The sequence below is a fragment of the Amycolatopsis sp. NPDC051102 genome (assembly GCF_040682815.1).
Lineage (GTDB): Bacteria > Actinomycetota > Actinomycetes > Mycobacteriales > Pseudonocardiaceae > Amycolatopsis.
On sequence record NZ_JBFBBT010000029.1, the window covers coordinates 44288 to 100696 of the forward strand.

At 70.2% G+C, this 56409-nt stretch carries 55 protein-coding genes, 1 tRNA gene and 1 pseudogene (1 of these 57 running past the window's edge); 35 read left to right on the forward strand and 22 right to left on the reverse strand.

All coding sequences use genetic code 11. From position 1 onward, the window contains the following. The 12 genes and pseudogenes from AB0M93_RS43625 to AB0M93_RS43680 all read left to right on the forward strand — a co-directional run. The coding region (locus AB0M93_RS43625) for a hypothetical protein (RefSeq protein ID WP_364285831.1) at positions 1 to 401 on the forward strand (401 nt) is incomplete at its 5' end. Between the two features lie 262 nt (positions 402 to 663). Further along, complete coding sequence (locus AB0M93_RS43630) at positions 664 to 786, forward strand: hypothetical protein (protein WP_364285833.1); 123 nt, start codon at positions 664 to 666, stop codon at positions 784 to 786. A gap of 158 nt (positions 787 to 944) precedes the next feature. Then, positions 945 to 1322: a hypothetical protein gene (locus AB0M93_RS43635; RefSeq protein ID WP_364285835.1), complete on the forward strand. Its 378-nt coding sequence runs from the start codon at positions 945 to 947 to the stop codon at positions 1320 to 1322. A 7-nt stretch (positions 1323 to 1329) separates the two neighbouring features. Next, complete coding sequence (locus AB0M93_RS43640; RefSeq protein WP_364285837.1) at positions 1330 to 1575, forward strand: hypothetical protein; 246 nt, start codon at positions 1330 to 1332, stop codon at positions 1573 to 1575. Positions 1576 to 1639: 64 nt separating this feature from the next. Next, a complete protein-coding gene (locus AB0M93_RS43645; RefSeq protein ID WP_364285839.1) occupies positions 1640 to 1771 on the forward strand; it encodes a hypothetical protein in 132 nt (43 codons plus the stop codon). A gap of 103 nt (positions 1772 to 1874) precedes the next feature. Next, a complete protein-coding gene (locus AB0M93_RS43650) occupies positions 1875 to 2399 on the forward strand; it encodes an MT-A70 family methyltransferase (RefSeq protein ID WP_364285841.1) in 525 nt (174 codons plus the stop codon). Positions 2400 to 3216: 817 nt separating this feature from the next. After that, a complete protein-coding gene (locus tag AB0M93_RS43655) occupies positions 3217 to 5388 on the forward strand; it encodes a type IV secretory system conjugative DNA transfer family protein (protein WP_364285843.1) in 2172 nt (723 codons plus the stop codon). 124 nt (positions 5389 to 5512) lie between these two features. Further along, the gene (locus AB0M93_RS43660) at positions 5513 to 6322 is read left to right on the forward strand and encodes a replication-relaxation family protein (RefSeq protein WP_364285845.1); all 810 of its coding nucleotides are present in this window, start codon (positions 5513 to 5515) and stop codon (positions 6320 to 6322) included. Next, positions 6319 to 7368, forward strand: coding sequence for a site-specific DNA-methyltransferase (locus tag AB0M93_RS43665; RefSeq protein ID WP_364285847.1), 1050 nt, complete (start codon positions 6319 to 6321; stop codon positions 7366 to 7368). The genes AB0M93_RS43660 and AB0M93_RS43665 overlap by 4 nt, the downstream gene beginning before the upstream one ends. Before the next feature lie 71 nt (positions 7369 to 7439). Next, positions 7440 to 7799, forward strand: coding sequence for a toxin-antitoxin system HicB family antitoxin (locus AB0M93_RS43670; protein ID WP_364285849.1), 360 nt, complete (start codon positions 7440 to 7442; stop codon positions 7797 to 7799). A gap of 194 nt (positions 7800 to 7993) precedes the next feature. Continuing rightward, on the forward strand, positions 7994 to 8452 hold the full coding sequence (locus tag AB0M93_RS43675) for a recombinase family protein (RefSeq protein ID WP_364285851.1): 459 nt from the start codon (positions 7994 to 7996) through the stop codon (positions 8450 to 8452). 207 nt (positions 8453 to 8659) lie between these two features. Then, positions 8660 to 9739: pseudogene (locus AB0M93_RS43680) on the forward strand (recombinase family protein); the annotation flags it as partial. 36 nt (positions 9740 to 9775) lie between these two features. Here the strand turns inward: AB0M93_RS43680 and AB0M93_RS43685 are convergent. From AB0M93_RS43685 to AB0M93_RS43700, 4 genes are all read right to left on the reverse strand, one after another. Continuing rightward, complete coding sequence (locus tag AB0M93_RS43685) at positions 9776 to 9970, reverse strand: hypothetical protein (RefSeq protein ID WP_364285853.1); 195 nt, start codon at positions 9968 to 9970, stop codon at positions 9776 to 9778. 526 nt (positions 9971 to 10496) lie between these two features. Then, positions 10497 to 10571: transfer RNA gene (locus tag AB0M93_RS43690), tRNA-Val, on the reverse strand. A gap of 42 nt (positions 10572 to 10613) precedes the next feature. Further along, a complete protein-coding gene (locus AB0M93_RS43695; RefSeq protein WP_364285855.1) occupies positions 10614 to 11075 on the reverse strand; it encodes a peroxiredoxin in 462 nt (153 codons plus the stop codon). A 72-nt stretch (positions 11076 to 11147) separates the two neighbouring features. Beyond that, positions 11148 to 11579, reverse strand: a complete 432-nt coding sequence (locus AB0M93_RS43700; protein ID WP_003084504.1) for a DUF3052 domain-containing protein — start codon at positions 11577 to 11579, stop codon at positions 11148 to 11150. 418 nt (positions 11580 to 11997) lie between these two features. On the opposite strand from AB0M93_RS43700, the gene aceE reads away from it, so the two are divergent. After that, positions 11998 to 14793 (forward strand): pyruvate dehydrogenase (acetyl-transferring), homodimeric type, encoded by a 2796-nt coding sequence (gene aceE, locus AB0M93_RS43705; protein ID WP_364285857.1) that lies wholly within the window; start codon positions 11998 to 12000, stop codon positions 14791 to 14793. Positions 14794 to 14864: 71 nt separating this feature from the next. Next, on the forward strand, positions 14865 to 16076 hold the full coding sequence (locus tag AB0M93_RS43710; protein ID WP_364285957.1) for an alpha-hydroxy acid oxidase: 1212 nt from the start codon (positions 14865 to 14867) through the stop codon (positions 16074 to 16076). Here the strand turns inward: AB0M93_RS43710 and AB0M93_RS43715 are convergent. Further along, a complete protein-coding gene (locus AB0M93_RS43715; protein WP_364285859.1) occupies positions 16073 to 16816 on the reverse strand; it encodes an SDR family oxidoreductase in 744 nt (247 codons plus the stop codon). The two genes, AB0M93_RS43710 and AB0M93_RS43715, sit on opposite strands and share 4 nt — an antisense overlap. Before the next feature lie 83 nt (positions 16817 to 16899). Between AB0M93_RS43715 and AB0M93_RS43720 the strand changes: the two genes are divergently transcribed. Both AB0M93_RS43720 and AB0M93_RS43725 read left to right on the forward strand, forming a co-directional pair. After that, entirely contained in the window at positions 16900 to 17490 is a 591-nt protein-coding gene (locus AB0M93_RS43720; protein WP_364285861.1) for a TetR/AcrR family transcriptional regulator, read from the forward strand. 118 nt (positions 17491 to 17608) lie between these two features. After that, positions 17609 to 19219, forward strand: a complete 1611-nt coding sequence (locus AB0M93_RS43725; protein WP_364285863.1) for an L-lactate permease — start codon at positions 17609 to 17611, stop codon at positions 19217 to 19219. Here AB0M93_RS43725 and AB0M93_RS43730 read toward each other — a convergent pair. The 4 genes from AB0M93_RS43730 to AB0M93_RS43745 all read right to left on the reverse strand — a co-directional run bounded on the left by AB0M93_RS43730 (position 19200) and on the right by AB0M93_RS43745 (position 23121). Next, on the reverse strand, positions 19200 to 19838 hold the full coding sequence (locus tag AB0M93_RS43730; protein ID WP_364285865.1) for a nicotinamide mononucleotide transporter family protein: 639 nt from the start codon (positions 19836 to 19838) through the stop codon (positions 19200 to 19202). The genes AB0M93_RS43725 and AB0M93_RS43730 overlap by 20 nt on opposite strands. 147 nt (positions 19839 to 19985) lie before the next feature. Beyond that, positions 19986 to 20765 (reverse strand): hypothetical protein, encoded by a 780-nt coding sequence (locus AB0M93_RS43735; RefSeq protein ID WP_364285867.1) that lies wholly within the window; start codon positions 20763 to 20765, stop codon positions 19986 to 19988. Positions 20766 to 20995: 230 nt separating this feature from the next. Further along, positions 20996 to 22216: an ABC transporter permease gene (locus AB0M93_RS43740; RefSeq protein WP_364285869.1), complete on the reverse strand. Its 1221-nt coding sequence runs from the start codon at positions 22214 to 22216 to the stop codon at positions 20996 to 20998. Continuing rightward, positions 22213 to 23121 (reverse strand): ATP-binding cassette domain-containing protein, encoded by a 909-nt coding sequence (locus tag AB0M93_RS43745; RefSeq protein WP_364285871.1) that lies wholly within the window; start codon positions 23119 to 23121, stop codon positions 22213 to 22215. Before AB0M93_RS43745 ends, AB0M93_RS43740 begins: the two co-directional genes overlap by 4 nt. A gap of 115 nt (positions 23122 to 23236) precedes the next feature. Here AB0M93_RS43745 and AB0M93_RS43750 point away from each other — a divergent pair, with 115 nt between their 5' ends. From AB0M93_RS43750 to AB0M93_RS43770, 5 genes are all read left to right on the forward strand, one after another. Further along, a complete protein-coding gene (locus AB0M93_RS43750; RefSeq protein ID WP_364285873.1) occupies positions 23237 to 24451 on the forward strand; it encodes a helix-turn-helix domain-containing protein in 1215 nt (404 codons plus the stop codon). A 183-nt stretch (positions 24452 to 24634) separates the two neighbouring features. After that, positions 24635 to 25558 (forward strand): ACP S-malonyltransferase, encoded by a 924-nt coding sequence (locus AB0M93_RS43755; RefSeq protein WP_364285875.1) that lies wholly within the window; start codon positions 24635 to 24637, stop codon positions 25556 to 25558. Beyond that, on the forward strand, positions 25555 to 26538 hold the full coding sequence (locus tag AB0M93_RS43760; RefSeq protein WP_364285877.1) for a beta-ketoacyl-ACP synthase III: 984 nt from the start codon (positions 25555 to 25557) through the stop codon (positions 26536 to 26538). Before AB0M93_RS43755 ends, AB0M93_RS43760 begins: the two co-directional genes overlap by 4 nt. 74 nt (positions 26539 to 26612) lie before the next feature. Continuing rightward, positions 26613 to 26858 carry an acyl carrier protein gene (locus AB0M93_RS43765; RefSeq protein WP_004559006.1) on the forward strand — a complete coding sequence of 82 codons (246 nt, stop codon included), beginning with the start codon at positions 26613 to 26615 and terminating at the stop codon, positions 26856 to 26858. 28 nt (positions 26859 to 26886) lie between these two features. Beyond that, the gene (locus tag AB0M93_RS43770; protein ID WP_364285879.1) at positions 26887 to 28131 is read left to right on the forward strand and encodes a beta-ketoacyl-[acyl-carrier-protein] synthase family protein; all 1245 of its coding nucleotides are present in this window, start codon (positions 26887 to 26889) and stop codon (positions 28129 to 28131) included. A gap of 54 nt (positions 28132 to 28185) precedes the next feature. Here the strand turns inward: AB0M93_RS43770 and AB0M93_RS43775 are convergent, their stop codons facing one another. Both AB0M93_RS43775 and AB0M93_RS43780 read right to left on the reverse strand, forming a co-directional pair. Then, a complete protein-coding gene (locus AB0M93_RS43775; protein ID WP_364285881.1) occupies positions 28186 to 28779 on the reverse strand; it encodes a hypothetical protein in 594 nt (197 codons plus the stop codon). Positions 28780 to 28811: 32 nt separating this feature from the next. Further along, positions 28812 to 29315 (reverse strand): DUF3145 domain-containing protein, encoded by a 504-nt coding sequence (locus tag AB0M93_RS43780; RefSeq protein ID WP_013223984.1) that lies wholly within the window; start codon positions 29313 to 29315, stop codon positions 28812 to 28814. A 270-nt stretch (positions 29316 to 29585) separates the two neighbouring features. On the opposite strand from AB0M93_RS43780, the gene AB0M93_RS43785 reads away from it, so the two are divergent. Beyond that, positions 29586 to 31565, forward strand: a complete 1980-nt coding sequence (locus AB0M93_RS43785) for a hypothetical protein (protein WP_364285883.1) — start codon at positions 29586 to 29588, stop codon at positions 31563 to 31565. Positions 31566 to 31568: 3 nt separating this feature from the next. On the opposite strand, the gene AB0M93_RS43790 is transcribed toward AB0M93_RS43785, so the two are convergent. Beyond that, a complete protein-coding gene (locus tag AB0M93_RS43790) occupies positions 31569 to 32957 on the reverse strand; it encodes an NAD(P)/FAD-dependent oxidoreductase (protein ID WP_364285885.1) in 1389 nt (462 codons plus the stop codon). A gap of 140 nt (positions 32958 to 33097) precedes the next feature. Between AB0M93_RS43790 and AB0M93_RS43795 the strand changes: the two genes are divergently transcribed. Next, positions 33098 to 33505 carry a histone-like nucleoid-structuring protein Lsr2 gene (locus AB0M93_RS43795; protein WP_364285887.1) on the forward strand — a complete coding sequence of 136 codons (408 nt, stop codon included), beginning with the start codon at positions 33098 to 33100 and terminating at the stop codon, positions 33503 to 33505. A 104-nt stretch (positions 33506 to 33609) separates the two neighbouring features. Here AB0M93_RS43795 and AB0M93_RS43800 read toward each other — a convergent pair whose 3' ends face one another. The 5 genes from AB0M93_RS43800 to AB0M93_RS43820 form a co-directional block, all read right to left on the reverse strand. Then, positions 33610 to 34341 carry a lipoate--protein ligase family protein gene (locus AB0M93_RS43800; protein ID WP_364285889.1) on the reverse strand — a complete coding sequence of 244 codons (732 nt, stop codon included), beginning with the start codon at positions 34339 to 34341 and terminating at the stop codon, positions 33610 to 33612. Next, complete coding sequence (locus AB0M93_RS43805; protein ID WP_364285891.1) at positions 34338 to 35726, reverse strand: NAD(P)(+) transhydrogenase (Re/Si-specific) subunit beta; 1389 nt, start codon at positions 35724 to 35726, stop codon at positions 34338 to 34340. Before AB0M93_RS43805 ends, AB0M93_RS43800 begins: the two co-directional genes overlap by 4 nt. Then, a complete protein-coding gene (locus AB0M93_RS43810; protein WP_285989380.1) occupies positions 35723 to 36034 on the reverse strand; it encodes an NAD(P) transhydrogenase subunit alpha in 312 nt (103 codons plus the stop codon). The genes AB0M93_RS43805 and AB0M93_RS43810 overlap by 4 nt, the downstream gene beginning before the upstream one ends. Beyond that, positions 36031 to 37143, reverse strand: a complete 1113-nt coding sequence (locus AB0M93_RS43815) for a Re/Si-specific NAD(P)(+) transhydrogenase subunit alpha (RefSeq protein ID WP_364285893.1) — start codon at positions 37141 to 37143, stop codon at positions 36031 to 36033. The genes AB0M93_RS43810 and AB0M93_RS43815 overlap by 4 nt, the downstream gene beginning before the upstream one ends. A gap of 123 nt (positions 37144 to 37266) precedes the next feature. Next, on the reverse strand, positions 37267 to 37890 hold the full coding sequence (locus AB0M93_RS43820) for a TetR family transcriptional regulator (RefSeq protein WP_364285895.1): 624 nt from the start codon (positions 37888 to 37890) through the stop codon (positions 37267 to 37269). Positions 37891 to 38085: 195 nt separating this feature from the next. Between AB0M93_RS43820 and AB0M93_RS43825 the strand changes: the two genes are divergently transcribed. The 6 genes from AB0M93_RS43825 (at position 38086) to AB0M93_RS43850 (ending at position 42995) form a co-directional block, all read left to right on the forward strand. Beyond that, entirely contained in the window at positions 38086 to 39153 is a 1068-nt protein-coding gene (locus AB0M93_RS43825) for an FAD-binding oxidoreductase (protein WP_364285897.1), read from the forward strand. A gap of 10 nt (positions 39154 to 39163) precedes the next feature. Then, positions 39164 to 40270: an acyl-CoA desaturase gene (locus AB0M93_RS43830; protein ID WP_364285899.1), complete on the forward strand. Its 1107-nt coding sequence runs from the start codon at positions 39164 to 39166 to the stop codon at positions 40268 to 40270. A gap of 7 nt (positions 40271 to 40277) precedes the next feature. Continuing rightward, positions 40278 to 40478, forward strand: a complete 201-nt coding sequence (locus AB0M93_RS43835; RefSeq protein WP_004560346.1) for a hypothetical protein — start codon at positions 40278 to 40280, stop codon at positions 40476 to 40478. A gap of 146 nt (positions 40479 to 40624) precedes the next feature. Further along, positions 40625 to 41914: a sensor domain-containing protein gene (locus AB0M93_RS43840; protein ID WP_364285901.1), complete on the forward strand. Its 1290-nt coding sequence runs from the start codon at positions 40625 to 40627 to the stop codon at positions 41912 to 41914. 9 nt (positions 41915 to 41923) lie between these two features. Next, positions 41924 to 42568, forward strand: coding sequence for a response regulator transcription factor (locus AB0M93_RS43845; RefSeq protein WP_364285903.1), 645 nt, complete (start codon positions 41924 to 41926; stop codon positions 42566 to 42568). A gap of 16 nt (positions 42569 to 42584) precedes the next feature. Continuing rightward, a complete protein-coding gene (locus AB0M93_RS43850; protein ID WP_364285905.1) occupies positions 42585 to 42995 on the forward strand; it encodes a secondary thiamine-phosphate synthase enzyme YjbQ in 411 nt (136 codons plus the stop codon). Here AB0M93_RS43850 and AB0M93_RS43855 read toward each other — a convergent pair. Further along, a complete protein-coding gene (locus tag AB0M93_RS43855; RefSeq protein ID WP_364285907.1) occupies positions 42933 to 43925 on the reverse strand; it encodes an ABC transporter permease in 993 nt (330 codons plus the stop codon). The genes AB0M93_RS43850 and AB0M93_RS43855 overlap by 63 nt on opposite strands. Before the next feature lie 105 nt (positions 43926 to 44030). Here AB0M93_RS43855 and AB0M93_RS43860 point away from each other — a divergent pair, with 105 nt between their 5' ends. Both AB0M93_RS43860 and AB0M93_RS43865 read left to right on the forward strand, forming a co-directional pair. Continuing rightward, positions 44031 to 44726, forward strand: coding sequence for a haloacid dehalogenase-like hydrolase (locus AB0M93_RS43860; RefSeq protein ID WP_364285909.1), 696 nt, complete (start codon positions 44031 to 44033; stop codon positions 44724 to 44726). A 110-nt stretch (positions 44727 to 44836) separates the two neighbouring features. After that, on the forward strand, positions 44837 to 46960 hold the full coding sequence (locus tag AB0M93_RS43865; protein ID WP_364285911.1) for a DUF2156 domain-containing protein: 2124 nt from the start codon (positions 44837 to 44839) through the stop codon (positions 46958 to 46960). Here the strand turns inward: AB0M93_RS43865 and AB0M93_RS43870 are convergent. Continuing rightward, on the reverse strand, positions 46938 to 47612 hold the full coding sequence (locus AB0M93_RS43870; RefSeq protein ID WP_364285913.1) for a hypothetical protein: 675 nt from the start codon (positions 47610 to 47612) through the stop codon (positions 46938 to 46940). The genes AB0M93_RS43865 and AB0M93_RS43870 overlap by 23 nt on opposite strands. Before the next feature lie 75 nt (positions 47613 to 47687). On the opposite strand from AB0M93_RS43870, the gene AB0M93_RS43875 reads away from it, so the two are divergent. Then, entirely contained in the window at positions 47688 to 48158 is a 471-nt protein-coding gene (locus AB0M93_RS43875; RefSeq protein ID WP_364285915.1) for a DUF4231 domain-containing protein, read from the forward strand. Continuing rightward, entirely contained in the window at positions 48155 to 52126 is a 3972-nt protein-coding gene (locus tag AB0M93_RS43880) for an NACHT domain-containing protein (protein ID WP_364285917.1), read from the forward strand. The genes AB0M93_RS43875 and AB0M93_RS43880 overlap by 4 nt, the downstream gene beginning before the upstream one ends. Here the strand turns inward: AB0M93_RS43880 and AB0M93_RS43885 are convergent. Continuing rightward, positions 52123 to 52944 (reverse strand): hypothetical protein, encoded by an 822-nt coding sequence (locus AB0M93_RS43885; protein WP_364285919.1) that lies wholly within the window; start codon positions 52942 to 52944, stop codon positions 52123 to 52125. The genes AB0M93_RS43880 and AB0M93_RS43885 overlap by 4 nt on opposite strands. 1 nt (position 52945) lies before the next feature. Next, complete coding sequence (locus tag AB0M93_RS43890; RefSeq protein ID WP_364285921.1) at positions 52946 to 54694, reverse strand: proline--tRNA ligase; 1749 nt, start codon at positions 54692 to 54694, stop codon at positions 52946 to 52948. Positions 54695 to 54816: 122 nt separating this feature from the next. Between AB0M93_RS43890 and AB0M93_RS43895 the strand changes: the two genes are divergently transcribed. Both AB0M93_RS43895 and AB0M93_RS43900 read left to right on the forward strand, forming a co-directional pair. Next, positions 54817 to 55170: a VOC family protein gene (locus AB0M93_RS43895; RefSeq protein ID WP_364285923.1), complete on the forward strand. Its 354-nt coding sequence runs from the start codon at positions 54817 to 54819 to the stop codon at positions 55168 to 55170. Between the two features lie 118 nt (positions 55171 to 55288). Next, the gene (locus tag AB0M93_RS43900) at positions 55289 to 56191 is read left to right on the forward strand and encodes a 2-hydroxyacid dehydrogenase (RefSeq protein ID WP_364285925.1); all 903 of its coding nucleotides are present in this window, start codon (positions 55289 to 55291) and stop codon (positions 56189 to 56191) included. Positions 56192 to 56206: 15 nt separating this feature from the next. Here the strand turns inward: AB0M93_RS43900 and AB0M93_RS43905 are convergent, their stop codons facing one another. Then, on the reverse strand, positions 56207 to 56409 hold the 3' portion of the coding sequence (locus tag AB0M93_RS43905; RefSeq protein WP_364285927.1) for a GNAT family N-acetyltransferase. It continues 751 nt past the right edge of the window; 203 of the gene's 954 nt are visible here — the last part of the coding sequence; its start codon lies off the right edge, out of view — the gene reads right to left on this strand; it ends in the stop codon at positions 56207 to 56209.

The following is a 56409-nucleotide window of genomic DNA, read 5'->3' on the forward strand; positions in this document are numbered from 1 at the left end:
AGTACCTACAGCGACCCTCGGCCGTAACTCGCGAGCAGCTCGAAGCAGGCATCCGCGCGCAGGTCGTGGAGGAAATGGCCGCCGAGGAAACCCGTCAACGCTACGAATTGGAGTCAGATCCGCTATACCCATTCGAACCTGGCCGCGATACCTCGGCAATTGACGAAGAAGTGGCCAAACGAATGAGCTCTCCTGAATATCAGGAGTACCTACAGCGACCCTCGGCCGTAACTCGCGAGCAGCTCGAAGCAGGCATCCGCGCGCAGGTCGTGGAGGAAATGGCCGCCGAGGAAACCCGTCGACGCTATGGATGGGGACCGGACTCCTTCTCTTCCCCTGAGTCACCGGCAGGCAGCGATCTAGGCGAGCACGTTCCGCCAAGTGAAGATCCACACAGCTGAACACACCCGCCCATGGAGGCGCATGACTAGTCGTTGACTAGTCATGACCACAACCCGTTCAGGCAGCCGACCTGCGTAGACGGTCATTGACCAGTCAAAGCTGACCAAGATTTTTTACCACGGCAAGCCAGCCGGCCGTAGCGTTGCTCTTGCCCGGGCAGCTCAGCCTTCTTCGCCTGGGGCACTCCAAAAGATGATGCGATGGGCCGTTCCAGGCCGCCGCATCCAGTGTGTTAACTCACAGATAAGAAAGGACGGCCCCATGGGTGCGCCCGAAGTTCTCGCACTGCTGGCAGTACTGCTGTTGGTGCTGTTTGCCTTCGGCTTTCAGACCGGCTGGTCGGTGGCGCGACGCTTTGAGCGAGGGCGCAGTAAGGAAGACTAATTTCTTTACTTGCGCCAGCCCGAACTAAGGAGGTGGTTAGCGCCGCTCGGGATGGTGCGTGGCAGGTGTTTGCAGCCCCGCACCATCCCGACTCGTCGGAATATCCACCTACTGACACCTATTTACCTACCGCGCAATTATTCGCGAAGGAGACACACATGGACAGGTTCCAAGCAGCCACCGAGGCCTACGGCCGGGTGGTCAACGGTCACACCGAGCCACAGCCGGGCTACGGTCTCACCCGCCGAGCCCCGAGCTCTCCGGCCCGCCGCATCCCCGACCCGGTTAGCTACTCGAGCGACGTGACCGAGCGCGACCGCTACTACCGGGCCGCCTCGTCGCTCTACACGGGCGGCGAGCTGGTCGAAACCGCCTTCGACCGAGTCGAGGAGTCGGACCGACGGATTCAGCGGGCACGCGACCGCGGGGTGTCACCGCTGACGCTGTCGCTCATGGAGCGGATGCACGTCACGTACGGGGCGAGCGCGAGCTACCTGATCGACGACTACCTCAACCGCCCGTACGAGCGGTGGTGAGTCGGCCATGGTGGCAGTCATCGGGGCCGTGGTGGTAATTGGGCTCATCATCTTCAACATCTGCCTGCTCGGTTCGTACCGCTACGACTTGCGGCGGCTGAACGTGCGTGTGGAAGAAGCGGAGGCCCAGGTGCAGAACCTCAGGGGCGACATGACGAACTTCTCCCGACGCCAGCTTGACGCGCTGTGGATGCGAGCACAGCAGGAAGTGGACCGCGAAATTGTGCGTGCTCGTGAGCGCTACCACGCCTGAGGAGATAGGCATGAGTAAATCGAAATCACCCCTGGCGACGATGTTGGGTAAGCTCCGCTCGGTCATGCTGACGATCTTTGCGCTCACCTTCGGGCTGGGCGTGGCCCACGCCATGCCCGTGCAGCTGATCTACGCGCTCGGCATTCTGTCGGCGTTGTTCTTGGTCCGCCTCTACATGGAGCGCAGGCGCCGCTAGCCGGCGATCGCATCACCATCTTGAGTTCATCGCATTCGAGCCGGGGCAGGGCTATGCCCTCCGGGCGGCCCCGCTCCGGCAGGAAGGAGGCTCGTACAGCGCAATGACCAAAGCTCAGTATCGAACCATCCTGGCCGATCCCCCGTGGGACATCAACCAGCGCGGCAACCTCGGCGCAGAGCGTCACTACCCCCTGATGAGCCTCGATCGCATCTGCGCCCTCGGCGTGGAGCAGCTGGCCGCAGCCGACGCCCACCTGTGGCTGTGGGTGACCAACGGCTCGCTGCCGGTCGGCCGGGAGGTGATGGCAGCCTGGGGCTTCACGTACCGGAGCTGCCTGACCTGGGTCAAGCCGCGCTTGGGGCTCGGGCAGTACCTGCGTAACCAGACGGAACACCTCCTGCTGGGAACGCGGGGGCGAGCCCCGGTCCAGTTCCGTTGTCAGGGCTCGTGGTTTTACGCCCCACAACAGGAACACAGCCACAAGCCGGAAGAGCAGTACGCCATCATCGAGCGCTGCTCAGCCGGGCCGTATCTCGAACTGTTCGCCCGCAGGCGCGCCCCCGGCTGGGATGCGTGGGGCAACGAAGTCGACAGCGACGTGCCGGTGTCCGGCATTCGTTTCTAAAAACCACCCATTCACGCCGGGGCAGCGCTACGCCCGCTGGGCGGCCCGCGCCCCGGCAGGAAGGAGGCACATCATGCCCCGGAAAACTCGTAAGCAGCTGGTTGAGGAAACCGAAAACGAGGATCGGGCTCGTTACGAGCGAGAGGTGACGTACCAGATCTGGATGTTGCAGCTAGCCCGCGCATGGCAGACTGGCCGACCGGCCGCCAAGGCCGGCGCGGACCTGGCTCCAGCCGGGTTGAGTAGACCGTAAATCTGGTTCAGGTCACGGCGAAGCGTGTGCTGAGAATACCGCATGGCACAGAACCTGTCGTCAGGCGTTTTGCTAGAACCGCGGCCTACCGTTCGGGTTTTGTTCTGGTTAATCGCCTCTAGGTTGCACCACCGGTGCTGGAGATAATAACAAAGTCTGAACGCGCCGCCAGGCGCTACGAGCAGAGAGTCCCTAGGAAGTTCTTCTCTGCTCACGTTGCACTGGCGACTACGTTCAGGTGATTTACACATCAACGACCTCGAAACGGGGACGCTGTGTGCATTCAATTACACGCCTACCAGATTGCAGTGTCAAGTGGTATTGGCAGTTTTAGATGTACACCTGACCCTCGTTTCGCGCCTAGCCGAAAGGAGGGTTTCTCATGCCCGAGTCCATATCAGAACAACCTCTTAACGTCACGGCCCAAGAGCGGCTACACCCGGCAATTCGCAAGTTGGCGAAGGCGTGTATTGCCCTCGGCCGGGTTGCCAGTTCGCCCCCTCCGCCAGCCCCGCCAACGGAAGAGCCGGACGGTGAGCAGCCTGCCCGGCGGGAGGTGCGGCGATGATCGAGCTCCAGTGGTACGAAGCTTTTCCACCGCGGGATGCGACGCTCTCCGACGTCACGGCCATGGTGCGGGTGCTGGCGGGACGGCCGCACTACGGCCTACTCGGGCTGCAGCCGGTGGTGGTGTTCGAGCTCTGGGTCCACCCGGACCGGGTGCGCTGGCTGCTTGGCATCGAGGCTCGGATCGCGCGGACGTTGCCCGGCGAACTTCGGGGCCAGCTCCCCGGCCTGGTGCTGACGCCAACGGATAGCCCGCGGCGGCCCGCCACGGTGACGGCGCGAGAGATCCGAGTGACCAGCGTGGTGCACCCCATCCGCCTGGACACCTCCCGGCAGGTCACCACCGGGCTGATGCGGCTGCAAGACGACCTGCGCGACGGCGAAGCCGTGGCGGTGCAGTGGGTGATTGGACCGAGCCAGACGTCGACGGTCCCACCGGACCAGCGGTCGCCGCTGGAACTGCTCGGCTTCGGGGCTCCTCACCAACCGGGCGGTGAGGAGCAACGCGGCTGGAAGGCGCGGCTGAGTGAGCCCCGGTTTGGGGTGCGCGGCCGGGTGGGCAGCGTGGCGCCGACCTTGCGTCGGGCTGGTGAACTGCTGCGTCCAGCGGTGGCAGCGCTGGGCCTCGCCAGTGCGGCGCACGCCCGGGTGTACGGCTCGCGCCAATCGACACGGACAGCGGAGCAGCTGACGAGCGTCATGGGGCGCGCCCGGTCGTGGTCGGGGATGTTGAACGCCAGCGAACTGGCCGTCCTGCTGGGCTGGAGCCTCGACGGACTGGAGGTAGCGGGCGGCGCCCGTGGCTTCGCTCCGCCCCCGGCACCGTTGCTTCGCGCAGTGACGGCGGGTGCGCCTGAGGCGGCGGCACGTCCCCTGGGCGTCAGCACTCACCCGGCGGCCCGGCGGGCAGCGGTGTGGCTGCCCCGGTCCAGCTACGGCACCCACTGTCACCTGATATCGCCCAGCGGAACCGGGAAATCGACGCTGCTGGCTCACTGGGTGACCGCTGAAGCGGCGGCTAACGGCAGCCTGATCGTCATCGAGCCCAAGGGCGACTTGGTGATGGACGTGCTGGCCCGGTTGCCGCACCCTTCGCGGCACCAGGTGGTCGTGATTGACCCCGGCGTGCCTGGGCCGGTGGTTGGCTTCAACCCGTTGAGCGGGCCGCCGGCTGACGCCGAGCGCCGAGCCGACACCGTGCTGGGCCTGCTGCGTGAGCTGTTCGGTTCGGCCATCGGGCCACGGAGTGCTGACGTTCTCCTGCACGGGCTGATCTTGGCCAGCCGCCTGCCCGAGGGCGGCCTAACGGACATCATTCCGATCTTGACCACTCCACGGCTGCGCCGAGCGGTGGCGGCCCGGGTCGGTGATCCGTTGACGATTGACCCGTGGCTGGCCTGGTTCGACAACCTGTCCGAGCCAGAACGAACCCAGGTAGTGCAGCCAGTGGCCAACAAGCTGCGACCGTGGACGGCCCGCCCAGCCGTGCGGCACCTGATCGGCCAGGCGTACCCGAAGTTCGATGTGGCGTCGGTGTTCGCTCGTCCCACCATCCTGTTGATCAACCTCAACGCCGGGGTGCTGGGCTCGGAGACGGCCCGGCTGGTTGGCAGCCTGATCTTGAGCCAACTGTGGCAGGCCATCCAGCGCCAGACGGCGCGGCCCGCTCCCCAGCGGCGGCCGGTGTCGGTGTTCGTGGACGAGTGGCAGAGCTTCACGGCGGGGCTCGACTTCGCCGACGTCCTCGCCCGAGCCCGGGGCGCGAACGTGTCGTTTACGGTCGCCCACCAGCACCTGGATCAACTGAACGCCGAGCTGAAAGCGGCGGTGCTGGCCAACGTCGGGGCGCGCGTGGCGTTCCGTCCGGCAGAGGGCGACGGCCGGACCCTGGCGAACGTGTTTGGTGCGCCGGTGACGGCGGCGGATCTGGAACGACTCCCGGCCTATCACGCGGCGGCCCGGGTGCTGGTGAACGGTGCGCCGAGTCAGCCGTTCGAGGTCGCCACTCCGGCACTGCCTGATGCGCTGGCCGACCCGGTGCAGGTGCGGCAGGCCAGTACGGCTCGCTACGGCATGGACCCGGCGGAAGTGGATGCCGAACTGCTCAAACGGTGGCACGGCGGTAGCCCGCCCAGTGCGCCGCTCGGCAGCCGAAGGGCACCACGATGAGGCACCCACGAAGATCTTTCACCCCTGCCGCTCGGCCTGCCGGTCGCGTCGAGCTGGCAACGCCCGGACGTGCGCAGATACTGGATAGCTGCCGCCGACATTCTGACACCATTGGCGGTGTCCGATGAGTGGGCGCGGACGCGCCCGGCTGGTGGCGCAGCGGCTTAGCCAACGCGATTTCGAGATCTTGAAGTCGCTGCGGCAACTGCAGCTGCTGACGGGCAATCAGCTCCAGCGCTTGCACTTCGCGGTCGGTCGGCCCGACACGCAAGCCCGCAAAACCCGAGCTGCGTTGCAACGGCTGTTCACGCTGGCGCTCGTGGTGCGCCTGCGCCGCCGGATCGGTGGGCTGCGGGCGGGTAGCGCCGGGTATCTGTACGGGCTGTCCGGCCTCGGCGCGGCGGTGCTGGACCTGGGGCAAGAGCGGCCAGGCCGACACCGCAGCCCCGACGAGGCGAAGCCTGCCTTCCAAGATCACACGCTGGCGGTGGCTGAAACCTACGTGCAGTTGATCGAGCGGATCCGCGCCGGCGGGGCCGAGCTGCTCGACTTCACCTTTGAGCCGCGGTGCTGGCGAACCTTCTACGGCGTCGGCGGTGCACCGACCACGCTCAAGCCGGACGGCTACGTACGGCTCGGTATCGGCGGTTGGGAGTACAGCTCCTTCCTGGAAATCGATCTTGACTCCGAGAGTGCACCCACCATCCGCCGGAAGCTCGAAGCCTACGTGCGGTACTGGAACAGCGGAGCTGAGCAGCGCCAGTACGGCGTGTTCCCGCGGGTGTGGTGGTTCGTCCCGGATGGCGCCCGCGTGGCGGTCATCACCCGCGAGATCCAGAAGCTTCCGGCGGAAGCCCGCGTGCTGTTTCGGGTCGGCCTGCTATCCGAAGCCGCTGACGTCCTGACCCAACCCACCGAAGGAGGTGCCCTATGAGCCAAGCCACCCACGCCAACGTGCCCACAGGGCGCATCCTGGTCGGCGATGTCCGCGACCGCCTGGCCGAGCTGCCCGACGCGTCGGTGGACTGCGTGATCACGTCGCCGCCGTACTTCGCCATGAGGGACTACGGCAGCGAGGGGCAGATCGGCGCGGAGGCCAGCGTCGAAGCCTGGGCGGCGGAGATCGCCGGGGTCTGCGACCAACTGGCCCGCGTGCTGGTGCCGACCGGCAGTTTGTTTCTGAATCTCGGTGACGGCTACAGCCGCCACGAGCGCGAAGGCGCGGCCAAGAAGTCGCTCCTGCTCGGACCTGCCAGAGTCGCGCTGCGCCTCACCCGTTCCGGGTGGTTTTTGCGCAACACCATCGTGTGGGCGAAGAGTAACCCGACGCCCTCAAGCGTGCGTGACCGCTTCACCAACGCCCACGAGTACCTCTACTTCTTCACCCGGCAGGCGAACTACACGTTCGACCTCGACGCAGTGCGCGAACCCGCCAAGACCGCGGGCGCCGGCCGGGCCTCGAGTCGGGCTCGGCCGACGCTGCCGCGTACGGCGGTGCCGAGCCTGGGCGGTGGCAGGAGCCCGCGCGTGGATCTGAACCACGGCTTGGCCCGGCTGAAGCGAGCCGGGATTGCCAGCCACCCGCTGGGGAAGAACCCCGGTGACTGCTGGGTGGAGGCGACGGGCAGCTACAGCGGGGCGCACTTCGCCACCTTCCCGCTGCGGCTTGTGCGCCGGGGACTGCTCGCCACGTGCCCCGAGCGGGTGTGCACGACCTGCGCCACGCCGTGGCAACGGGCGCCGCAACGCCTGCACGGCCGGTTGCTGGCAACGGGACCGCTGCGGCCCGCGTGCGCCTGCCGGGCCGACTGGCGGCCGGGGATCGTCCTTGATCCTTTTCTGGGCTCCGGGACCACGGCGCTGGCGGCCGAGATGTACGCCCGGAATTGGGTCGGCATCGAGCTGAATCCGGCTTACGCGGCGCTGGCCGAAGAGCGCTTAGCCGACTGGCGGGCGACACAGGTAGGGGCGGTGTCGTGAGCCGCACCGACCGGGCCACCCCTCCCCGGTGGCCTGTGGCCGCTCACCCCTCGCTCGCAGTCCTTGCGGGCATGGGCGGCCACACCAACACCGAGGAGGAGATCAGCGTGACTGATCCCAACAAGAACGGCGTGAAGACGCTCGGGATCAAACTGCCACCCGAACTGCACGCGCAGTTCGCGCTGGTGGCCCAGCTCGACGGCATCTCACTCAACGATGCGGCGCTGCGGGCGGTCGAGCTGTACGTGGCCACCAAGAAGGAGGAGCCGGACTTCGCCCAGCGGGCCGCTGCCGCACTGGCGGAGATCGAGAAGGAAGCCGCCGCGCGCCGCGGAGCCATCGAGGGACTGTTCGGCACCAACCCGGAACAGGTCGCCGAGGCGGCCAAGCCGGCGACGAGCCGTAGCCGCAAGGCCGGAACCGAAGGGTAGCCCTTTCGGTCTCCCTCACGGTGACGGGTGGCGGCCTCACAGCCGCTACCCGTCACCTTCAACCTGACAATTAACTATTCGCCACAAATAAGGACAGGATAGCCTGTCTTGGCACTTCCTAAAAAGACTGAAAAAATGGATGAAAGGAAACGAAATAGTGGCTCCGTGAAGCCAATAGGAGAACTAGAACTGTCATGACCAAATCTACGGAAGCTGCCAAGGCCCTGATTTACCTGCGCGTGGCCCGTGACGACCACCGACAGGCAGGCCGGGCGCTGGCAGCGCAAAACCGGGTCTGCGAGCATCGGGCCAACGAACTCGGCCTGAACGTCCTGGGCGTGTACATCGACCGGGGACCGGGCACAACCATGAGCCGACCAAGCCTGACGGCGCTGCTTGACGAGCTGGCGCGGCGCGATGACATCGCCCTTGTCATCGCCTACGAGCATCGGCAGATCGCCATTCGAGCCGAAGACTACAGCCGGGTGGTCTGGGCGGTCGGCAAAGCAGGCGCCCAGCTGGAAATCGCCAGCTTGCCTCACCGTGAAGCCACTGCAGTCGACGCCCAACTCATCGGACGGATTGGCTCGGTGCAACTGGCCGAGACGGACCGACGCCCGCCATGTGATGAATCAGATAACGACCTGTCATAACTACATTCCCGAGAGGAGGAACCATCATGTCAACCAGAGGCCAAGCGACCACATCGCTACCCAGCGAATCCGAAGCCGCCCATCAGCTCATGCAGGCGATTGTGCGGGCGGTTGCCGAGTACTCCAGGATCGAGCACCGCCGGGCAACGCTGGCGGGACAAGCCAAGCGGCGGGCACGCCTGCAGCAGGTGGCGGGAGGTGCTCGCGATGATCACTGAGCCCGCCACCAGCCCCCGTCAGGCACTCGCGGTAGCAGGGAGCCATTCACTCAAACCCTCACGCGCCAAGTCTCAGGCGCAGACCTCACGCCGGGCCACGCCCATTGCCTTCGTGTACGCGCGCGTCAGCACGAAGGAGCAGGCCCGCACGGGCGGTGGCGCGGAGGGCTACTCCATCCCAGCGCAGCGAGAAGCCTGCGTGGCTAAGGCGTCGGCCCTGGGCGCGGTGGTGCACCACATCTACGTCGACGCGGGCGAGTCGGCACGCTCAGCCGACCGCGACGAGCTGCAAGCCATGCTCAAGGACGTGAAGGCGGTCAAGCCCGACTACGTCATCGTGCACAAGATCGACCGGCTGGCCCGCAACCGCGAAGACGACATCGCCATCAACCTGCTGCTGCGGCGTCACGGCGCGGAGCTGGTGTCCTGCACGGAGAACATCGACAACACCCCCAGCGGCAAACTGCTGTATGGGCTGCTGGCCGAGATCGCGCAGTTCTACTCGGGCAACTTGGCGCAGGAGGTGATGAAGGGACTCTTGCGCAAGGCTGAGGAAGGCGGCACGCCGTACCGGGCTCCAACCGGCTACGTGAACGTGCGCAAGACGGTCGAGGGCGTGACGTTCGCGTCGGTGGAACTCGACCCGGACCGGGCCGAGCTGGTGCGCTGGTGCCTGGAGCAGTACGCCACGGGTGAGTGGAGCGCGGCGGACTTGCTGCTGGAGGCCACAGCCCGGGGCTTGACCAGCCGGCCAACGGCCACCAAGCCGGAGCGCCCGATGGGCCTGACGACCTTCTACCACCTCCTGCAAAACCCGTACTACATGGGAATCGTCAGCTACCAGGGCATCCACTACGAGGGCAAGCACACCCCGCTCATCGAGCCGGAGACGTGGCTGGCGATTCAGGACATCTTGGCGGTCCGTGCCCATCTGGGCGAGAAGGACCGGAAGCACCTGCACTATCTGAAAAGCACGATCTACTGCGCGGACTGCGGCGGCCGGTTGGTCTACTCGGTCAACGTCGGCAACGGCGGTGCGTACACCTACTACGTGTGCGTGAAGAAGAAGACCAAGACGAGCAACTGCCGCCGCCCGGCAGTGCGGCTAGAGCGCATCGAGGAGGGCATCGCCCGGTTCTACGAGCGGTTCGAGGTGAGCGCGGCTCACGTCGAGCAGATCCGGGCCGGCGTGCGGGCGCTGCTGACTGCCGACCAGGAAGAGGCACGCCGTCACGCGGCAGCTGCCGTCAAGCGCAAGCAGCAGGCGACGGACGAGCGTCAGAAGCTGCTGCGGGCGCATTACGCCGGACATATCCCCGAAGACGTGCTCGGCTCGGAGATGAAGCGACTGACCCGAGCACTGGCCGAAGCCGACGCGATGATCGCCGCCGCTCAGACTTCGACGACTGACGTAGAGGCGACACTCGAAGCGGCGTTGGTGGCCGCAGGCCGGTGTCACCGGGCCTACGTCACGGCACCGGAGCCCATCCGGCGACAGATCAACCAAGGCTTCTTCGTGAAGCTGTTCATTGGGCAGGACGGGTCGGTGGCGCGGGCCGAACTGACGGAGCCGTTCGCCACCCTGCTAGCACCGGATCTGTCGGCACGGATGGTGGCCGAGGCGACGTCGGGCGATGGCGGGCCGTCCCGTGCGGCCCAGATGGCCGGAGACGAGCCGAAGGATTCACCCGTTGGGACGCAGGGCCGGACAACCGACCGCGCGCCAGGCGGCGGGAATAATACGCATCACATGGATGCGGAACGTGATAATTACGTCACACCGAGCAATGTTCTTTCATTTGCTAACGGTGTGCAAGATGAGTACTTGGTGGGCGCAGCAGGGTTCGAACCTGCGACCGCTCGGGTGTAAGCCGAGTGCTCTTCCGCTGAGCTATGCGCCCGCACGGCCGCGGTCCCGCGATGGGACCGCCGCCGCGGGAAACTCAGGCCAGTTCGGCCACGGCCTTCTTCCAGCCCTGCTGGTCGCGGGCCTCGCCGGGGGCGTTGACCTCGGCGAAGCGGACCACGCCGGACGTGTCGATCAGGAACGTGCCGCGGACCGCCAGGCCCGCGTCCTCGTTGAACACGCCGTACGCGCGGGCCACTTCGCCGTGCGGCCAGAAGTCCGACAGCAGCGGGAACTGGTAGCCCTCCTTGTCGGCCCACGCCTTCAGCGAGAACGGCGTGTCGACCGAGACGCCCAGGACCTGGACGCCCTTGTTGTCGTAGTCCGCGAACTCGTCGCGGAGCTGGCACAGCTCGCCCGTGCAGATGCCGCTGAACGCGAAGGGGTAGAAGACCAGCAGAACCGGCTTGTCACCCCGGAACGACGACAGCTGGACCGGCTGCTTGTTGTAGTCGTTGAGCGTGAAGTCAGGGGCCTCAGAACCGACCTCGACGGTCATACCGCGTTTCCTCTCCCGAACGGACACGTGCCTGCGACGACAACCCTATCGTGTCCGTCCGGCGAGACCGGCTCAGCGCTGCTTCGACTTCGACTTGGGCGACACCAGGCGGGTGCCGATCCAGTTCGGGCCGACACTGATGTTGGCGGTCTGGGCCAGGCCGACGGCGGGCACCGCTTCGGCGATTTCACTCGGCTCGACGTGCCCCGGCTGTCCCGTCTTGGGGGTCAGCACCCAGATGACGCCGGTCTCCTCCAGGGGACCGCGGGCGTCGATGAGCGCGTCGCCCAGGTCGCCGTCGTCTTCGCGCCACCAGAGCAGCACCACGTCGATGACCTCGTCGGCGTCCTCGTCGAGGATGTCCCCGCCGATCTGCTCCTCGATCGCCGCGCGGACGTCGTCGTCGACGTCCTCGTCCCAGCCGATCTCCTGGACCACCATCTCGGGCTTGATGCCGAGCCTCTCGGCGACGCTGCTCTGATCAGCGTCTCCCGCGGCGACCACTGCTTTCACTCCTCCAACTACGACGGAGTGTGGCATCCCGCACCCTCTTCGAGGGTACGGCGGCGCCACACTCGGCGACCCGGTTGCCGATAGCGAACACTGGTGAGGCTCCGCGCGCAACCGTCCACACCGGATCTGTGACAACTCGTGTCGCAGGATACGGCCCGCGACCCGCCCGCCGCGACGGCGTTTCGGGTGCCTCACGCCCCCGCTCTGCCACCCCTTCGGGTGCCGTCCCCTAGGGTGGGGGAGAAGTAAACCGCGCGCGCGATACACCGCGCGCTGGGAGTGGCTCGACCGGGTCGGCCGATGTTACCGCCAAGTAGCGGTGCGGAAGCCGGTACGGAAGACGACGATGGAGAGTCGTACACCCCCGCGTACGAGCACCACCGGCTACAACTTTTCGCAAGGAGACCCCTTGGCCCCGCAGAACGACGGCGCCTCCGGCAAGGAGACCCCGGCACGCGTACGCGTCATCCGTGACGGACTGGCGGCGCACCTGCCCGACATCGACCCGGAGGAGACCGCCGAGTGGCTGGACTCCTTCGACGAGGCTCTGGCGAGGGGCGGTCAGCAGCGGGCCCGGTACCTGATGCTGCGCATCCTCGAGCGCGCCCGGGAGCGGAACGTCGGTGTCCCGGCGCTGACCTCGACGGACTTCGTCAACACCATCCCCACCGAGAACGAGCCCTGGTTCCCCGGCGACGAGGAGATCGAGCGCCGCTACCGCGCCTACATCCGGTGGAACGCGGCGATCATGGTGCACCGGGCGCAGCGCCCGGGCGTCGGCGTCGGCGGGCACATCTCGACCTACGCCTCCTCGGCCGCGCTGTACGAGGTGGGCTTCAACCACTTCTTCCGCGGCAAGGACCACTCCGGCGGCGGCGACCAGATCTACATCCAGGGCCACGCCTCCCCCGGCATCTACGCCCGCGCGTTCCTCGAGGGCCGGCTGAGCGAGTCGCAGCTCGACGGCTTCCGCCAGGAGTTCAGCCACGCGGGTGAGGGCGGCGGCCTGCCGTCTTACCCGCACCCGCGGCTGATGCCGGAGTTCTGGGAGAACCCGACGGTGTCCATGGGCCTCGGCCCGATGAACGCGATCTACCAGGCGCGGTTCAACCGCTACCTGCGCGACCGCGGCATCAAGAACACCGACGACCAGCACGTCTGGGCGTTCCTCGGCGACGGCGAGATGGACGAGGCCGAGTCCCGCGGCCTCATCCACGTGGCCGCCGGCGAGGGCCTCGACAACCTGACCTTCGTGATCAACTGCAACCTGCAGCGGCTCGACGGCCCGGTGCGCGGCAACGGCAAGATCATCCAGGAGCTGGAGTCGTACTTCCGCGGCGCCGGCTGGAACGTCATCAAGGTGATCTGGGGCCGCGAGTGGGACTCGCTGCTGCACGCCGACCGCGACGGCGCCCTGGTCAACCTGATGAACGTCACCCCCGACGGTGACTACCAGACGTACAAGGCCAACGACGGCGCCTTCGTCCGCGAGCACTTCTTCGGCCGCGACCCGCGGACGAAGGACCTGGTCAAGGACCTCTCCGACGCCGACATCTGGAACCTCAAGCGCGGCGGCCACGACTACCGCAAGGTGTACGCGGCCTACAAGGCGTCGCTGGAGCACCACGGCCAGCCGACGGTGATCCTGGCCCACACGATCAAGGGCTACGGCCTGGGCCCGGCGTTCGAGGGCCGCAACGCCACGCACCAGATGAAGAAGCTGACCCTCGACGACCTGAAGCTGTTCCGCGACTCGCAGCGGATCCCGATCAGCGACGAGGAGCTGGAGCGCGACCCGAAGCTGCCGCCGTACTACCACCCGGGCGCGAACTCGCCCGAGATCGAATACATGATCGGCCGCCGCAAGGCGCTCGGCGGGTTCCTGCCGGAACGCCGCCCCAAGGCCGCCAAGGCCCTGGTCCTGCCCGGCGACAAGGTCTACGAGGGCATCCGGAAGGGCTCCGGCAAGCAGGAGGTCGCCACGACGATGGCGTTCGTCCGGCTGGTCCGCGAGCTGGCGAAGGACTCCGAGATCGGCAAGCGCGTCGTCCCGATCATCCCGGACGAGGCCCGCACCTTCGGCCTCGACTCGATGTTCCCGACGGCGAAGATCTACAACCCGCACGGCCAGACGTACACGTCGGTCGACGCGAGCCTGATGCTGGCCTACAAGGAGTCCGAGAAGGGCCAGCTGCTGCACGAGGGCATCAACGAGGCGGGCTCGACCGCGTCGTTCACCGCCGTCGGCACGTCGTACGCGACGCACGGCGAGCCGATGATCCCGATCTACATCTTCTACTCGATGTTCGGGTTCCAGCGGACCGGTGACGGCCTGTACGCCGCCGCCGACCAGATGGCCCGCGGGTTCGTCCTCGGCGCCACCGCCGGCCGGACCACCCTGACGGGTGAGGGTCTCCAGCACGCGGACGGGCACTCGCTGCTGCTGGCGGCGACCAACCCGGCCGCGGTGGCCTACGACCCGGCGTGGTCGTTCGAGATCGCGCACATCGTCAAGGACGGCCTGCGCCGGATGTACGGCGAGACCGGCCCGGACGGCAACGGCGAGAACGTCTTCTACTACATGACGATCTACAACGAGCCGTACCAGCAGCCCGCCGAGCCGGAGAACCTCGACGTCGACGGCCTGCTCAAGGGTCTCTACAAGTACGCCGAGGCCCCGGCGGGCGACGGCCCGGAGGTGCAGATCCTCGTCTCCGGCGTCACGATGCCGGACGCGCTGAAGGCGCAGAAGCTGCTGGCCGAGGAGTGGGGCGTGCGGGCCGCGGTGTGGTCGGCGACGTCGTGGACCGAGCTGCGGCGCGAAGCCGTCGAGATCGACCACGACAACCTGCTCTACCCGGGCAGCGAGCCGCGCGTGCCGTACGTCACCGAGGCGCTCTCGGGGACCAACGGGCCGGTCGTGGCGGTGTCGGACTGGATGCGCGCGGTGCCGGACCTGATCCGCCCGTACGTGCCGACCGACATGCTGACGCTGGGCACCGACGGGTTCGGCTTCTCCGACACCCGGCCGGCGGCGCGGCGGAAGTTCCTGGTCGACGCGGAGTCGATCACCGTCGGCGCGCTGTCGATCCTGGCCAAGCGCGGCGAGGTCGACCAGGCGAAGGTCCTCGAAGCGGCCACGAAGTACCGGCTCGACGACATCTCGGCCGCCGGGCCGCAGACGTCGGATGCCGGGAACGCGTGACCTGGTGCTAGGTTCGGGCCCGGCAGACATCCGATGTCTGCCGGGCCCTTGCGCGTAGGGAGTTGATGAAGGTGACGAAGCGCCGGTTGCCGAAGCCGAGCGAGCTGCAGCAGATCCTGCGGCCGAAGCCGATCGTGCTGAACCCGACGGACCGGCGGCTGGCGAGCGCGCACACCATCGCCGACCTCCGGATGCTCGCTCGCAAGCGCACCCCGCGGGCGGCGTTCGACTACACCGACGGCGCGGCCGAGCTGGAGGACAGCCTGCGCCGCGCCCGGCAGGCGTACCGCCGCATCGAGTTTCACCCGAACGTACTGCGCGGGGTGTCCGATGTGGACACCTCCCGCGAGATCCTCGGCAAGACGTCGGCCCTGCCGTTCGCCTTCGCGCCCACCGGGTTCACCCGGATGATGCAGCACGAGGGCGAGCGCGCGGTGGCCCGCGTCGCCGAGCGCAACGGCATCCCGGTCGGGCTGTCGACGATGGCGACGACGTCGATCGAAGACCTCGCCGAGGCCGCGCCGGGCGCGCGCAAGTGGTTCCAGCTCTACGTCTGGCGCGATCACGGCGCGGGCGAAGATCTGATGAATCGCGCGTGGGCCGCGGGCTACGACACGCTGATGCTGACCGTGGACACCCCGGTCGGCGGTGCGCGCCTGCGGGACGTCCGCAACGGCCTGACCATCCCGCCGGCGCTGACGCTCAAGACGTTCCTCGACGGCGCGATGCACCCGGCGTGGTGGTTCAACCTGCTCACCACCGAGCCGCTGCAGTTCGCCTCGCTCAGCCACTTCGACGGGACGGTCGCGGAGCTGCTGAACAAGCTCTTCGACCCGACGCTGAACTTCGACGACCTCGACTGGGTCCGGCAGACCTGGCCGGGGAAGCTGGTGGTCAAGGGCGTCCAGAACGTCGACGACGCCCGCGACGTCGTGAAGCACGGCGCGGACGCGGTCCTGATCTCCAACCACGGCGGCCGCCAGCTCGACCGCGCGCCGACGCCCCTGGAACTGCTGCCGGCGGTGCTGGACGAGCTCCAGGGCGGCGCGGAGGTCTGGATCGACACGGGCATCCTGTCGGGCGGCGACATCGTGGCGGCGATCGCCCGCGGCGCGGACGCGGTCCTGGTCGGCCGCGCGTTCCTGTACGGCCTGATGGCCGGCGGCGAGCGCGGCGTCCAGCGGTGCGTCGACATCCTGCGGACCGAGATGGTCCGCACGATGCAGCTGCTCGGCGTCCGGACGCTGAAGGACCTGACGCCGAGCCACGCCACCCTGCGTTAGACCTGCGCCTGGCCGCCGTCGACGAAGAACTCGATGCCGTTGACGAAGCTCGACTCGCCGGTGGCCAGGAACAGCGCCGCGGCCGCGATTTCCGACGGGTCGCCGAGGCGGCCCAGCGGGACCTGCGCCACCAGGCCGTCGACCAGCTCCTGCTGCCCGTTCTCGTCCACCAGGCCCAGCAGACCCGGCGTGCGCGTCGGGCCCGGGCTCAGGACGTTGACCCGCGTGCCGGTCCCGGCGAGGTCGAGGGCCCAGCTGCGGGCGAAGTTGCGCACCGCCGCCTTCGTCGCCGCGTAGACGCTGAACGCCGGGCCGACCCGCGTCGACGTCGTCGAGCCGGTGAGGATGATCGACGCGTTCGTGTTCAGCAGCGGCAGAGCCTTCTGGACAGCGAAGACGACACCCTTGACGTTCGTGGCGAACGTCGTGTCGAACTGCTCCTCGGTGATTTCGCCGAGCGGGGCGAAGCTCCCGCCGCCGGAGTTGGCCACGACGACGTCCAGCCCGCGGCCACGCTCGGCCACCGCGCGGTAGAGCTCGTCCAGGTCGGCCAGGTTCGCCGAGTCGGCCCGGACGGCCGTCACTCCGCCGCCGATCTCGGCGACCGCGTCGTCGAGGGCCTCCTTGCGGCGGCCGGTGATGAACACGTGCGCGCCTTCGGCCGCGAACCGCTTCGCGATGGCGAGCCCGATGCCGGTGCTCCCGCCGGTCACGACGGCGGTCTTGTTCTCCAGGTTCACGAAAGCTCCTCTAGTTCTTGACTGCTTCGTCCAGAACGTACGCCGTTCTGGACGAGATAGTCAAGAATGGGTAGCCTGATGCCATGGCGAGACCCCGGAGCTTCGACGAAGCAGCCGTCCTGGAGACGGCGAGGGACCGGTTCTGGGCGACCGGCTACGCGGGCACGAAGGTCGACGACATCGCCGCGGCGACCGGACTCGGCAAAGGCAGCCTCTACGGCGCCTTCGGCGACAAGCACGCGCTCTTCCTGCGCGTCTTCGACCACTACTGCACCGAGGCGGCCGAGGGCACGCGCCGGCAGCTCGAGGGTCCCGACGCCACCGCCTACCGGCGACTGCGCGACCACGTGCACGCGATCGCCGAATCGGTCGTGGCCGACCAGGCGCGCCGGGGGTGCCTGATCGCGAAGAGCACGGCCGAATGCGCGGAGCACGACGAGGCGGTCGCGGCCCGCAGCCGGCAGCTGTTCCGCGACCTGCAGGGCCACCTGACGGCGTGCATCGCGGGTGCGCAGCGGGCAGGCGACATCGCCGCCGACGCTGACCCCGCCCACCTCGCCGGCCTGGTCCTGGCGGTCCTGCGCGGCCTCGAAGCGCTGGGCAAGGGCGGCGTCGAGCCGGCCGGCATCCGCGCGATCGCCGACACCGCGCTCGCCGTGCTGCCGAAGCCGTGAAGCACTGACTCGTTGGGCCAACCGGTCTCAAGTTCTTGACGGACCGCCTGGTTTGTGACGAAGATCTCGGGCACTCGCCGAAAGGCCGTTTTCGCATGGTGGAAAACGGAGGTCGCCCGTGTTCGTGCAGGATCTGACTCCCCTCGGCTCGCTCGGCCTGTCGGCGCTCGTCGCCGTGCTGCCGCTGGCCACCGTGCTCGTCCTCCTCGGCGCCGTCCGGATGCGCGCCCACCACGCCGCCCTCGTCGGGCTGCTCGTCGCGCTCGTCGTCGGGATCGCCGCGTACGGGATGCCGATCGTGCAGGCGGTCTCCGGGGCGCTGCAGGGCGCCGCCTTCGGGCTGTGGCCGATCATGTGGATCGTCGTCAACGCGCTGTGGATCTACCGGCTCACCGTGCGGACCGGGCACTTCGACGTCCTGCGCCGCTCGTTCGGGCGGATCTCCGACGACCCGCGCATCCAGGCGCTGATCATCGCCTTCTGCTTCGGCGCCCTGATGGAGGCACTGGCCGGGTTCGGCGCGCCGGTCGCGATCAGCGCCGTGATGCTGGTCGCCGTCGGGTTCCACCCGGTCAAGGCCGCCGTCGTCGCGCTGGTCGCGAACACCGCGCCGGTCGCGTTCGGCGCGATGGGCACCCCGGTCGTCACCCTCGCCCAGGTCACCGGGCTGCCACTGCAGGAGGTCTCGTCGATCGTCGGGCGGCAGACGCCGCTGCTCGCGCTGCTCGTGCCGCTGCTGCTGGTGATCATCGTCGACGGGAAGCGCGGCCTGAAGGACACCTGGCTGCCCGCGCTCGTCTGCGGTGTCGCGTTCGGGGTGGTGCAGTTCCTCGCCTCGAACTACGTGTCGCCGCAGCTGGCCGACATCGGTGCGGCCCTCGCGGGCGCCGCAGCGCTGGTGGCGCTGCCCCAGACCCGGCGTCCGGTGCCCGAAGCCGTCCGGATCGGCACCGGCGGGACGGCGACCGCCGAAGCACCGCCGGAAGACTCGCGGGGCGACGTCGTCAAGGCGTACCTGCCGTACCTGCTCATCATCGTGATCTTCTCGATCGCGGTGCTGCCGCCGGTGAAGAAGCTGCTGGACAAGGCGACCTGGAAGTTCCGCTGGCCCGGGCTGAACGTCGCCGGGCCGAACGGGAAGCCCGTCTCCGGCAACACCTTCTCGCTGCCATTCCTCAACACCGGCGGCACGCTCGTGCTGCTGGCCGGCGTCATCACGGCGGCGCTGCTGGCGGTGAAGGCGGGCGGCGCCGCGACCGAGTGGCTCGCGACGGTCAAGGAGCTGCGGTTCGCGATCCTCACCGTGACCGGGGTGCTCGCGCTGGCCTACGTGATGAACCTGTCCGGCCAGACGAGCACCATCGGCACGTTCATCGCCGCCGCGGGCGCCGGCCTGGCGTTCCTTTCGCCGGTGCTGGGGTGGTTCGGCGTCGCCGTCTCGGGGTCCGACACCTCGGCGAACGCGCTGTTCGGCGCGCTCCAGGTGACCGCGGCGCACCAGACGGGCCTGCCGGCCGACCTGCTGGCCGCGGCCAACAGCTCCGGCGGCGTCCTCGGCAAGATGGTCTCGCCGCAGAACCTCACCATCGCCTGCGTGGCCGCGAATCTGCCCGGCGAGGAGGGCAAGCTGCTGCGGAAGGTGCTGCCGTGGAGCATCGGGCTGCTGCTCGCGATGTGCCTGATCGTCTGGGGTCAGAGCACGGCGGCGCTCAGCTGGATGCTGCCGTGACCCCGGGCCGGGCGGCGACGCGCCGGGCGGAGCGGTTCCAGCTCCACCAGCCGTGCACGACCAGCCCGGCGAAGACGATGTAGATCGCGGCCGAGAAGTACAGCCCGGACGAGATCTGCAGCGGCACGCCGATCGCGTCGACGGCCAGCCAGACCAGCCAGAACTCGACCAGTCCCAGGCCCTGCGCCCCGAAGGCGACGAGGGTGCCGACGAAGATGGCGGCGTCCGGCCAAGGCGCCCAGGACGCGTGCAGGGCGTCGAGGACGAGCGCCATCACGGTCGTGCCGACGGCGAACGCGCCGAGCATGGCCAGCCGTTCGGCGAGCCGGCCCTGGCGGACGACGACGCCGAACACCGGGTCCTGGCGGCGCGTCCAGGCCCACCAGCCGTAGACGGAGATGGCGAGGATGGCGACCTGCCGGGCGGCGAGCCCGCCGAGGTGCGCGGAGACGTAGACGGCGAAGAGCAGCACGGTGGCCCCGACCTGCACCGGCCACGTCCACAGGGTGCGACGCTGGGCGAGGAACACGACGGCCAGCGCGAACACCTGCCCGGCGAGCTCCGCGATCGAGATCCACTGGCCGAGCACGGTGATTCCGTGGTGCAGCAGGAAGTCCACGTCACGCCCCTTTCGTCCTACCGCTCCCAACATGCTCCCCGGCGGGGGCATTCCCCAGGGACTGTGAGCGGCGAGACATCCCGGTGCACGGGACGGCGCGGGCCCGGCGGCTTCCTCGTCCGCCGGGCCCGCGCCGTTCCCGCCGCCTCAGCCCTGCGGGCGCGGGGTACCGACCGGCGACGTCGGGGTGCTGTCCGCACCGACCGCCGTGCGCGGGGCCGCCGCCCGGCCCGTGCCCATCTCGCCCGTGCGCTGGGCCGGGGTCTCCAGCTGGTGCTCCATGTTCGCCAGCCAGCCGCGCCAGCGGTCCTGGGCCGGCTTGATCAGGCCGCCGCCGAAGCCGACCACGATCACGCCGCCGATCGTCGCCAGCACCGCGATCAGCACCGGGCCGGTGATCGCCGTCGCGATGTTGACCTGGCCCAGCGCCGCGATGATGCCGAACGCCATGATCAGCCAGTAGGCGCCCAGCGACAGCGGCCGCGCCGCGCCCCGGCCGGACAGCGCCGACGCGACGACGTCACGCACGACCTTCGCGATGGCCGCCGCCACCACGACGAGCACCAGCGCCACCACGATCCGCGGCAGGAACGCGATGATGTCGTTGAGCAGCTGGCTCACCGGGTTGGTCGGCCCGAACACGCCGAACGCCAGCTGCAGCGCGATCAGCAGAATGAAGTAGTAGACCAATTTGACCAGGATCCCGGTCGCGTCGATCTTCTGCTGGCCGATCTTGCCGCTCAGCCCGGCGCGCTCGACCAGTTTCCCGAAACCGGCTTTCCCGAGCACGAGCGCCAGCCCTTTCGAGACGGCTTTCGCGATCAACCAGCCGATCAGCAGGATGATCAGGAATCCGACGAGTTTCGGGACGAACGTGGCCACCATCGCCCACGCCTGCCCGAGCCCGTCCTTCAGTTGCTGGCCCATACCGACTCCCTCCACGGATTTGCACCGGATCGTCGATCAAGTACCCGGGGGCGGCAACTCGTGCGCCCCACGATCGAGTGAGACGACTGGCGCGCGAAGATCACCCGTGGCCATACTGGTTCTACCGGTGGGGACCGGGGAGACGAGGCCGTCCGGCGCAGCGTAAACCGCAAGCGCCGGGCGGCCTCGAGCATTACCGGCGGAAAACCCGCGTGAACGGCGGGAGAACGTCAGGCGGCCCGCAGGGCGTCGCGCAGTTTCACCTTCGCCCCGGTGCGCATGACCGCATTCCGGTAGATCCGCGCGGCCAGCCAGATCAACGCCGGAATCAGCAGCACCACCAGCCCCACCGACACCACCGCTTCCCAAACGGGCACGCCGCCCATCGCCAGCCGCATCGGCATCAGCGTCGGCGAGAACACCGGAATCACCGAAAGCACTTCGACGAACGTGTTGCCCGGATCCGACGGCAGCACCGAAATGCCGATCACGTACCCGGCGATCACGAACATCAGGGCCGGCATCGTCGCGCCGCCGACGTCTTCCTGGCGCGAAACCAGCGCCCCGAGCGCGGCGAACACGATCGAGTACATGAAGAACCCCAGCAGGTACCACACGACGAGCCAGACGACGGTGCCCACGGCGGCCGAAACCGAAATGGTGAGCACGTTCGTGGCCAGCCCGGCGACCACCCCGCCGATCCCGATGACGAGCATCTGGACCAGCCCGACGACGCCGATGCCGAGCACCTTCCCGGCCATCAGCTGCCACGGCTTGATCGTCGAGAGCAGCAGCTCGACCACCCGCGAGGTCTTCTCCTCGACGACGCCCTGCGCGACGCTCTGGCCGTTGATCATCAGTGACAGGTAGATCAGGATGCCGGCGACGATGCCCAGCACGAGCTGCTGGCCGTTGTAGTCGTACGGCTGCTCCAGCGGCGGGTCCTCGACGAACTTCGCGGCCGCGATCGCGGCCTGGAACTGCGCCGGCCGGCCGCCGAGGGCGGTGACCTGCTGGTTGACCGCGACCTGCTGGGACAGCAGCTGCAGGACGTTCGCGAGCTTGCCGTCGAGGTCCTTCTTCACCTGGACGTGCACGCTCTTGCCGTCGCCGGTGAGCAGCGCGTCGAGCGAGCCGTCGGCCAGCTTGGCGCGCCCGGCGGCCTCGTCGGCGACCTGGCTGGTCTCGATGTTCTCGTCGACCGCCTTCCCGGCCGCCTTCAACGGCGCCGAGAAACCGGCCGTCGCCGCGGTGTAACCGACCTTCGAGTCGGGGCCGCCGCCGCCGGCGATCAGCTTGATCAGCACGATGCCGACCACGATCAGCAGCAGCATGATCACCGTGCTGACGCGGAAGGCCTTCGACTTCACGCGCGTGCTGATCTCGCGGGAGGCGACCAGGCCGACGGCCGCCGTGGGGCTCATCCGGACGTCCGGGACCGGGGTGCTCATGCGGGAACCTCCTGGTGGGTGACGACGGAGCGGAACAGGTCGGTCAGCGACGGCTGCTCGCGGGCGAACTCGCGGACCGGCCCGGTGGCCAGCGCCGCCTTGAGCACCGCCTGGTCGTCGGCGCCCTCGCCCAGTTCGAGTTCGGTCACCGGCCCCGTCCGGCCGAGCACCTTCACCCCGGGCAGGCCGTCGGCCCACCCGTCCCCGGCTTCGGGGACGTCGACCCGCAGCCGCACCGCCCCGCCGGCGCGCAGCTCGCCGACCGTGCCCTTGGCGACCATCTGTCCACTGCGGACGATCCCGACGCGGTCGCACAGCCGTTCCACCAGATCCAGCTGGTGACTGGAGAACACGACCGGCACCCCCTCGGCCGCTTTCTCCTTCAGCACCTGGCTCATCACGTCGACCGCGACCGGGTCGAGCCCGGAGAACGGCTCGTCGAGCACCAGGATCCGCGGCTCGTGCACCAGGGCCGCGGCCAGCTGGACGCGCTGCTGGTTGCCCAGCGACAGCTTCTGCACCTCGTCGTCGCGGCGGCCGGCGACGCCGAGCCGTTCGGTCCACTTCTCCGCCGACGCCCGCGCGTCGGCCGCGGGCATGCCGTGCAGCCGCGCGAGGTACGTCAGCTGCTCGGCCACCTTCATCTTCGGGTAAAGGCCGCGTTCCTCGGGCATGTAGCCGATGTGGCGCCGGGTTTCGTGCGTCACCGGCACGCCGTCGTAGCGGACTTCGCCGGCGTCGGCGGACAGCACGCCGAGCGCGATCCGCATGGTCGTGGTCTTGCCGGCGCCGTTGCTGCCGACGAAGCCGAACAGCTCCCCCGGCCGGACGTCGAAGGTCATCTCCCGGAGGGCGACCACGTCGCCGTAGCGTTTGGACACCCCGTCTATTTCCAAACCGGTCATTCCGGTTCCCCCGTTCTGTGTGGCCCGATCCTAGGCAGTGCGTACACGCCCCGCCTAGCCTCGTGCGTTGCCGCCGGGGGTCACGAAAGTTGCGGGGACGTAGGATCGCGTCGCCATGGATGGAACCCCCGCCCCGCGCCCGGTGCCGAAGCACCACGGGCTGTCCGCGAAGACGCTCCGGCGGCTGGAACGCGCGTCCGGTGACCTGGCGAGCGCGAGCATCGCGGTGATGGAGCGGCGGCTGCCTTGGTTCGCCCGGCTGCCCGCCGACCAGCGGGCGAGCGTCCTGCTGATCACCCAGGCCGGCGCGGCCGGGTTCGTCGGCTGGCTGCGGGACTCCAAGGAGGCGCTGAAGCTCACGACCGAGGCGTTCCGGGACGCGCCCGCCGAGCTGTCGCGGTGGATCAGCCTGCGGCAGGCGGTCGGCATGGTGCGGCTGGCCATCGAGGTGTTCGAGGAGCAGCTGCCGGATTTCGCGGCGAACGAGGCCGAACGCGCCGCTTTGATCGAGGGGATCCTGCGCTACGGCCGGGAAATCGCGTTCGCGGCGGCGAATTCCTACGCCGCCGCGGCGGAAGCGCGCGGCGCCTGGGACGCCCGGCTGGAGGCGCTGGTCGTCGACGGCATCGTCCGCGGCGACGCCGAGGAGTCGGTGCTTTCGCGGGCCACGGCGCTGGGCTGGGACCCGACGGCGGCGGCGACCGTGCTGGTCGGCAACCCGCCGTCCGAGGACCCGCCGACGGTCGTGTTCGAGGTCCGCAGCCGCGCGGCCCGCGTCGGACGCCCGGTGCTGCTGTCGGTGCAGGGCTCCCGGCTGGTGGTCGTGGTCGGCGGGCCGACCGACGGCGGGGTGAAGGAGCGGGAGATCCTGACCCGGATGTCGGTGGCGTTCGCCGACGGCCCGGTGGTCGCCGGCCCGACCGTGCCGACGCTGGCGGAGGCCCACCACAGCGCGACGGAGGCGTTGTCGGGGCTGCGGGCGGTGGTCGGCTGGCCGGGCGCGCCCCGGCCGGTGCGGTCGGCGGACCTGCTGCCCGAGCGCGCGCTGTCGGGGGACGCGGAGGCCGAGCGCCTGCTGGTGGACACCATCGCGCGGCCACTGGAGGAGGCCGGCCCGACCCTGCAGCGCACGGTCGAGGCGTACCTGGAGAGCGGCGGCGTGCTCGAGACGTGCGCGAAGACGCTGTTCGTCCACCCGAACACCGTCCGCTACCGGTTGCGGAAGGCGGCGGACCTGACCGGGTGCCAGCCGACCGACCCGCGTGACGCCCTGGTGCTGCGGATCGCCCTGACGGTGGGACGGCTCGCTCGCGCTCGCGGCCTCTGGTGACCCCTTCGCGAGACGGGCGTCACGTGATGGACTTAACAGCGAAAGGTGATTGAACCCCACAAGGCTTCCGGGTTACGCGCGAGCTTCTGCGGCGCGTCTTTGGAGGTTTCCGACAAAGACGTCCGGCAGACACTGTGAACGTCGGCATCCCGGGAAACACCCCTCGCCGTGTTGTCTTGAGGGGTGACAGCAGCAGTCCTCGCTCCCGGTCAGGGGTCCCAGGCCCCCGGCATGTTCACGCCCTGGCTCGACCTCGACGGCGCGCGCGAACGCGTCGCGCAGTGGTCCGAGCGCGCGGGGCTCGACTTGCTCCGCCTCGGGACCGAGGCCGAAGCCGAGGAGATCCAGGACACCGCGATCGCGCAGCCGCTGATCGTCGCCCTGTCGCTGCTCACCTTCGAGCACCTCCAGGCCACCGCGCCGGTGCCCGCGGACGCGCCGGTCGCCGGGCACTCCGTCGGCGAGCTCGCGGCCGCCGCGATCGCCGGCGTGCTGAAGCCCGAAGACGCCGTCGCGCTCGCCGCCGTCCGCGGTGCCGAAATGGCGAAGGCGTGCGCGCTGGAACCGACGTCGATGGCCGCGGTCATGCTCGGTGACCCCGAGCAGGTCGTCGCGTGGCTCGAAGAGCAGGGCCTGACCGCGGCGAACCGCAACGGCGCCGGGCAGATCGTCGCCTCCGGCGCCGCCGACACGATCGCGAAGATCGTCGCCGAGCCCCTCGAAGGCACGAAGATCCGCGCCCTCAAGGTCGCCGGCGCGTTCCACACGCGGTACATGGCGCCCGCCGAAGAGGCGATGCGCGCCCACGCCGCCGAGCTGACCCCGGCCGACCCCACCCGGCCGCTGCTGTCCAACGCGGACGGTACGGTCGTCACCAGCGGGGCCGAGTACCTGGACCGGCTGGTCTCCCAGGTCACCCGCCCGGTGCGCTGGGACCTGACGATGGACGGCCTGGTCTCGCTCGGCGTCACCCGCACGATCGAACTCGCGCCCGCGGGCACGCTGACCGGCCTGGTCAAGCGGCAGCTCAAGGGCGTCGTCACCACTATCACCGCGCTGAAGACGCCGGCCGAGCTGGCGGCGCTGCGCCAGGAGGACGCCTCGTGACCGACCGACCGGCCCTGAGCCTCACCACCGGCTCCCGCGGCAGCCGCGTGCTGGGTGTCGGCAGCTACCAGCCGGCGAAGATCGTCACCAACGACGACCTGTCGCAGGTCATGGAAACCAGCGACGAGTGGATCCAGACCCGCGTCGGGATCGTCGAGCGCCGGTTCGCCGAGAAGGACGAGCTGCTCACCGACATGGCCGTCGCCGCCGGTACTGCCGCGCTGGCCGACGCCGGGGTCGACCCGTCCGAAGTGGACACGGTGATCCTGCCGAACTGCACCATGCCGACGCTGATCCCGAACGCCGCCGCCCAGGTCGCCGCCCGGATCGGCATCCCCAGCCCCGGCGCGTTCGACCTCAACGCCGCCTGCGCCGGGTTCTGCTACGGCCTCGGCGTCGCCTCCGACCTCGTGCGGGCCGGTTCGGCGAAGAAGGTCCTGGTCATCGGCGCGGAGAAGCTCACCGACTCGGTCGACCCGGTCGACCGGGCCAACGCGATCATCTTCGCCGACGGCGCGGGTGCCGCGGTCGTCGGCCCGTCCGACGAGCCGGGCATCGGCCCGGTGTCGTGGGGCAGCGCGGGCGACCTGGTCGACCTGATCTACATGCGCGACGAAAAGTACATCTACCAGGAGGGCCAGTCGGTCTTCCGGTGGGCGACGACGAAGATCGCGCCGATCGCCATGCAGGCGCTGGATGCCGCCGGGCTGAAGCCGTCCGATGTGGACGTGCTGATCCCGCACCAGGCGAACCTGCGGATCGTCGAGGCGATCGCGAAGAAGCTGCGGGCCAACGGCGCCCGCGACGACATGGTCGTCGCCGACGACATCAGGTTCTCCGGCAACACCTCGTCGGCGTCCATCCCCCTCGCGCTGGACCACATGCGCAAGGCCGGGACGGCGAAGCCCGGCGACGTGGTGCTGGCGGTCGGGTTCGGCGCGGGCCTGTCCTACGCCGGGCAGGCGTTCATCTGCCCCTGACCACCGTTACGCTCCCCGCGGGCATTCGCCCGAGGGAACCAGACCCCCAGATGGACCGAGAAGGGAACTACCCCATGGCTGACAACGCTGAGATCCTCGCCGGCCTCGCCGAGATCGTCGAAGAGGTGGCCGGTGTGGCTCAGGACGACGTCACCGCCGAGAAGTCGTTCGTGGACGACCTGGACATCGACTCGCTGTCGATGGTCGAGATCGCCGTGCAGGCCGAGGACAAGTTCGGCGTCAAGATCCCGGACGACGAGCTCGCCAACCTCAAGACCGTGGGCGACGCCGTGAACTACGTGTCGGCCAACTCGAAGTAAGTCCTCTTCCCTCCTTGAGGAGACTCCCATGAGCAACATCGACGTCGTGATCACCGGTCTCGGCGCCACCACACCGCTCGGCGGGGACGTGACGTCCACCTGGGACGGTCTGCTGGCCGGACGGAGCGGGATCCGGACGATCGAGGCCGACTGGGTCGAGGAACTGCAGCTGCCGGTCAAGATCGGCGGCCAGCTGGCCGTCGAGCCGACCGATGTCCTGCCGCGGGTCCAGGCCCGCCGGATGGACCGCTGCGAGCAGGTCGCGCTGATCGCGGCCCGGCAGGCGTGGGCCGACGCCGGGTACACCGAGCCGACCGACGAGCACACCGATGTGGACCCCGACCGCCTCGGCGTGTCGATCGGCACCGGCGTCGGCGGTCCCGTCACCCTGCTCACCCAGAACGACCTGTTGCACCAGCAGGGTCTCCGCAAGGTGTCGCCGCTGACCGTGCCGATGCTGATGCCGAACGGCCCGGCCGCGCACGTGGGCATCGACCTCAAGGCGCGGGCCGGGGTGCACTCCCCGGCCTCGGCCTGCGCCTCGGGCGCCGAGGGCATCGCCAGCGGGGTGGAGATGATCCGCTCCGGGCGCGCCGACGTCGTGATCGCGGGGGGCGCCGAAGCGTGCATCCACCCGATCACGCTGGCCGGGTTCGCCCAGGCCCGCACGGTGTCCACGCGCAACGACGACCCGGCGAGCGCGTCGCGGCCGTTCGACTCCAGCCGCGACGGCTTCGTCCTCGGCGAGGGCTCCGGCGTGGTCATCCTGGAGCGCGCGGACCAGGCGAAGGCCCGCGGGGCGCGCATCTACGCGACGATCGCCGGGCACGGCATCACCTCGGACGCCTACCACATCACGGGCAACCACCCCGAGGGGATCGGCCAGATCGCCGCGATGCGCGCGGCGATGAAGATGGCCGGCGTGACCGCCGCGGACGTCGGGCACGTGAACGCCCACGCGACGTCCACTGTGGTCGGTGACATCGGCGAAGCGGCGGCGATCCGCAAGGCGGTCGGCGACCACGCGATCGTGACGGCGCCGAAGGGCTCGCTCGGCCACCTCGTCGGCGGGGCCGGCGCGGTCGAGGGGATCATCACGATCCTGTCGCTCTACCACGGTCTCGTGCCGGCCACCCGGAACCTGACCGACCTGGACCCGCGGGTGCAGCTGGACGTCGTCGCGGGCGAACCGCGCAAGGTCGAGCTGAGCGCGGCGATCAGCAACTCGTTCGGGTTCGGCGGCCACAACACCGCGCTGCTGTTCACGGTCTGAGCTGCTCGGAAGTGAAGAAGGGCCCGGCCTCGGCCGGGCCCTTCTTCACTGCGTTCAGCACTTTTCGTGTTCGGGCGGTGGCCCGCCGTCGACGGCGGCGACCTTCAGGGCCTTGTCCTCGATCACCAGCGGCATGACGAGCCGCCACTTGATGCACGGCTCGCGGAAGAACAGCGGGGCGTCTTCGAGCTCCTGCCGGCTGGTGAACCCGACCAGGACCCGCAGCGAGTTCCCGGACGAGCGCTCGATCCGGTAGACGAGGGCGTCGCTGTCCTTTGTGGTGTGAACGCCCTTCTTCCAGTCGTTCTGCGACTGGGCGGCGGCCCGCTCGTCGGTGACCACCTCGGTCCACAGCGAGTACTGCTTGGTGTTGATGGCTTCGAAGTACTTCTTCAGGACCCGGCGGACGGCGTCGGCCTGCGGGTGGGCCCGCGCGTCGTCGGTCATCCCGACTTCGCCGGCCGCGCCCGGGGCGCCGCTGCTGGCCGACGGCGGCGTCGAGACCGCGACGGAGGTGTCGTCGACGGGCTGGTCGGGGCGGCGGTAGAGCTCGCGCGCGAGCAGGCCGCCGCCGACGGTCACGGACAGCACGACGACCACGACGGGCACCAGCCAGCGCTGGCGGGAGCCGGGGGCGGGGGTGGTCACCCCGGAGAGCGTACCGGCCCCCGTCCCGGGGCTCAGCCGACCTGGTGCAGCCAGGTCACCGGCGCGCCGTCACCGGCGTGGCGGTAGGGCTCGAGCGCTTCGTCCCAGCTCGCGGCCAGGAGCTCGTCCAGCTTGTGCGCGAGGGACTCGCCGCCACGCGTCATGCTGACGAGCGCGCGCAGCTGGTCCTCGCCCACCACGATGTCGCCGTTGGCGCTGGTCCGTCCGTGCCAGAGGCCGAGGCCGGGCGCGAAGCAGAACCGTTCGCCGTCGACGCCCGCACTGGGCTCTTCGGTCACCTCGAACCGAATCATCGGCCACGCCTTGAGGGCGGACGCCAGTTTGGCGCCGGTGCCCGCGGGCGCGCGCCAGCCGCATTCGGCGCGAAGCTGACCCGGACTGGCCGGCTGCGCCGTCCACTTCAGGTCAACGCGGGCACCCAGGGTGCCCGAAATGGCCCACTCGACGTGCGGACACACCGCAGACGGCGACGAGTGGACGTACACCACACCTCGGGTGCTGCCACGGGTGCTCACTGCTACCTCCGCTTGCTCGACGAGGGACGTCTTCCCCTACGCCCTACTCCGAGCTGCAGCGCGGCCTCAGCGCGGCTCCCGAATGCCGCCTCCGATGCGTTGTAGCACATTCTGCACCCCAACCGTGCTGTTTGGCCACATGAACACCACAAGTCACCCACCGCCCCACTTTCGGAGGGCACCGCGCCGTGGCGTCCCCGTGTCGCGCGGTTCGTTGCGCTGGGCGCGCTAGCGTGTTGACCCGGAACGACGAGCGGAAAGGGGCTTTCGGTGCGACTGGTGCGCCTGGAGCGGCAGCAGTCCCGGGTCGCCGACGACGTCCGGGCGGCACTGGCGTCCCTGGGCCGCGGCAACACCATGATCGGCGGCATCGCGTTGATCGGGGTCGGCTCGGTGACGGAGCGCCCGATCGAAGCGGTCGTCCTGCTCCCCCACGGGGTGATCATCGTCATCGGCGTCGACCTGCCGGACCCGGCCCTGAGGCTGGAGGCCCCGCTGGGAGAGCCGTGGAAGGCGGACGGCTGGCCCCTGGTCGCGGACGACGACGCGATCAACCCGGCCACCGAGGCCCTGGACCTGTCCCAGGCGTGCGAACGGCGGATCGCGTCCCTGGTCCCGGGAACGGCCCCGGTGGGCACGATCATCGCGGTGGGCCCGTACGTGGAGACGGTCGACCAGCCGGCGGCCGACCTGACGGGCCCGGTCCGCGTCCTGCACCCGACCCCGACGACGATGCTGGCGGCCACGGTGTCGCTGGCCACGGCCCACCGGCCGCGGTCGGTGGACCAGGTCCGGGCGTTGATCGAGGGCCTGGCACCGGAGGCCCCGGAGTTTTCCGACGAGGTGCTGCTGGGCGAGGGCTTCAGCCGGATGACGGACGATTCGCCGCCGGAGTCCCTTTGGGACGATGGCCCGGCGGTGGCCGCCCGGCCGGAGGCGGTCGCGGTGGCCGCCGGCGCCGCTGGGGTTTCGGAGGCTGTGGGTTCGGACGCTGGGGTTTCGGCCGGGGTGAGCGGATGGCGGACCGAGACGCCGGCCGCGGCCGTGGTGACGGAGAGCCTCGAAGCTGCTACCGAAGCTTCTCCGGCCGAGGTTGTGCCACCGGCCGAGGAGGAACCGGAGCCGGCTGAGGAGTCTTCGGCGCTGCCGGTGTTCCCCGGTGCCGGCACCCTGCCGCGGTTCCCGGGACCGGCCGAAGCTCCGGGGGCGAGCACCGAGACTCTCGACGTACCCGCCGCGACCAGGCAGCCCGCCGAGGCTGAGCCGGAGATTCCCCGGTTCCCCGGGCCCGAGCAGCCGGCGGCACTGTCCACCGAGGCCGAGGCCGCGGTTGCCACGGCCGAACCGGCCGCCGAAACCGAGCAGACCGACCAAAGCCCCGCGCCGCAAAACACGGCAGCCCTGCCCGACGAGGCTGCACCAGCCGACCCCGCACCTACTGCGGCCGAAACCGGCCTGGCCGCACAAACCGCCGCGCCGCCAGAACCTGCAGCTCTGCCCGCCGCGCCGGCCGACGCCGAAGCGTCCGCCGAAACCGGCCCGGCCACCTCATCCCCCACACCGGAACGCCCGGAATCACCCCAGGCCGCCGCGGCCAAGCCCTCGCCTTACCCCCGTCCCCGGCTCGCCCCCACCGCCGCGACCTCCCGAACCGTCCGCTGGGTGCCCGTCGGGGCCATCGCGGTGCTCGTCGTGCTCGTCGTGGCCGCCATCGTCGTCGCCAGCAGCGGTGACGGCACCGCCGCCGCCCCTGCCGCGCCCGCGCCCGTCACCTCCGCGCCGCCTGTCTCCACCGCGCGCAGCGCCGCTCCCGTGCGAAGCCTCGACTTCGCCCTCCGCGCCGCCGCCGGGGACCAGCGGTGCGCTTCGCACGCCTTCGGGGACGCCCAAGCCAGCCTTCAGCAAACCAGCTGCTCAGGCGTGCGACGCGCCAGCTACGCCGCCACCATCGACGGGCGCGCCGGGGCCGTCACCGTCGGGGTCGTCGCCTTCCCCGATGCCGCGCAGGCCGCCGCCTTCAAGGCCATTGCCGACACGCCCGGTGGCGGGGGCATCCTCGACCTCGCCACCGAGACCGGCCAGTGGGGCGCCACCCCCGCGCCGCGGTTCGAGAACGCCGCCTACGCCAGCAAGCTCGACGGCAGCTCCGTCCGGCTGGTGCAGGCCGTGTGGGCGCCGGGACCGTCCACTGCGGACGATCCCGGCCTGGTCAGGGCCGCGAAAGCCGCCCTCGACCTGCCCGCGCAGTGACGTTCAGAGCCCGTACGCCTCCAGCAGCCGCAGCCACACCTCGCTGATCGTCGGGAACGACGGCACCGCGTGCCACAGCCGGTCCAGGGGCACCTCGCCGACGATGGCGATCGTCGCCGAATGCAGCAGCTCCGAGACGTCCTGGCCGACGAACGTCACACCGAGGAGCACGGTGCGCTCGGTGTCGACGACCATCCGAGCCTTGCCGGTGTAGCCGTCCGCGTGCAGGGATGAGCCCGCCACCGCGATGTCGATGTCGACGACGCGGTCCTTCGAGCCCGGGCGCGCGTCCGCCAGGCCGACCGCCGCGACCTCCGGGTCGGTGAACACCACCTGCGGGACCGCGTGGTGGTCGGCCGTGGCCGTGAACGGGCTCCACGGCGTAGTCGACACCGGCTTGCCCGCGGCCAGCGCCGCGACCGTGTCCCCCGCCGCGCGGGCGCCGTACTTGCCCTGGTGGGTCAGCGGGGCCCGGCCGGTGACGTCGCCGGCCGCGAACAGCCAGTCACCGTCCACTGCGGACACGCGGCCGGTGTCGTCCACCGCCAGCGGGTGCCCGGGCTCGATGCCGAAGCGCTCGAGCCCGGCGGTCGCCGGACGGCGGCCCGTCGCCACCAGGAACTCGTCGACGACCAGCGTCGAGCCGTCCTTCAGCGTCAGCGACGTCCCGGAACCACCCGCGGCGACCCGCTCGACCCCGGAATCGGTGTGCACCTCGACACCGGCGTCACGCAGCCCTTGCAGCACGAGGTCGCCCGCGAAGGACGCGTTGCGCGGCAGCGGCCGCGGGCCGCTGATCACCAGGTGGACCTCCGAGCCCAGCGAAGCGAACGCCTGCGCCATCTCGACGCCGACCACGCCGCCGCCGAGGACGCCGAGCCGGCCCGGCACCGAAGACGCCGACGTCGCTTCCCGCGAACCCCACGGCCGGATCGTGTCGAGCCCGGGGATCGGCGGGGTGCTGGGCACGCTGCCCGTGCAGACGATCACCGCGTGCCGCGCGGTCAGCACGCGGTCGCCGCCGACCGTCACCTCCCGCACGCCGGTGATCTCGCCGTGCCCGCGGACCGGCTCGATGCCCGCGCCGCGTGCCCAGTCGACCTGCCCCGAATCGTCGCCCTTGCCTGTGAACCAGTCACGGCGGGCGAACACCGCCGCCGGGTCGATCCGGTCGCCGACCGGCACGCCGGGCACCCGCTTCGCCGCGGCGAGGAGATTTCCCGGCCGCAGCAAGGCCTTGCTCGGGATGCAGGCCCAGTAGGAGCACTCGCCGCCGAAGCGTTCGTGCTCGACGAGGGCGACCTTCAAGCCTCCGCGGGCCGCTCGTTCGGCGGCCACCTCCCCCACCGGACCCGCGCCGATCACCACTACGTCAAAAGTCTCTCCAGGCATGGGTTCAGGTCACACCACTACGCGGGATCGCGCAAGCCAGCGGCTATCCTCCGTCCGGAAGCTGCAAGTTCTGGCGGCACCGGGTGCCGTCGGACCCGGTGCGCGCGAAACATCACACGTTCGAGCACGGGAGGTTTGTCGTGGCCAAGAACACGGCTGTGCAGGTGCTGGATGATCTGACCGGCGAGCCCGCGGCGGAGACCGTCGGGTTCGGGCTGGACGGCATCGACTACGACATCGACCTCTCCTTCGCCAACGCCGAGGCGCTGCGCGGGTTCCTGCAGCGGTACGCCGACGCCGGGCGCCGCACCGGCGGCCGCAAGAACCGGCCGCGGATCGTCCCCGGCGCGAAGAAGACCCCGCCCAAGGCCGCCGCGAAGGCCGCGCCCGCGCCCGCGAGAACGAAGGCGAAGCCGGTGCCGGCGAAGGCGACCCGCGCGAAGGCCGAACCGGCGAAGGCCACGCGCACCAAGAAGGCCGCGGAGCCGAAGACCACCCGGGCGGCCGCGCGCAAGGTGCCGACCGTCACGTTCTCGGCCGCCGAGTAGGTCCACAATAGACAAACAGCGTCCCGCGTGTCGTGAGTGGCAAGGCGTGTTCTAACCCTCCTTACCACTCACGACCAGCCGCGGTAGCGCGCCGGACGGGTGGCTCAGGCCGCGCGCTGGGCGCCGTCGGCGTGCCAGGAGGGGTAGCGGTAGCGGGTGTGCAGCAACGCCCGCTGCCGCGCCAGCTCGGCCGCGGACGGCGGGCGGGGCACGAGCGTGCCGAGCAGCTGCGACGCCGCCGCGCGCACCGCCGCCTCGACCGCCGGGAAGCCGGGACGCAGGCCGTGCTCGGCCAGGGACGCCACCGGGCTGCGGTGCGAGTCGAGCGGCCGCGGGTCCGGCGGCGCGCCGGTCAGGTAGCGGCCGACGAGCCCCGCCGACGTCTCGACCAACAGCGTCGAGTGGGCCAGCAGGCCGGTCTTGGTGCGGAACACGGCGAACCCGCACAGCTTCGCGTCGCCGACGAACAGCCCGCGGTCGCCGATCCGCGGCACCAGCCCGAGCTGGTCGACGGCGGCGCTCATCACCTGGCCCAGCGCCTCCAGCGGCCGGTCCGCCGGGCCCGGCAGGACCAGCGTCACGTTCAGGTTGCCGGGGTCGTGGAACACGGTGCCGCCGCCGCTGGCCCGCCGCAGCACCGGGACGCCGTCGCGGGCGCACTCCTCGACGCGCACCTCGCGCGCGATCCGCTGCCCGCGGCCCACCACGACGCAAACCGGGTTGCGCCAGAGCCACAACACGGGTGACCCGGGCGCAACCCGGAGGAGCGCTTCGTCGAAAGCGAGATTCTCGGCCGGATCCGTGAACGCCGCACGCACATCCGACCCGGTCGTCATAGCGCCTTGAGTTCCTCCACGATCTCGCCCACCGACGACTTGGCGTCCCCGAAGAGCATGCTGGTCTTCGGATCGTAGAACAGGTCGTTGTCGATCCCGGCGAAGCCGGAGCTCATCCCGCGTTTCAAGACGATCACGGACCGGCTCTCGTTGACCTTGAGGATCGGCATCCCGTAGATCGGCGAGCTCGGGTCGGTCTGCGCGGCCGGGTTCGTGACGTCGTTCGCGCCGATCACCAGCGCGACGTCGGTCTGGGCGAACTCGGAGTTGATCTCGTCCATCTCCTTGAGCTGCTCGTACGGCACGTCGGCCTCGGCGAGCAGCACGTTCATGTGCCCCGGCATCCGGCCGGCCACCGGGTGGATGGCGTAGGCGACCTGGATGCCCTTCTTCTCCAGCAGCTTCGCCATCTCGCGGACGGTGTGCTGCGCCTGCGCCACGGCCATGCCGTAGCCGGGCACCACGACGACCTTGCTCGCGTACGCCATCTGGATCGCAGTGTCGGCCGCGCTCGTCGAGCGCACCGGGCGGGCTTCCTTCGCCCCACCGGCGGCCGCGACCGCCGGACCGCCGCCGAAGCCGCCGGCGACGATCGCCGGGATGGACCGGTTCATCGCCTTGGCCATCAGGTTGGTCAGGATCGAGCCGGACGCGCCGACGATCATGCCGGCCACGATCAGCGCCGTGTTGTCCAGCGCCAGGCCCATCGCCGCGGCCGAGAGCCCGGTGAAGGCGTTGAGCAGCGAAATCACCACGGGCATGTCCGCGCCGCCGATCGGCAGCACCACGGTGAGCCCGAGAATGCCCGCCGCGACCAGCAGCCCGATGATCAGCAGCTCGTTGTCGCCGCCGGCGATGATGAACACCGCGCAGGCGACCGCGACGAGCAGCAGCAGCGCGTTGACCGGCTGCTGCAGCTTGCCGAGGGTGATCGGGCGGCCGCTGATCAGCTCCTGGAGCTTGCCGAACGCGACGTTCGAGCCCCAGAACGAGATCGACCCGATGATCGCGGCGAACAGCGACGCGATCGCGATGTACACCGGCTCGTGCGCGTAGCCGCCGGTGGAGTTGAACTCGACCCACGCGATGAGCGCGACGGCGCCGCCGCCGACGCCGTTGAACAGCGCCACCATCTGCGGCATCGCGGTCATCTTGACCTTGCGCGCCGACGGGACGCCGACAACGATGCCGATCCCGACGCCGAGGGCGATCAGCACCCAGTTGCCCATTCCCGGCGTGAGCAGAGTCGCGATCACCGCGATGCCCATGCCGACCGCGGCGATCCAGTTGCCGCGGACGGCGGTGCGCGGGCCGGTCAGGCCCATCAGGCCGTAGATGAAGAGGGCGAACGCGATGATGTAGAGGATCGCGATGAAGTCGGTCACTTCTCGTCCTCCTCACCGGCGACGGGTTTCTTGGCCTTGAACATCGACAGCATCCGGTCGGTGACCAGGAACCCGCCGACGACGTTGATCGTGCCGAAGGCGATGGCGATCACCAGCAGGATCTTGTTGAACACGCCGTCGACGCCGAGGCCGAGCACGACCAGCCCGCCCAGCAGCACGATGCCGTGGATGGCGTTGGTGCCGGACATCAGCGGCGTGTGCAGGGTGTTGGGCACCTTCGAGATGACGGCGAAGCCGACGAACCCGGCGAGCACGAGCACCGCGAGGTTCTGCACGAGTGGGCTCACGCGACACTCCCTTCGCGCCCGGCCACGCAGGCACCGGCGACGATCTCGTCTTCGAAGTTCAGCTCCAGCGCGCCTTCCTTCGTCACGAGCAGCTCCAGCAGCTCGACGACGTTGCGGGCGTACAGCTCGCTGGCGTGCGAAGGCATTTCGGCGGGCAGGTTCAGCGGGGAGGAGATGGTGACGTCGTGCTCCACGACGTCCTCGCCCGGCTTGGTCAGCTCGCAGTTGCCGCCGGTTTCGCCGGCCAGGTCGACCACGACCGACCCCGCGGGCATGCCCTTGACGGCGTCCGCGGTGACCAGCGTCGGCGCCTTGCGGCCCGGCACCAGCGCGGTGGTGATCACGACGTCGAACTTCGTGATGGCTTCGGTGAGCCGGCGCTGCTGTTCTTCGCGCTCTTCCGGCGTCAGCTCGCGGGCGTACCCGCCTTCGCCGACCGCCTCGATGCCGAGGTCGAGGAACTGCGCGCCCAGCGACTTCACCTGTTCGGCGACCTCGGGCCGCACGTCGTAGCCGGTGGTCTGCGCGCCGAGCCGTTTCGCCGTGGCCAGCGCCTGCAGGCCCGCGACACCGGCGCCGAGCACCAGCACCTTGGCCGGCGGGACGGTGCCGGCCGCGGTCGTGAGCATCGGAAAGAAGCGCGGGAGCTTCTGCGCGGCGAGCAGCACGGCGCGGTAACCGCCGATGCTCGCCTGCGACGAGAGCGCGTCCATCGCCTGGGCCCGGGAAATCCGCGGGATCGCCTCCATCGCGAAGGCGCGCAATCCCGCTTCTTCGAGTTTCGCGAGCCCTTCCGGGTTGCCGCGCGGGTCGAGGAAGCCGACGAGCACGGCACCCCGGCTCAGTTTCGCGACTTCCCCCGGCGAAGGCGGGTTGACCTTCACGACGATCGGTGCGCCCCAGGCGTCGCCGAGTTCGGCGCCCGCTTGGGTGTACGCGTCGTCACTCAGGTGCGCACCGGCCCCGGCGCCCGGCTCGACGACGACGCGCAGCCCGCGCTGCACGAGCCGCCCGACCAGCTTGGGCACCATGGCCACCCGCCGCTCCCCGGGGCGTGACTCGGTCACCACACCCACGGTGAGCTGCTGACTCTGTTCGCTGTCCGTCACACGACCTCCTCATCGGCGAGGCACGATCCGAGGGTTGTACCACGCCGGACCGACACTCCCCAGTGACGTGAGTCGCAAGTCTCGCGGTTGTGCCGGGAAATACGAACCCGGTGCGTGAAACGTTCAGGCCGATTTCCAGTGAGGTACGCCGAGGAGCACGAGACGCAGCCGTTTTTCCGCCGTTCCGGTGATTTTCGCGTCGTCGGCGGGGCGGGCTTCCAGCAGTTCGACAATGGTCGTCAGCATCACGGAAACGATCAAGTCGGCCAGCATGTGCAGGTCTTCGGTGCTCCACGAGCGCAGCGGCGCGAACCGGGCGAGGTCGATCGCGAGGTCGCCGGAGAACAGGCGCAGCTCGACGGCGATCGCGCGGGCGAGCGGGCCGCCGCCGTAGCGCTCGCGCGTGAGGAACCGGAAGTGGTCCTCGTTCGCCCGGACGAACTGGTGCACGGTCGCCACCGACGCGCTGATCATCCCCTGGTAGGTGTCCGGATCGGTGCGGGCGGAGCGCATCATGCCGCGCAGCGTGCGCGTGGCCTCTTCGACGAGCGCGACGCCGAGTTCCTCCATCGAGGCGAAGTGGCGGTAGAAGGCCGTGGGGACGATGCCCGCGCCCTTCGCGACCTCGCGCAGGGAGAGCGTGCCGAACGGCCGGTCGGCCAGCAGCTCCAGGGCGGTGTCCAGCAACGCCTGGCGGGTGCGCAATTTGCGCTCTTGGCGGCTCACCGGCGTCAGGGGTTCGGACACGGGTTCCAGCGTACGGACTTCTTTTGGGGGTGCAGGGGGCCTGCCCCCTGCCGGGGCTCGGGGCGGAGCCCCGCTGTACGCAGCGTCCACCGCGTTGCTCACGTCACATCCTTCGCGTCTCGCGTTGACAGGCTGTCCACTCCTGCAGTGCACTGTTGAGTGTACAGTCGTTCACTGTAATCGAGGAGGTTCCCGATGACGGCGCTCATCCCCCGGCGGGTGCGCGGTCTCGCCTCGCTGGCCGAGGCGCTGCTGACGCCGCACGGGATGGACCGGTACCTGGAGCTCGTCGACCCGATGCTGGTCCGCCGCGAGATCCGCGGGCTGGTCACGGCGGTGCGCAAGCAGACGCCCGACAGCGTCACGCTCACCGTCCGGCCCAGCCGCGCGTGGCCCGGCTTCACCGCCGGCCAGTACGTCCGCCTGCAGGTGGAGATCGACGGCGTCCGGCGCACGCGCTGCTATTCGCCGTGCGGTTCGCAGTACGACGGCGAACTGGAGTTCACGGTCAAGGAGCAGGGCCTGGTGTCCGGGCACCTGAACCGCTCGATCGGCGTCGGCTCGGTCGTCAATCTGTCCACTCCGGACGGTGGGTTCACGCTGCCCGCGAAGCGCCCGGACCGCGTTCTGCTGATCGCGGGCGGCAGCGGGATCACGCCGGTGCTCGCGATGGCGCGCACCCTGGTCGACGAGGGCCACCCCGGCGAGATCGTGTTCGTGCAGTACTCGAACGGCCCGGCCGACGCGCTGTACCGCACCGAGCTGGCCGAGCTCGCCGCCCGGCACCCCGGGCTGCGGGTCGTGCACGCCCACACCCACTCGGAGGGCGGCGACCTGAACGGGTTCTTCTCGCCGGAGCACCTGGAGCGGGTCGCGCCGTGGTTCCGCACGGCAGAGGCGTACGTGTGCGGTCCGAAGCCGCTGATGGACGCGGTGCGCGAACACTTGGGTGAACGCGTGCACACCGAGGAGTTCACGCCGCCGGCGTTGACCTTCGACACGGAGAACGCCGAAGGCCAGGTGCGGTTCAAGCGCAGCGGCCGCGAGTGCGCCAACTCCGGCAAGCCGTTGCTGGAGCAGGCCGAAGAAGCTGGGCTCTCGCCGGAGCACGGCTGCCGGATGGGCATCTGCTTCTCGTGCACCCAGCTCAAGACGGCCGGGCGCGTCCGCAACGCGCGCACCGGCGAGATTTCCGGCGACGAAGACGAAGAAATCCAGCTCTGCATCTCCGTCCCCGTCGGGGACGTCGAGATCGACGCTTAGGGAGACTGCCATGACCGGTCTGCAGGACCGCCTGACCCCGGAACAGGTCGAGGAGTTCGGCCGCGAGCTCGACGCGCTGCGGCAGCGGATCGTCGACGACCTGGGCCAGGAAGACGTCGACTACATCCACAACATCATCAAGACCCAGCGCGGCCTGGAGGTCGCCGGGCGGGCGCTGCTGTTCGCCGGGTTCTTCCCGCCGGCGTGGCTGGCCGGCGTCGGCGCGCTGTCGCTGGCCAAGATCCTGGACAACATGGAGATCGGCCACAACGTCATGCACGGCCAGTACGACTGGACGCGCGACCCGGCGCTGAGCTCGCAGCGGTTCGAGTGGGACACGGTGGCGCCGGCGGAGAACTGGCGGCACTCGCACAACTACATCCACCACACGTACACGAACATCGTCGACAAGGACCGCGACGTCGGCTACGGCATCCTGCGGATGGACAAGGCGCAGAACTGGCACCCGTACTACCTGGGCAACCCGGTGTACGCGACGCTGCTGGCGATCTTCTTCCAGTGGGGCGTGATGCTGCACGACCTCGAGGTCGAAAACGTCGTCAAGGGCGAGCGGTCCTGGGCCGACAACGTCCCGATCCTGAAGAAGATCGTGCGGAAGGCGTCCCGGCAGGTCGGCAAGGACTACGTCCTGTTCCCGCTGCTGACGGGCCCCCTGGCGCCGCTGACGTTCCTCGGCAACGCGACGGCGAACCTGACCCGCAACCTCTGGGCGTTCGCGATCATCTTCTGCGGCCACTTCCCGGCGGACGTCGAGAGCTTCACCGAGGAGGAGACGGCCTCGGAGTCGCGGGGGCAGTGGTACCTGCGCCAGATCCTGGGTTCGGCGAACATCACGGGCGGCCCGCTGTTCCACATCCTGAGCGGCAACCTGTCCCACCAGATCGAGCACCACCTGTTCCCGGACATTCCGGCGCGCCGGTACCCGCAGATCGCCGGCGAGGTGCGCGCGATCTGCGAGAAGTACGGGCTGCCGTACCACACGGGCCCGCTGCGCAGGCAGCTCTGGTCGGTGGCGAAGAAGATCGTGAAGCTGGCCCTCCCTTCGGCGCCGTCCCCGGCTACCGTGGAACCCGACCGGCAGCTCCGAGCAGCGTGAGGGTGACATGGTGGGCCAGTTCGAACGGGAGAAGGACACCCTGCAGGTGATCACCGAATCAGCGGCGACGCACGTCGGCAACATCGTCTCGATCATCACGGGCGCGATCCGCGACGTCGCCAGGGAGACGGGCGACTGGCTCACCGACGTCATCGAGATGCGCGAGGCCGCCCAGCGCGCCCGGGAGGACGACCCGGACACGCCGTGAGACGTGACTCGGACGGGTCATCCACAGGCCAGCTGGGTTGTGGATGACCCGTCCGATGCGGCCGGTGCGCGTGCCGAAGCTGTCGGTGCCCGCCGGTAGCGTGGAAGACGGGGGGCGCCCCCGGGGCCGGGTCGGGGGAAAACCGGATGGGCCCGCCACCCCGACCGGGTGAAACTGAACCCGTGAACAGCCCCCATCCCCTCCGCCGCGTCTTCGGCCCCCTCGCCGCGCGGGACTTCTGGGCCGAATACCTCTGGCTGTGCCTCGCCGCCCCGCTCACCGTCTTCGCGCTGCTCAGCTTTCTCGCCGTCCTCGCCCTCGGCCTCTGGCTGACCCCCGTCCTCCTCGGCTTCCTCGTCCTCGCCGGCGCCGTCTTCTACGCCCGCGGCCTCGGCGCCGCCCACCGCAGGCTCGCGAAAGCCCTGCTCGGCGTCAGCGTCCCCGCCCCCGGACGGCCCGAACTCAAGCCCGGCCTCTGGAGCTGGGTGAAGACGCGCGTCGGCGATGCCGCCGGCTGGCGCGCCGCCGGGTACCTCCTCCTGCGCCTCCCCCTCGCCTTCGCCGGGCTGAGCACCGTCGTCTCCGCGAGCCTCTACGGCCTCGCCGCCACCACCTTCGGCCTCTTCTGGTTCCCGCTGGGCGAACACGAGCTGCCCACCTTCGGCATCCGCGCCGACCACTGGGCGGGTGCGCTGGCGTGGTCGGCGTCCGGGTTGCTGGTCCTCATCGCCCTCCCGTGGGTGACGCACGCCTTCGTCGCGCTCGATCGGCTGATGGTCGTCGGGCTGCTCGGCGAGCGCGTGCTGTCCGAACGGGTGCGGGACCTCGAACTCAGCCGGGCGACCGCCGTGGAGGACGCCGCCCTGCGGCTGCGGCGCATCGAACGCGACCTCCACGACGGGGCGCAGGCCCAGCTCGTCGCGCTGGCGATGAAGCTCGGGCTGGCCAAGGACGAGCTGGCCGACGTCGATCTCCCCGAGGTGAAAGCGCTGGTCACGGCGGCGCACGGGAACGCGAAACAGGCGTTGACCGAACTGCGGGACCTCGCCCGCGGCATCCACCCGGCCGCGCTGGACGCGGGTCTCGACGTCGCCCTCGCGACGCTGGTCGCCACGAGCGGGATCGACGCGCGGGTCGCGGTGGACCTGCCGCGCCGGCCGCCGCCGTCGCTCGAAACCATCGTCTACTTCAGCGCCGCCGAGCTGCTCACGAACGCCGCCAAGCACGGCGGGACGACGTCGGTCCAGGTCACCGAGGCCGGGGACGTGCTGTGGCTGCGGGTGTGCGACCACGGCCGCGGCGGCGCCCGGCTCGTCCCGGGCGGTGGGCTGGCCGGCGTCGCCGAACGGCTGCGGACGGTCGACGGCGAGCTGACCGTCACGAGCCCGCCGGGCGGTCCGACCGAAGTGACCGCGCGGGTGCCGCTGCCCCGCTAGGGTCGCGGCATGCGGATCGTCATCGCGGAGGACTCCACCATCCTGCGCCAGGGGCTCGTCGAGCTGCTGACCTTCCGCGGCCACGAAGTCGTCGCCGCGGTGAAGGACGCCGAAGCGCTGCGGGCCGCCGTCGAAGACCACACCCCCGATGTGTCCATTGTGGACATTCGGATGCCGCCGACGCACACCGACGAGGGCCTGCGGGCGGCGATCGCCCTGCGCCGCGAACTGCCGGGCTGCGCGGTGCTGCTGTTCTCCCAGTACGTCGAGACGAAGTACGCGGCGCAGCTGCTGGCCGACCGCGCGGGTGGCGTCGGCTACCTGCTGAAGGACCGCGTCGCCGAGGTGTCGGACTTCCTCGACGCGCTACGCCGGGTCTCGGACGGCGAAACCGTGCTCGACCCCGAAGTCGTCAGCCAGCTCTTCTCGGCGACGCGCCAGACCGACGCCCTGGGCCACCTCACCCCGCGCGAACGCGAGGTGCTGGGACTGATGGCCGAAGGCCGGTCGAACTCCGCCATCGCCGCGAAGCTGTTCCTGTCGGCCGGATCCGTGGAGAAGTACGTGACGTCGATCTTCGGCAAGCTCGGCCTGCCGCCGTCCGAAGGGGACAACCGCCGGGTGCTCGCGGTGCTGCGCTACCTCGAAACCTGAGCCTAGGGTGGGTCGCATGTACTCCACCGAGATCGAGGTCCGCACCGGCACCGGCGCGGTCGTCCACGACCTCACCCACGAGGCCGAAGCCTTCCTCCGCGACGCCGACGCGACCGACGGGCTGCTGCACGTCTGGGTCCCGCACGCCACCGCCGGGCTGGCGATCCTGGAAACCGGCGCGGGCAGCGACGACGACCTGCTGGCCGCGCTCGACCAGCTGCTCCCCCGGGACGACCGCTGGCGGCACCGGCACGGGAGCCCGGGTCACGGCCGTGACCACGTGCTCCCGGCGCTGGTGCCGCCCTACGCGACGATCCCGGTGCTCGGCGGCGTCCTGGCGCTGGGCACCTGGCAGTCGGTCTGCCTAGTGGACACCAACCTCGACAACCCCGTCCGCAAGGTGCGGTTCAGCCTCCTGGCGGGCTGACCGGCCCGGCCAGAGCGTCACCAGCAGGCCCGCGGCCAGCAGGGCGCCGAGCACCCACAGCGCGGTCGTGACGTCGGGTGCGCCCGGCACGCCCTGCAGCAGGCTGCGCAAGCCCTCCGTGGAGAACCGGAACGGCGTCCACGACCACAGCAGCGCGTGGTAGGCCGGGTTCAGCAGCTCCGGCACCTGCCCGGCCACCGCGGGCGCGACCAGGTACAGCGGCGCGAGGACGGCCATCGCCCGCAGGCCGAGCAGCCGCAGCAGGGCCGCCTGCAGCGCCGCGAACGCCGTGGCGGCGAGGAAGACGAAGCCGAGGACGTCCGCGGTCAGCGGCAGCGTCGGATCCCACAGCGCGAAGAACCCGGCCACCACCGCCGTGATCAGCACGCCCGCCCCGGCGACCTGCAGGAACCGCGCGCCGGCCCTGATCGTGCGGCCGGTCCGTCCGGCGAGCTGGGTCAGCGCGAGCCCCGCGACGAGGGCGCCGATCCAGGCCAGCGCGCTCGCGGCCAGCGGCGCGACCCGGCCCGCGAGGCTCACCGGGTGCAGGACCTCCTGCTTCGGCGCGCCGGCCAGCGCGGTCGCGGCGCCGGTCAGCGCCTGCTGCGCGACCTGGGTGCCGGCGGGGTTGACCGCGCCCGACGTCACGACCGTCGCGGCCGAGCCGGGTGCGAGTTCGAGCACGCCGTAGACCTTCTTGTCTTCCAGCAGCTGCCGCGCTTCGGCCGGGGTGGCGACGGTCCAGGCCAGCTGGCCGCCGCCGTGGGCGGCGATGCGCTGGGCGACCTCCGGCGGGGCGGCGACGGCTACCGGGACGCCGTCGGGCGCGACGGTGGCCTGCGCACCGAAGGTGAGGAATCCGAGCACCACCGCCACCAGCGCGCCGGCCGTGGCGGCGACCAGGGCGAGCGCCCCTGCGGGACGGGTCATCGCTGCCTCCATTTATTCGTCACATGTTGAATTACGCCTGAAGGTACGACTCGGCCCGCGGGAAGTCAACACGTGTTGAATATTGTCCCCGGTAGCCTCGGACTCGTGACGAAGAAGCGCCTGGTGCTCTGGGACATCGACCACACGCTCGTGGACTTCACCGAACTGGGCGCCGCCTGGTACGGCACCGCGTTCACCGCCGCGACCGGGGCGACGCTGCGGGTGCACCCGGTGTTCGGCGGCCGGACCGAGCGCGCCACGACGACCGACCTGCTCACCGCGAACGGCTTCGACGCGGCGGAGGAGACCATCCAGGCGCTGTTCAAGGCCCTGGTGGCGGAGTCGGAACGCCACCAGCACACCTTCCCGAAGACGGCCCGCGCGCTGCCGGGCGCGGCCGAGGCGCTGAACGCGTTCGCCGCCGACGGGGACGTCGTCCAGACGCTCGTCACCGGCAACCTGCCGGAGATCTCGCGGCACAAGCTCGCCGCGTTCGGCCTCGACGAGCACCTCGACCTGGAGATCGGCGGCTACGGCACGCTGTCGGTGCACCGCCCGGACCTGGTCCCGCACGCGGTGGGGCTGGCCGCGGCCAAGCACGGCACCGAGTTCGGCGCCGGCGCGGTGGTCGTCATCGGCGACACGCCGAACGACGTCCGGGCCGCCGTGGACAACGGCGCGGTGTCGGTCGCCGTGGCCACCGGCCACTACAGCGCCGAAGAGCTGCTGGCCGAGGGCGCGCACACCGTGCTGCCGGACCTGGCCGACACCGACGCGGTCCGGCGGGCCGTCCTCGGCTGACGTCGTCCCTCGGAGGGGCCGACCCTCAGCCGAAAGTACGACACCCTTAGGGGAAAACTCGTTCTGTTGCCTGATGTGACGAGCGACGCGGCCCGCAAGACTCTATCCCCATGACCGAATCAAGGGCGGCGGCCAAGCCCGCCGGAGGGGGACGGTTCCGCGGCACGGTCGCGGTGCTGAGCCGGCGGCTGCCGTTCACCAGCAGCGTCACGCTGGCGATGCTGGTGCTGGCCGTCGCGACCGGGGCGCTCTGGAACGCCGCAGAAGACCGCGCGGCCTTCCCGTTCGTCGCCTACGGCCTGCCGTCGCTGGAGGCCGGCCGGTGGTGGACCATGCTCACCGGGCCGTTCTTCGCCGTCATCCCCTGGTACTACCTCCCGATGGTCGGCAGCTTCGTGCTCTTCGCCGGCTTCGCCGAGTGGCAGCTGGGGACGCGGCGCGCGATGGCCGTGACCATCGGCGGCCAGTTCGCCTCGGTGCTCGTCGCGACCCAGTTCCTGGCGCTGTGCCGCAACTCGGGCTGGCTGTGGGCCGAGCGCGTCGCGGGCAGCCTCGACGTCGGGTTCTCCGGCGGCGCGCTCGCCGCGGTGGCCATCGCCAGCGCGACGCTGCGGCCGCCGTGGGCGCTGCGGCTGCGGGCCGGGCTGTGCGTGTACGCCGGGGTCGCGATCGTCTACGTCGGCACCCTGGCCGACCTCGTGCACTTCTTCGCGCTGCTGCTGGCCCTCCCGCTCGGGAAACGCCTGGTGGGCGCGCGGCGGGCGGGCGAGCCGACCGGCCCCGACCTGCGCGAATGGCGGGTGCTGGCGGTCGCCGGCCTGCTGCTGCTCACCATCGCCGAGATCGTGATGTTCCTGGTGCCCGGTGACGGCCCGTTCGGCTCCGACGAAGGCGTCTCGCTGTCGGCACCCGAGCTCGGTGTCCTGGTCCTGCTCGTGGTGCCGATGCTCAACGGGCTGCGCAAGGGCGGCCGCGTCGCGTGGCGCTGGGCCGTCGCGTTGTCGGCTTTCGTGACGCTGCAGGGGCTCGCCGTCGCCACGCTCCTCGGCGTCGCCGACATCTTCGGCGGGGACTACGACACCGCCGGCCTGCCGCTGTTCTTCGTGGACAATCTGCTGTGGACGGTCGAGCTGGCCGTCCTGATCGCCGCCCGGCACGCGTTCCGGGTGCCGTCCCGGCGCCGGCTGCGGCGCCACGCGCAGGGGCCGGGGCCGGCACTGGCCCGCACGCTGCTGGGGCACCACGGCGGCAGCACGCTGTCGTGGATGACGACCTGGCCGCGCAACACCTACTTCGTCCGCGAGGACGGCCGGTCCTACCTCGCCTACCGCCGGCACGCCGGGGTCGCGGTCGCGCTCGGCGACCCGATCGCGCCGGACGGCACCGCGGCGGCCACGGTCACCGAGTTCGCGGCGATGTGCGAGAACTCCGGCCTGGTGCCGTGCGTGTTCTCGGCGACGGAAGCCACCGTCGCGGCGACGCGCGAGCTGGGCTGGCAGCACGTCCAGGTCGCCGAGGACAACGTGCTCGACCTCGACGGTCTGGAGTTCCGCGGCAAGGCGTGGCAGGACGTCCGGTCGGCGCTGAACAAGGCGGCCAAGCAGGACATCGAGTTCCGGCTGGTCCGCCTGGCCGACCAGCCCGAGCCGATCCTCGCCCAGGTCCGGGCGCTGTCGGAGGAGTGGATGTCCGGCAAGGCCATGCCGGAGATGGGCTTCACCCTCGGCGGCCTCGACGAGGCGATGGACCCGGCCACCCGGGTCGGCCTGGCGGTCGACGCCGAAGGCACGGTCCACGGCGTGACGTCGTGGCTGCCGGTCCACACCGGCGCCGGCACGATCGGCGGCTGGACGCTGGACGTCATGCGCCGCAGCGCCCACGGCTTCCGCCCGGTGATGGAGTTCCTCATCGCGTCGGCGTGCCTGGCGTTCCGCGACGAAGGGGCGCGGTTCGTCTCGCTGTCGGGTGCGCCGCTGGCCCGCAGCACCGGTTTCGCCGCGCGTCCGGTCGACCGGGTGCTGGAGTCGCTGGGCCGCGTGATGGAGCCGTACTACGGATTCCGTTCCCTGCACGCGTTCAAGGCGAAGTTCCAGCCGCGGCACGTCCCGCTGTACCTGGCTTTCCGCGACGAAGCCGACCTTCCGCGCGTCGGGCTGGCACTGAGCCGGGCCTACCTGCCGGACGTCCGGCTGCGGCAGCTGGCGAAGCTGGTCAGTAGCTCACGGGCACGCTGATCCGCTGCGGGAAGCGGATCTTCCGCCTGCTGACGACGTTCTGGTCCTTCGGGATCAGGCGGCCGTCGGTCAGGCGGAGCCAGTGGCCGTTCCGCGAGTCGGTGAAGGCGAGCATCACGCCGGGGGTCATGTCCGGACGCTGCCACTCCTCGCGGATCGGCATCCGCCATTTCCCGGGTGGCAGGATGGCGTAGAGGTACTCGTCGTCCTCGATTTCCGGCCCGCGGTGCAGGGTGGACCCGGTCATCGGCAGGTTGTGCACGAGGTCGAACGAGACGACGACGTGGTTGACCGCCTCGGCGTTCGCGTTGGACACGACCATGTAGCCGGACCCGCCGGCGTACTCGATCCACGCGGTGACTTTCGCGGCCTGTTCCTGCCGTTCGCGCAGGTCGCGTTCCCGCCGGTCGGCGCGGGCGAGCCGGCCGTCGCGGATGGCGATCCACAACGCGACCACGACGGCCGCGATCGTGCCGACGCCCCCGGCCCACTGGCCGGCGGCGCCCCACCAGTCCGGGCTCCGCGGCCGGACGAGCCAGCTCGCCGCTTCGGCCAGCAACGGCCCGAAGAGCAGCACGAACCCCGCCACGGCCAGCACCCCGAACGCGACGGCCCGGATGCGCCCGAGCCGTCTTTCCTCATCCCCGCTCATGCCCGCAGCCTGCCGAATCCGGGCGCCCGGCGGAAGCGGCAAAACGGCCGGGCCACCGGTGCTACATTCGTCGTCGTGTCCGACGAGCCCACCGGCGAACTCGCCTTTCTGCGCTCCGAACTCGACCAGCAGCTGCGCCGCTACTCGAAGCGCCGCAAGCGAGACAAGCGGAAGGCGTTCGGGCTGCGGCTGTCGACGGTTCTGCTGTCCGCGGCGATCAGCGTCCTGCTCGGGCTGCGGAACATCGACGGTTACACGGATCTGTTCGCGAACATCGCCCTCGGGCTGGGTGCGCTGATCACCGTGCTCGCGGCGGCGGACGCCTTCTTCTCCCACCGCGAGCTGTGGATCCTCCGCACGCAGACGGTCCGCGACCTGGAGAACATTTCGCGGGATTTGCGGTACTGCATGAGCAAAGAACCGTCGCAGGACGCGCTCAAGCAGGACGTCGAGCGCATCTACGCCGAGCTGAACCGCGCCATCGAGCGCGACAGCCGGAACTGGGACCGCCTGCGCGCACCTTCCGGCACGGACCCGAAGGAATGACCCGGACGGCGGTCGTCCTCACCGCCCTGCCGGTCGAGTTCACCGCGGTCGCCGAGCGGCTGGCCGGCGCGGCCTGGCAGACGCACGCCCAGGGCAGCCGGTACCTCGTCGGGACGTCGGGGGTCTGGCAGGTGGCCGTCGCGGAGATCGGCCGCGGCAACGAAGAGGCGAGCTATTCGACGGAACGCGCGCTCCAGCACTTCTCCCCCGACGTCGCGCTCTTCGTCGGCGTGGCGGGCGGCGTCAAGGACGTCGAGCTCGGCGACGTCGTGTTCGCCACCGAGGTGCACGGCTACGAGTACGGCAAGGAGGGCGCCGACGTCTTCCTGCCGCGCGGCCAAGCCGGCGCCGCGTCCTACGACCTCGTGCAGGCCGCCCGGTACCTGCGCCACGAGCTGACCGGCGGGTTCGCGGTGGTGGTCGAGCCGATCGCCGCGGGCGGCAAGGTGGTCGCGGACGCCGAAGCCCCCACCGCGGACGTCATCCGGCGCCACTACAGCCAGGTGGTCGCGACGGAACAGGAGGGGCTGGGGTTCGTCAAGGCCGCTTCGGCCCGGTCGGGGGTCTCGATCGGCGTCATCCGCGGGATCAGCGACCTGCTGTCCGGCAAGGCGGAAGCCGATCGCGCGGGCGGCCAGGAAGTCGCCGCACGGCACGCCGCCGAGTTCGCGTTCGCCCTGCTCGACGCGGTCGACCAGCCGGCGGGCTACACCGCCGAAGACGTCGCCGGCGCGCTGTTGTCGGCGTTGCTGCGGCTGCACCGGTGGCCGTCGCGCGACGAGATCCCGGCGCAAGGCCGCGACCGCAAGGAAAAGCGGAAGGCGGAACGGCTGCTCGAGGACCTCGAGGAGGTGCTGCTGGAACGCCTCGAACGAGCCGCCGCCACCTACGGCATCGACGACGCGGGGTTCTTCCGGCAGGTCACGTCCCGCCTCCGGCTGGTGGACCAGTCCCACGCGGCCGAGGCGGCGACCCTCCGGCCGCTCCTCGGCGAGGCGAAGTCCCCGGCCGAGGGCTACTTCCTGTCCGACGTCACGGCGTTCCTCGCCGGCGCGTACCTGGGTGTCCCCGACCTGCGCCGCGACGCGCTGTTCGGCGCGCTCGAGCGGGAGACGGACCTCCCGAAAGCCCTGGAGACGGCCCTCGACAGCGTCCCCCGCCGACAGCGGGCCCGCAACGAGGCCGTCGACGACCAGCTCTCGGCGGCGGCGTACACGACGGACTACCTGCGCGCGGTCAGCAACCGCCTGGACCACCTGGAAATCCTGGGCATCGACCTGGCCCGTTCGGTGGAGCGCTACGCCCTGACCCCGGCGTTCGTGGCGCTGTCGGCAGCGAGCGGCCAATGGGACGACGACCACACGTGGTCCGGCGGCCGCCGCAACGACGTCGTGAACGTCCTGGCGGCGGCGAATCCCCTGGTGCTGATCGGAGAAGCGGGGTCGGGCAAGACGACGTTGCTGCAGTGGATCGCGGTGTCGGCGGCCCGCGCCCAGCTGCCACCGCAGCTCGAGGTGTGGAAGGGCAAGATCCCCCTGGCTGTCCGGCTCCGGCGTTACGTGGAGCGGCCGCTGCCGGAGGTCGAGGAGCTGACGGACGAGGTGGCGTCGAGCCTCAGCGCCCGCAAGCCGTCGCGCTGGTGCACGGATCTGCTCGTCGCGGGCCGGGCCATCCTGCTGATCGACGGCCTCGACGAGCTCCCCATTTCGCGCCGCCCGGCGGTCCAGACCTGGCTGGACGACTTGCTGGCGGCGTTCCCCGACAACGTGTTCATCATCAGCGGCCGCCCGGCGGCGTTGAGCCACCCGGGTCTCAAGCTGAGCCGGTTCGCCGCGGCCCAGCTGGATCCGATGGGACCGGACCAGATTTCGGCACTGGTGCGGCAGTGGCACGTCTCGACGAGCAGCTCGTTGCCGAAGGACCAGCAGGAAAGCCACCGCGCCAAGGGAAACCTGGTCGCCGAGCACATCCTGAACAGCCCGGCACTGTTGGATCTGGCCCGCACGCCGTTGCTGTGCGCGGTGTTGTGCGCACTCGCGTACGCACGAAAAGGGGTCAGCAGCCTGCCACGACGACGCCTCGATCTGTACGAGACGGCGCTGGTCATGCTGGCCGGCCGGCGGGACACGGAACGCAACCTCGCGATTTCGCCGTTGGGTCCGCAGGAACGGCTTGCGTTGCTGGAAGATTTGGCCCAGTGGTTGATCCGGAACGACCATTCGGAGATCGCGAAGGACAAGGCACTCAGCCACGTAGGCCAGACGCTCCGGTTGCTGCGTGCGGACGCGATCACCGCGGAAGAAGCGTTGCAGGACCTCGTCGAGCGGTCCATCCTGCGCGAACCGGCACCGGGTGTCATCGACTTCGCCCACCGGACGTTCCTGGAGTACCTGGCGGCGCGGTGGATGAGCAACCAGGGTGACTTCGGCGCGCTGCTGTACCGGGCCGCGGATCCTTCCTACGCCGGGGTCATCGCGTTGGCCGTGGGCATGGCGCGGCCGGGGGAAGCCACCGGTTTGCTGGCGAACCTGTTGACCAAGGCCGAAACCGCGGCTCAGGCGGACCAGGAACACCTGTACAGCCTCGTGACGAGCTGTGTGGACGCGTGCCTGCGGGTCGACGAGAGCGTGACGCGCAGGCTGGAGTCGTACCTCGAGTCCCTGGTACCGCCGCTCAACAGCGACGCGATGTTGAAGCTGGTCGCGGCCGGGGACACCAGTGTCGGCTTGATCGAGCAGTTCCTGGTCACGACAGCGGACAATGACCATGCCCTCGAACGCTGTGTGGAGGCGCTGGGCCGCATCGGCACACCCAGGGCGCTCAAGGTGCTGATCGACCTCCCGGTGGCGCTTCGCCGAGCGCTCGCCCAGAGCCTGGTCGATGCCTGGTCCTTCTTCCCGCCCGCCGAATACGCGGAACAGGTGCTGACCCCGCTTCACACACCCATTGCGGTGGAATTGCGGGATCCCACCCGGGTGGCCTTCACCGGACAACTCGGCCGCGATTACCTGGTGCACTACATCTCTTCAACCGGCTGGGTGATGGATCGGGAATTCGGAACTCACGCCCACCTGACCAGGGTGACCCTGAACTCCGAGCTCATCACGGAAATGCTCGATCATCTCATGAGCATACCGGGGCTGCAGTCCATTCAGACAGCGGATATTCTCCTCGGCGCCCGCAACGAACTCGACATTGTCCTGCCAAGAAACGAGAGTCTTACGAATCTGGAGCTTTGTTTCAATAATATTACGTTAGAGAAATACGTCCTGGACTGCGCATTTTTCCATGCCGCCCCGAACCTGACTGATTTGCGCATCACCGGAGAAGGGTATATCCACCTCACCAACCTCGAGGCTCTTGACTCATTGAGCAAGCTCGAGAACCTGGAGATCGAAGGATTCCGGCTGTCCGACGTGGAGACCGGGGAGGTGAGCCTCCCCGCCCTGCGTTCGCTGAGCATCCCTTGGTGGCCGCTGGGCGACCTCGGCCCCTTCGCGCGCTGCAGCAACCTCGAGGTGCTCGACGCTCCGGACTCGGAGCTCGAGAGTCTGCACGGCATCGGCGGCATGACGGGCCTGCGCAGCATCACCCTGTTCGGTTGCGACTCCCTCACCGACATCGGCGAACTGGCCCGGCTGACCGCCCTCGAACACGTCGACCTCACCGGCTGCCTCGCCCTCGACGACGACGCCCTCGACATCGTCGAAAAGCTCGCCCGCGAGATCGACTTCGAAATCGCCGGCTCCAGCGTCGACGCCTACCTGCGCAACGCCCCGCTGCAGATCCTCACCGAGCACGTCCCCGACGCCTGGCCCGACGCGATCGCCATGCTCGACGACGACATCGATGTGACCCAGGAGGACTTCTTCGTCCGCTCGGTCGTCGGCGCGACCGCCGCGGAAGACGAATTCACCCACGGCTGGATCGTCGGTGATCTCGAGGCGTACGAAAGCCGGCCGCTCTAGCGGGACGTGGTCGGCGGCGGAGTCGTCGTACTCCGGTCCGCCGCCGGGACGAACCGGTAGCTGCGCACGATCCGCTCCAGCTCCTCCCGCCCGGAACGGTCGCTGTCCGCGTACGCCACCACCACGCCGGACGTGCCCGAGTTCCCGCCGAACGCCAGCGCCGCCACCAGCGCGTGCCGGGACGTGCACTCCCCCGTCTTCGCCGGGGTCACCTCGGCGACCACGAGCCGGGCGGGCACCTCGGTGCCGTCGGCGCGGGGAATCTGCGCGTCCGATCCGAGGCCGACCTGGGGTGATCCGCCGTAAGCGGCCGTTGCCAGGTCCGTTGCCGCCTTGTGCGCTGCCGCCTCGAGGTCCGGCAGCGGCTCCGTCGTGATGCCCGCGCCGCCGCACTTGCCGAGGAACGCGCTGGTGATCAGCCTGATCCCGGTCCAGCCGTGCTGCGTGCCCGGCGCGGGCTGCCAGTTCGGCGGGACGTCGTAGGCGTACGAACCGTCGCGGCCCGCCACGGACTGCCAGCCCGCGACCACCGCCGGGACCGCCGCGCGCGGCGAGGGCGTCGCCACCAGCGGTGCAGGCTGCGGCGAGGACGACGCCGGGTGCTGCTTGCCGGCACCCAGCGCGTTCAGCACGCCCGCGACCAGGGCAATGAACGCCAGACCGAACCACGGCGCCCGCCGCCACTTCAGCGGCTTCGGCTTCGGCCGGATCCGCTTCGGCTGGGCTCGCGGGGCGTCCGCGGGTTCGTAACCGCCGAACCCGCGGAGCGCCGCGTTGTCCTCGTAGCCCGGCGTCGCGTCTTCGGAACGCCGGCTCATCTCAGCTCCGGACGAGCTTGACCAGGTGCTCGACGACGGCGTCGACCGCGATCTCCTCGCGGTCGCCCGAGCGCCGGTCCTTGACCTCGACGACACCGTTGGCCAGGCCGCGCCCGACGACCAGGATGGTCGGCACGCCCAGCAGCTCCGCGTCGGCGAACTTGACGCCCGGAGTCGCCTTGCGGTCGTCGAGGATGACCTCGATGCCCGCCGCGTCGAGGTCGGCGGCGATCTTCTCGGCGCCGGCCGCGATCGTCTCGTCCTTGCCCGCGATGACGATGTGCACGTCGAACGGCGACACCACGCGCGGCCAGATCAGGCCGAGGTCGTCGTGGTTCTGCTCGGCGAGCACGCCGACCAGCCGCGAGACGCCGACGCCGTACGAACCCATGGTGATCCGGATGGGCTTCGAGTCGGGGCCGAGCGCGTCGACCTCGAAGGCGTCGGTGTACTTGCGGCCGAGCTGGAAGATGTGCCCGATCTCGATGCCACGCGCGGCGACCAGCGTGCCGTGCCCGTCCGGCGACGCGTCGCCTTCGCGAACCTCGGCGGCCTCGATGGTGCCGTCCGGGGTGAAGTCGCGGCCGGCGAGCAGGTCGACGACGTGGTGGTCGACCTTGTCGGCCCCGGTGACCCAGGCGGTGCCGGGGACGATCCGCGGGTCGGCCAGGTAGCGCACGCCGTTGTCCTGCAGCGCCTTCGGGCCGATGTAGCCCTTGACCAGGAACGGGTTCTTCGCGAAGTCGGCCTCGTCGAGCAACGCCACCTCGGCGGGCTCCAGCGACGCTTCGAGGCGCTTCATGTCCACTTCGCGGTCACCCGGAACCGCGACGCAGACCAGCTCCCAGTCGGCGGAACCCGGCTGACGCGTCTTGAGCATGACGTTCTTCAGCGTGTCCGCGGCGGTGAACGTGCGGCCCAGGCCGGCGTCGTTGAGGAAGGTGACCAGCGACTCGATGGTCGGCGTGTTCGGCGTGTGGTGCACCTGCGCCTCGGGGCGGCCCTCGATGGGCTGCGCGGCCGGCGCGGGCGTGACGACGGCTTCGACGTTCGCCGCGTAGCCGGACTCGGTGCTGCGGACGTAGGTGTCCTCACCCGTCTCGGCGACGGCGAGGAACTCCTCGGACGCCGAGCCGCCCATCGCCCCCGACGTCGCCTTCACGACGACGTACTCGAGGCCGAGCCGGTCGAACAGCTTCACGTAGGCGTCGCGGTGGGCCTGGTAGGAGCGGGCGAGGCCGTCGTCGTCGAGGTCGAAGGAGTAGGAGTCCTTCATGACGAACTCGCGGCCGCGCAGGATGCCGGCGCGGGGGCGGGCTTCGTCGCGGTACTTGGTCTGGATCTGGTACAGCGTGACCGGGTAGTCGCGGTACGAGCTGTACTCGCCCTTCACGGTGAGCGCGAACAGCTCCTCGTGGGTCGGGCCGAGGAGGTAGTCGGCGCCCTTGCGGTCCTTGAGGCGGAAGAGGCCGTCGCCGTACTCGGTCCAGCGGCCGGTGGCCTCGTAGGGCTCCTTCGGCAGCAGCGCGGGGAACTGGATCTCCTGCGCGCCGATGGCGTTCATCTCTTCGCGCACGACGGCCTCGATGCGGCGCAGCACCCGCAGGCCCAGCGGCAGCCAGGAGTACCCGCCCGGGGCGACCCGGCGGACATAGCCGGCGCGTACCAGGAGCCGGTGGCTCGGTACCTCGGCGTCCGCCGGATCCTCGCGCAACGTGCGAAGGAACAACGACGAAGTCCTGGTGATCACTGCGGGGCTCCCTGCGCCGGGCGGGTGTGAAAGTCCCGCTCAGGGTAGTCAATACCCCGGCCGTGACTCCAACGGGTTACTCGGCGGCCGGTTTTGTCGGTGGTCCCCGCTAGCTTCGGGGCATGGCGATCCACATGGGCATGATCACGATCGACTGCGCGGACCCCCAGGGGCTGGCGCGGTTCTGGACGGCGGCACTGGGCACGACGGTGGCCGACGACTACGGCGAGTTCGTGGTCCTCGCACCGCCCCCGGGCAGCGGCCTGCCGCTGGGGCTGCAGCGGGTACCGGAGGCCCGGACGGGCAAGAACCGGGTCCACATCGACTTCGGCGGTGACGACCGCAAGGCCGAGGTGAAGCGGCTCGTGGAGCTGGGCGCGAAGGAGGTGGCGGAGCACGAGGTGCCGGGGCTGGCGTGGACGGTGCTGGTGGATCCGGAGGGGAACGAGTTCTGCGTGTCGGAGCGCGTGCACTGAGGGACGGTCGGAGGCGGGAGGGGGCGGCCCGGCGATCGTCGGTCCCGCGCGGCCGCCGGTCGGCTGGGGCTCGTCACCTGTGCGGCTGCTGCGCGCCCGTTGCGGGTAGAAAGGCGGCATGAGTGCTCGCGTGCTTCTGCCCTGGACCGATATCGAGGTGCCGGAGGGAGTCGAGGCCGCTTACTACGACGGGACCGGCTCCCCTCCCGGTGCGCTCGGGGATGTCGAGTTCTACGTGCTGCCCTACGACCGGGGGCCCGAGCCGCCGAAGCTGATCAAGGAACTTCCTTCACTTCGTGTGGTTCAGTCGTTGTCCGCCGGGGTCGAGGCACTCGTTTCGCTTCTGCCCGACGGTGTCCTGCTCGCCAACGGGCGGGGGCTGCACGATCTGAGCGTCGCCGAGCATGCCCTTGCCCTCATCCACGCCGGCCAGCGGGATCTGCCGCGGTGGTTCGCGCAGCAGGCGCGGGGCTCGTGGGTGCGCGAACACACCCGGTCGCTGGCCGACAGCCGGGTGCTGCTCGTCGGGTACGGGGCCATCGGGCAGGCCATCGAACGGCAGCTCGTCGCCGCCGAAGCCGTGGTGACCCGGGTGGCCAGCCGGGCGCGGCCGGCCGAGGGTGTGCACGGTGTCGACGAGCTCGACGCCCTGCTCCCCCAAGCCGACATCGTCGTGCTGGTCCTGCCCGACACCCCCGGCACGCGGGGGCTCATCGGCGCCGAGCAGCTCGCCGCCCTGCCCGACGACGCTCTCCTCGTCAACGTCGGCCGCGGCACGGCTGTCGACACCGACGCCCTGCTCGCCGAGACCCGGACCGGGCGGCTGCGTGCCGGGCTCGACGTCGTCGATCCGGAGCCGCTGCCCGCCGATCATCCACTGTGGACGGTTCCAGGCGTGGTCATCACGCCGCACATCGCCGGCGGGTCCGCGTCGTTCTACCCGCGGGCGAAGAAGCTCGCCGCCGAGCAGCTGCGGCGGTACGTACGAGGTGAGGAGCTGCTCAACCTCGTGGCGCCCTGACGGCCACCGCCGCGGTCAGGACAGCACGTACACGTGCCACTCGTCGTCGACGCGATACCCGCACCGCTCGTAAACCCCCAGCGCGCGGTGCGCATTGTCGACGTCGACGTTGAGGGCTGAGCGGTCGAAGCCCGCGGCCTTCGCCGCCTGCAACGTGTGCCCCAGCAACCCCGATGCGACGCCGCGGCCGCGCAGCACCCCGCGTGTTCCCACCCAGG

Excerpts from the sequence above, each read along its gene's own strand:
- AB0M93_RS43855 (WP_364285907.1), bottom strand. The coding sequence starts at position 43,925 with ATGACCCGTCCCGCAGGGGCGCTCGCCCTGGTCGCCGCCACGGCCGGC.
- AB0M93_RS43735 (WP_364285867.1), bottom strand. The coding sequence starts at position 20,765 with ATGGGCCAGCAACTGAAGGACGGGCTCGGGCAGGCGTGGGCGATGGTG.
- AB0M93_RS43750 (WP_364285873.1), top strand. The coding sequence starts at position 23,237 with ATGGATGGAACCCCCGCCCCGCGCCCGGTGCCGAAGCACCACGGGCTG.
- AB0M93_RS43895 (WP_364285923.1), top strand. The coding sequence starts at position 54,817 with ATGGCGATCCACATGGGCATGATCACGATCGACTGCGCGGACCCCCAG.
- AB0M93_RS43660 (WP_364285845.1), top strand. The coding sequence starts at position 5,513 with ATGAGTGGGCGCGGACGCGCCCGGCTGGTGGCGCAGCGGCTTAGCCAA.
- AB0M93_RS43840 (WP_364285901.1), top strand. The coding sequence starts at position 40,625 with ATGGGCCCGCCACCCCGACCGGGTGAAACTGAACCCGTGAACAGCCCC.
- AB0M93_RS43870 (WP_364285913.1), bottom strand. The coding sequence starts at position 47,612 with ATGAGCGGGGATGAGGAAAGACGGCTCGGGCGCATCCGGGCCGTCGCG.
- AB0M93_RS43800 (WP_364285889.1), bottom strand. The coding sequence starts at position 34,341 with ATGACGACCGGGTCGGATGTGCGTGCGGCGTTCACGGATCCGGCCGAG.
- AB0M93_RS43655 (WP_364285843.1), top strand. The coding sequence starts at position 3,217 with ATGATCGAGCTCCAGTGGTACGAAGCTTTTCCACCGCGGGATGCGACG.
- AB0M93_RS43790 (WP_364285885.1), bottom strand. The coding sequence starts at position 32,957 with ATGCCTGGAGAGACTTTTGACGTAGTGGTGATCGGCGCGGGTCCGGTG.
- AB0M93_RS43640 (WP_364285837.1), top strand. The coding sequence starts at position 1,330 with ATGGTGGCAGTCATCGGGGCCGTGGTGGTAATTGGGCTCATCATCTTC.
- AB0M93_RS43745 (WP_364285871.1), bottom strand. The coding sequence starts at position 23,121 with ATGACCGGTTTGGAAATAGACGGGGTGTCCAAACGCTACGGCGACGTG.
- AB0M93_RS43630 (WP_364285833.1), top strand. The coding sequence starts at position 664 with ATGGGTGCGCCCGAAGTTCTCGCACTGCTGGCAGTACTGCTGTTGGTG.
- AB0M93_RS43685 (WP_364285853.1), bottom strand. The coding sequence starts at position 9,970 with ATGCGCCCGCAGCAGCTTCTGACGCTCGTCCGTCGCCTGCTGCTTGCG.
- AB0M93_RS43695 (WP_364285855.1), bottom strand. The coding sequence starts at position 11,075 with ATGACCGTCGAGGTCGGTTCTGAGGCCCCTGACTTCACGCTCAACGAC.
- AB0M93_RS43635 (WP_364285835.1), top strand. The coding sequence starts at position 945 with ATGGACAGGTTCCAAGCAGCCACCGAGGCCTACGGCCGGGTGGTCAAC.
- AB0M93_RS43825 (WP_364285897.1), top strand. The coding sequence starts at position 38,086 with ATGACGGCGCTCATCCCCCGGCGGGTGCGCGGTCTCGCCTCGCTGGCC.
- AB0M93_RS43665 (WP_364285847.1), top strand. The coding sequence starts at position 6,319 with ATGAGCCAAGCCACCCACGCCAACGTGCCCACAGGGCGCATCCTGGTC.
- AB0M93_RS43835 (WP_004560346.1), top strand. The coding sequence starts at position 40,278 with ATGGTGGGCCAGTTCGAACGGGAGAAGGACACCCTGCAGGTGATCACC.
- AB0M93_RS43670 (WP_364285849.1), top strand. The coding sequence starts at position 7,440 with ATGGGCGGCCACACCAACACCGAGGAGGAGATCAGCGTGACTGATCCC.
- AB0M93_RS43650 (WP_364285841.1), top strand. The coding sequence starts at position 1,875 with ATGACCAAAGCTCAGTATCGAACCATCCTGGCCGATCCCCCGTGGGAC.
- AB0M93_RS43880 (WP_364285917.1), top strand. The coding sequence starts at position 48,155 with ATGACCCGGACGGCGGTCGTCCTCACCGCCCTGCCGGTCGAGTTCACC.
- AB0M93_RS43885 (WP_364285919.1), bottom strand. The coding sequence starts at position 52,944 with ATGAGCCGGCGTTCCGAAGACGCGACGCCGGGCTACGAGGACAACGCG.
- AB0M93_RS43830 (WP_364285899.1), top strand. The coding sequence starts at position 39,164 with ATGACCGGTCTGCAGGACCGCCTGACCCCGGAACAGGTCGAGGAGTTC.
- AB0M93_RS43645 (WP_364285839.1), top strand. The coding sequence starts at position 1,640 with ATGCTGACGATCTTTGCGCTCACCTTCGGGCTGGGCGTGGCCCACGCC.
- AB0M93_RS43845 (WP_364285903.1), top strand. The coding sequence starts at position 41,924 with ATGCGGATCGTCATCGCGGAGGACTCCACCATCCTGCGCCAGGGGCTC.
- AB0M93_RS43850 (WP_364285905.1), top strand. The coding sequence starts at position 42,585 with ATGTACTCCACCGAGATCGAGGTCCGCACCGGCACCGGCGCGGTCGTC.
- AB0M93_RS43765 (WP_004559006.1), top strand. The coding sequence starts at position 26,613 with ATGGCTGACAACGCTGAGATCCTCGCCGGCCTCGCCGAGATCGTCGAA.
- AB0M93_RS43740 (WP_364285869.1), bottom strand. The coding sequence starts at position 22,216 with ATGAGCACCCCGGTCCCGGACGTCCGGATGAGCCCCACGGCGGCCGTC.
- AB0M93_RS43770 (WP_364285879.1), top strand. The coding sequence starts at position 26,887 with ATGAGCAACATCGACGTCGTGATCACCGGTCTCGGCGCCACCACACCG.
- AB0M93_RS43720 (WP_364285861.1), top strand. The coding sequence starts at position 16,900 with ATGGCGAGACCCCGGAGCTTCGACGAAGCAGCCGTCCTGGAGACGGCG.
- AB0M93_RS43900 (WP_364285925.1), top strand. The coding sequence starts at position 55,289 with ATGAGTGCTCGCGTGCTTCTGCCCTGGACCGATATCGAGGTGCCGGAG.
- AB0M93_RS43675 (WP_364285851.1), top strand. The coding sequence starts at position 7,994 with ATGACCAAATCTACGGAAGCTGCCAAGGCCCTGATTTACCTGCGCGTG.
- AB0M93_RS43865 (WP_364285911.1), top strand. The coding sequence starts at position 44,837 with ATGACCGAATCAAGGGCGGCGGCCAAGCCCGCCGGAGGGGGACGGTTC.